The organism is Streptomyces sp. a15 (genome assembly GCF_059026085.1).
The window spans coordinates 1-43,707 of record NZ_JBWLKM010000070.1; the positions used below are offsets into that span (position 1 = coordinate 1).

Annotated in this window: 42 protein-coding genes, 1 tRNA gene and 1 pseudogene; 18 read left to right on the top strand and 26 right to left on the bottom strand. The window is 69.4% G+C overall.

The window, feature by feature from the left end; translation table 11 throughout:
* The 7 genes and pseudogenes from AC5P09_RS40130 to AC5P09_RS40160 all read left to right on the top strand — a co-directional run.
* Positions 1–147: pseudogene (locus tag AC5P09_RS40130) on the top strand (carbohydrate ABC transporter permease); the annotation flags it as partial.
* Positions 148–173: 26 nt separating this feature from the next.
* A complete protein-coding gene (locus AC5P09_RS40135) occupies positions 174–1,487 on the top strand; it encodes a glycoside hydrolase family 36 protein (protein ID WP_493878674.1) in 1,314 nt (437 codons plus the stop codon).
* On the top strand, positions 1,484–3,490 hold the full coding sequence (locus AC5P09_RS40140; RefSeq protein WP_493878637.1) for a beta-galactosidase: 2,007 nt from the start codon (positions 1,484–1,486) through the stop codon (positions 3,488–3,490). The genes AC5P09_RS40135 and AC5P09_RS40140 overlap by 4 nt, the downstream gene beginning before the upstream one ends.
* A gap of 41 nt (positions 3,491–3,531) precedes the next feature.
* Positions 3,532–3,816: a hypothetical protein gene (locus AC5P09_RS40145; protein ID WP_493878638.1), complete on the top strand. Its 285-nt coding sequence runs from the start codon at positions 3,532–3,534 to the stop codon at positions 3,814–3,816.
* Complete coding sequence (locus AC5P09_RS40150) at positions 3,798–4,211, top strand: DNA-binding protein (protein ID WP_493878639.1); 414 nt, start codon at positions 3,798–3,800, stop codon at positions 4,209–4,211. Before AC5P09_RS40145 ends, AC5P09_RS40150 begins: the two co-directional genes overlap by 19 nt.
* Before the next feature lie 67 nt (positions 4,212–4,278).
* The gene (locus AC5P09_RS40155) at positions 4,279–4,590 is read left to right on the top strand and encodes a trypco2 family protein (protein WP_493878640.1); all 312 of its coding nucleotides are present in this window, start codon (positions 4,279–4,281) and stop codon (positions 4,588–4,590) included.
* Positions 4,574–8,770: a trypsin-like peptidase domain-containing protein gene (locus AC5P09_RS40160; protein WP_493878641.1), complete on the top strand. Its 4,197-nt coding sequence runs from the start codon at positions 4,574–4,576 to the stop codon at positions 8,768–8,770. The genes AC5P09_RS40155 and AC5P09_RS40160 overlap by 17 nt, the downstream gene beginning before the upstream one ends.
* Here the strand turns inward: AC5P09_RS40160 and AC5P09_RS40165 are convergent.
* Positions 8,760–8,951, bottom strand: a complete 192-nt coding sequence (locus tag AC5P09_RS40165) for a DUF397 domain-containing protein (RefSeq protein WP_493878642.1) — start codon at positions 8,949–8,951, stop codon at positions 8,760–8,762. The genes AC5P09_RS40160 and AC5P09_RS40165 overlap by 11 nt on opposite strands.
* Positions 8,952–8,962: 11 nt before the next feature.
* Positions 8,963–9,844, bottom strand: coding sequence for a helix-turn-helix domain-containing protein (locus tag AC5P09_RS40170; protein ID WP_493878643.1), 882 nt, complete (start codon positions 9,842–9,844; stop codon positions 8,963–8,965).
* A 241-nt stretch (positions 9,845–10,085) separates the two neighbouring features.
* Between AC5P09_RS40170 and AC5P09_RS40175 the strand changes: the two genes are divergently transcribed.
* Genes AC5P09_RS40175 through AC5P09_RS40185 form a run of 3 tightly spaced genes read left to right on the top strand, consistent with a single transcriptional unit; the run spans position 10,086 to position 11,157 of the window.
* On the top strand, positions 10,086–10,535 hold the full coding sequence (locus AC5P09_RS40175; RefSeq protein ID WP_493878644.1) for an ATP-binding protein: 450 nt from the start codon (positions 10,086–10,088) through the stop codon (positions 10,533–10,535).
* Positions 10,532–10,741 (top strand): type II toxin-antitoxin system VapB family antitoxin, encoded by a 210-nt coding sequence (locus tag AC5P09_RS40180; RefSeq protein ID WP_354714712.1) that lies wholly within the window; start codon positions 10,532–10,534, stop codon positions 10,739–10,741. The genes AC5P09_RS40175 and AC5P09_RS40180 overlap by 4 nt, the downstream gene beginning before the upstream one ends.
* Complete coding sequence (locus tag AC5P09_RS40185) at positions 10,738–11,157, top strand: PIN domain nuclease (RefSeq protein ID WP_493878645.1); 420 nt, start codon at positions 10,738–10,740, stop codon at positions 11,155–11,157. Before AC5P09_RS40180 ends, AC5P09_RS40185 begins: the two co-directional genes overlap by 4 nt.
* Positions 11,158–11,257: 100 nt before the next feature.
* Here the strand turns inward: AC5P09_RS40185 and AC5P09_RS40190 are convergent, their stop codons facing one another.
* The 4 genes from AC5P09_RS40190 to AC5P09_RS40205 form a co-directional block, all read right to left on the bottom strand.
* Positions 11,258–12,697, bottom strand: a complete 1,440-nt coding sequence (locus AC5P09_RS40190) for a GH1 family beta-glucosidase (protein WP_493878646.1) — start codon at positions 12,695–12,697, stop codon at positions 11,258–11,260.
* 126 nt (positions 12,698–12,823) lie between these two features.
* Complete coding sequence (locus tag AC5P09_RS40195; RefSeq protein ID WP_266439205.1) at positions 12,824–13,726, bottom strand: carbohydrate ABC transporter permease; 903 nt, start codon at positions 13,724–13,726, stop codon at positions 12,824–12,826.
* An 11-nt stretch (positions 13,727–13,737) separates the two neighbouring features.
* The gene (locus tag AC5P09_RS40200; RefSeq protein WP_493878647.1) at positions 13,738–14,763 is read right to left on the bottom strand and encodes a carbohydrate ABC transporter permease; all 1,026 of its coding nucleotides are present in this window, start codon (positions 14,761–14,763) and stop codon (positions 13,738–13,740) included.
* A gap of 233 nt (positions 14,764–14,996) precedes the next feature.
* Positions 14,997–16,325 (bottom strand): ABC transporter substrate-binding protein, encoded by a 1,329-nt coding sequence (locus AC5P09_RS40205; protein WP_493878648.1) that lies wholly within the window; start codon positions 16,323–16,325, stop codon positions 14,997–14,999.
* A gap of 355 nt (positions 16,326–16,680) precedes the next feature.
* On the opposite strand from AC5P09_RS40205, the gene AC5P09_RS40210 reads away from it, so the two are divergent.
* A complete protein-coding gene (locus AC5P09_RS40210) occupies positions 16,681–17,736 on the top strand; it encodes a LacI family DNA-binding transcriptional regulator (RefSeq protein ID WP_493878649.1) in 1,056 nt (351 codons plus the stop codon).
* 6 nt (positions 17,737–17,742) lie between these two features.
* Here AC5P09_RS40210 and AC5P09_RS40215 read toward each other — a convergent pair whose 3' ends face one another.
* The 3 genes from AC5P09_RS40215 to AC5P09_RS40225 all read right to left on the bottom strand — a co-directional run bounded on the left by AC5P09_RS40215 (position 17,743) and on the right by AC5P09_RS40225 (position 19,654).
* Complete coding sequence (locus tag AC5P09_RS40215) at positions 17,743–18,018, bottom strand: hypothetical protein (RefSeq protein ID WP_493878650.1); 276 nt, start codon at positions 18,016–18,018, stop codon at positions 17,743–17,745.
* A 179-nt stretch (positions 18,019–18,197) separates the two neighbouring features.
* Positions 18,198–18,713, bottom strand: coding sequence for a GNAT family N-acetyltransferase (locus AC5P09_RS40220; RefSeq protein WP_493878651.1), 516 nt, complete (start codon positions 18,711–18,713; stop codon positions 18,198–18,200).
* 26 nt (positions 18,714–18,739) lie between these two features.
* Complete coding sequence (locus tag AC5P09_RS40225; RefSeq protein ID WP_493878652.1) at positions 18,740–19,654, bottom strand: SDR family oxidoreductase; 915 nt, start codon at positions 19,652–19,654, stop codon at positions 18,740–18,742.
* 172 nt (positions 19,655–19,826) lie between these two features.
* On the opposite strand from AC5P09_RS40225, the gene AC5P09_RS40230 reads away from it, so the two are divergent.
* Positions 19,827–20,741: a LysR family transcriptional regulator gene (locus AC5P09_RS40230; RefSeq protein WP_493878653.1), complete on the top strand. Its 915-nt coding sequence runs from the start codon at positions 19,827–19,829 to the stop codon at positions 20,739–20,741.
* 32 nt (positions 20,742–20,773) lie between these two features.
* Here the strand turns inward: AC5P09_RS40230 and AC5P09_RS40235 are convergent.
* The 4 genes from AC5P09_RS40235 to AC5P09_RS40250 all read right to left on the bottom strand — a co-directional run bounded on the left by AC5P09_RS40235 (position 20,774) and on the right by AC5P09_RS40250 (position 23,719).
* Positions 20,774–20,846: transfer RNA gene (locus AC5P09_RS40235), tRNA-His, on the bottom strand.
* Between the two features lie 86 nt (positions 20,847–20,932).
* A complete protein-coding gene (orn, locus tag AC5P09_RS40240; protein ID WP_493878654.1) occupies positions 20,933–21,535 on the bottom strand; it encodes an oligoribonuclease in 603 nt (200 codons plus the stop codon).
* 225 nt (positions 21,536–21,760) lie between these two features.
* Positions 21,761–23,026: a GlxA family transcriptional regulator gene (locus AC5P09_RS40245; RefSeq protein ID WP_493878655.1), complete on the bottom strand. Its 1,266-nt coding sequence runs from the start codon at positions 23,024–23,026 to the stop codon at positions 21,761–21,763.
* Positions 23,027–23,413: 387 nt separating this feature from the next.
* The gene (locus AC5P09_RS40250; RefSeq protein WP_493878656.1) at positions 23,414–23,719 is read right to left on the bottom strand and encodes a hypothetical protein; all 306 of its coding nucleotides are present in this window, start codon (positions 23,717–23,719) and stop codon (positions 23,414–23,416) included.
* A 320-nt stretch (positions 23,720–24,039) separates the two neighbouring features.
* Between AC5P09_RS40250 and AC5P09_RS40255 the strand changes: the two genes are divergently transcribed.
* Entirely contained in the window at positions 24,040–24,567 is a 528-nt protein-coding gene (locus tag AC5P09_RS40255) for a universal stress protein (protein WP_493878657.1), read from the top strand.
* 150 nt (positions 24,568–24,717) lie between these two features.
* Positions 24,718–25,281 carry a GPR1/FUN34/YaaH family transporter gene (locus AC5P09_RS40260; protein WP_493878658.1) on the top strand — a complete coding sequence of 188 codons (564 nt, stop codon included), beginning with the start codon at positions 24,718–24,720 and terminating at the stop codon, positions 25,279–25,281.
* 146 nt (positions 25,282–25,427) lie between these two features.
* Here the strand turns inward: AC5P09_RS40260 and glmS are convergent, their stop codons facing one another.
* Entirely contained in the window at positions 25,428–27,245 is a 1,818-nt protein-coding gene (glmS, locus tag AC5P09_RS40265) for a glutamine--fructose-6-phosphate transaminase (isomerizing) (protein WP_493878659.1), read from the bottom strand.
* A gap of 13 nt (positions 27,246–27,258) precedes the next feature.
* Positions 27,259–27,516 carry a hypothetical protein gene (locus AC5P09_RS40270; protein ID WP_266439235.1) on the bottom strand — a complete coding sequence of 86 codons (258 nt, stop codon included), beginning with the start codon at positions 27,514–27,516 and terminating at the stop codon, positions 27,259–27,261.
* 186 nt (positions 27,517–27,702) lie between these two features.
* Between AC5P09_RS40270 and AC5P09_RS40275 the strand changes: the two genes are divergently transcribed.
* The gene (locus AC5P09_RS40275; protein WP_493878660.1) at positions 27,703–29,262 is read left to right on the top strand and encodes a purple acid phosphatase family protein; all 1,560 of its coding nucleotides are present in this window, start codon (positions 27,703–27,705) and stop codon (positions 29,260–29,262) included.
* Between the two features lie 72 nt (positions 29,263–29,334).
* Here the strand turns inward: AC5P09_RS40275 and AC5P09_RS40280 are convergent, their stop codons facing one another.
* Positions 29,335–30,216: a DUF4429 domain-containing protein gene (locus AC5P09_RS40280; protein WP_493878661.1), complete on the bottom strand. Its 882-nt coding sequence runs from the start codon at positions 30,214–30,216 to the stop codon at positions 29,335–29,337.
* A 71-nt stretch (positions 30,217–30,287) separates the two neighbouring features.
* On the opposite strand from AC5P09_RS40280, the gene AC5P09_RS40285 reads away from it, so the two are divergent.
* Positions 30,288–31,877 carry a beta-N-acetylhexosaminidase gene (locus AC5P09_RS40285; RefSeq protein ID WP_493878662.1) on the top strand — a complete coding sequence of 530 codons (1,590 nt, stop codon included), beginning with the start codon at positions 30,288–30,290 and terminating at the stop codon, positions 31,875–31,877.
* A 98-nt stretch (positions 31,878–31,975) separates the two neighbouring features.
* On the opposite strand, the gene AC5P09_RS40290 is transcribed toward AC5P09_RS40285, so the two are convergent.
* The 8 genes from AC5P09_RS40290 to AC5P09_RS40325 all read right to left on the bottom strand — a co-directional run bounded on the left by AC5P09_RS40290 (position 31,976) and on the right by AC5P09_RS40325 (position 40,334).
* On the bottom strand, positions 31,976–33,745 hold the full coding sequence (locus AC5P09_RS40290) for an IucA/IucC family protein (protein WP_493878663.1): 1,770 nt from the start codon (positions 33,743–33,745) through the stop codon (positions 31,976–31,978).
* Positions 33,742–34,311 (bottom strand): GNAT family N-acetyltransferase, encoded by a 570-nt coding sequence (locus AC5P09_RS40295; RefSeq protein WP_493878664.1) that lies wholly within the window; start codon positions 34,309–34,311, stop codon positions 33,742–33,744. Before AC5P09_RS40295 ends, AC5P09_RS40290 begins: the two co-directional genes overlap by 4 nt.
* Positions 34,308–35,588, bottom strand: coding sequence for a lysine N(6)-hydroxylase/L-ornithine N(5)-oxygenase family protein (locus AC5P09_RS40300; protein ID WP_329340338.1), 1,281 nt, complete (start codon positions 35,586–35,588; stop codon positions 34,308–34,310). Before AC5P09_RS40300 ends, AC5P09_RS40295 begins: the two co-directional genes overlap by 4 nt.
* A complete protein-coding gene (gene desA, locus AC5P09_RS40305) occupies positions 35,572–37,014 on the bottom strand; it encodes a lysine decarboxylase DesA (RefSeq protein ID WP_493878665.1) in 1,443 nt (480 codons plus the stop codon). The genes AC5P09_RS40300 and desA overlap by 17 nt, the downstream gene beginning before the upstream one ends.
* A gap of 182 nt (positions 37,015–37,196) precedes the next feature.
* Positions 37,197–38,063 (bottom strand): siderophore-interacting protein, encoded by an 867-nt coding sequence (locus tag AC5P09_RS40310; RefSeq protein WP_493878666.1) that lies wholly within the window; start codon positions 38,061–38,063, stop codon positions 37,197–37,199.
* 84 nt (positions 38,064–38,147) lie between these two features.
* Positions 38,148–39,194 carry an ABC transporter substrate-binding protein gene (locus AC5P09_RS40315; RefSeq protein WP_493878667.1) on the bottom strand — a complete coding sequence of 349 codons (1,047 nt, stop codon included), beginning with the start codon at positions 39,192–39,194 and terminating at the stop codon, positions 38,148–38,150.
* A 442-nt stretch (positions 39,195–39,636) separates the two neighbouring features.
* Positions 39,637–39,951, bottom strand: a complete 315-nt coding sequence (locus AC5P09_RS40320; RefSeq protein WP_493878668.1) for a helix-turn-helix domain-containing protein — start codon at positions 39,949–39,951, stop codon at positions 39,637–39,639.
* The gene (locus AC5P09_RS40325; protein ID WP_493878669.1) at positions 39,948–40,334 is read right to left on the bottom strand and encodes a type II toxin-antitoxin system RelE/ParE family toxin; all 387 of its coding nucleotides are present in this window, start codon (positions 40,332–40,334) and stop codon (positions 39,948–39,950) included. Before AC5P09_RS40325 ends, AC5P09_RS40320 begins: the two co-directional genes overlap by 4 nt.
* A 190-nt stretch (positions 40,335–40,524) precedes the next feature.
* Here AC5P09_RS40325 and AC5P09_RS40330 point away from each other — a divergent pair, with 190 nt between their 5' ends.
* Both AC5P09_RS40330 and AC5P09_RS40335 read left to right on the top strand, forming a co-directional pair.
* Positions 40,525–41,223, top strand: coding sequence for a Clp protease N-terminal domain-containing protein (locus tag AC5P09_RS40330; RefSeq protein ID WP_493878670.1), 699 nt, complete (start codon positions 40,525–40,527; stop codon positions 41,221–41,223).
* Between the two features lie 300 nt (positions 41,224–41,523).
* Positions 41,524–42,168 (top strand): class I SAM-dependent DNA methyltransferase, encoded by a 645-nt coding sequence (locus AC5P09_RS40335; protein WP_493878671.1) that lies wholly within the window; start codon positions 41,524–41,526, stop codon positions 42,166–42,168.
* A 560-nt stretch (positions 42,169–42,728) separates the two neighbouring features.
* On the opposite strand, the gene AC5P09_RS40340 is transcribed toward AC5P09_RS40335, so the two are convergent.
* Positions 42,729–43,118: a Uma2 family endonuclease gene (locus AC5P09_RS40340; RefSeq protein ID WP_493878672.1), complete on the bottom strand. Its 390-nt coding sequence runs from the start codon at positions 43,116–43,118 to the stop codon at positions 42,729–42,731.
* 330 nt (positions 43,119–43,448) lie between these two features.
* On the bottom strand, positions 43,449–43,707 hold a 259-nt coding region (locus AC5P09_RS40345; RefSeq protein WP_493878673.1), incomplete at its 5' end, for an ATP-binding protein.

A 43,707-nucleotide genomic window follows, 5' to 3' on the forward strand; every position in this document is an offset into this window, starting at 1 on the left:
CTGAACAACCTCACCGGGGCGTACTTCACCGACCCCAACCTGGTCGCCGCCGGCGCCCTGCTCACCGCGATCCCCACGCTGATCGTCTACTTCGTGCTCCAACGCCAGTTCGTCAGCGGACTGACCCTGGGCGCCAACAAGGGCTGACCGCCCCCCGCTTGAAAGAGATCTCCGTGCACAACCTCTTCACCCCGGTCGCCTCCGTGTCCGTGGACCCACGCACCGCCCGCGTCCACGAGGAGGGCTGGCAGTCCTGGAGCCCCAGCGGCGCCTACGCCCTCGGCGACAAGCCGTACCGTCCGACGAACGACAACTGGGCGACGGTCTGCTACCGGCCGGGCGTCACCGTTCCTGACGGCACTTTCCAGGGCGAGGGCCTGCTCGCCCTCGACCCGGGTGACGGATCGCCGGTCCGGCTGTGGGCGGCGGCGGAGCCGCTGACGGAGGTCCCGTCGATCCGCCTGCTCGTCGAGGGCGACACGGCGGAGATCAGCGCCGACGGCCCGGTGAAGGAGTTCACGGGTACGGACATCCAGGCGACGCTGGCGGACTGGGCCGCCGGTCTCGGGGGCGCGGCCCCGAGACCGGCACCCACGGTCTGGTGCTCCTGGTATGAGTACTTCACCGCCGTCACCGAGGACGACATCCACGAGAACCTGCGTGCGATGGACACCCTCGACCTGCCCGTCGACGTCGTCCAGATCGACGACGGCTACCAGAAGGCGCTGGGTGACTGGCTCACCCTCTCGGGCCGTTTCCGCTCGCGGGCCGGGATAGCCGATGCGATCCGGGCGCGCGGCCGCAGGGCGGGCATCTGGACGGCACCCTTCCTCGTCGACCCGGCGAGCGACCTGGCCGCCGAGCACCCCGACTGGCTGGTCCGCGACCCGGACGGCGGCTTCGCGCACGCGGGTCGCAACTGGGGCCACGACCTGAGCATCCTCGACACGACCCACCCGGCCGCGGCGGAGTACCTGACCTCCGTCTACACGACGCTGCGCGCCGAGGGCTACGACTACTTCAAGGTCGACTTCCTGTACGCGGGCGCCCTGGACGGCGTACGGCACTCATCTGTGGACGCTCTCCAGGCGTACCGCTCCGGCATCGAACTGATCCGCGACGCGATCGGCGAGGACGCCTACCTGCTGGGCTGCGGCGCACCCATCCTCCCCTCCATCGGCCTGTTCGACGCGATGCGGGTCAGCCCCGACACGGCCCCGCACCGCCGCCCCGAGGCCGACGACTACTCCCAACCCGGCCAGGACCCCGCCGAGTTCACCGGCGCCGGCCGCCAGTGGCAGCACGGCCGCCTCTGGATCAACGACCCCGACTGCCTGATGGCCCGCCCCGCGGTGGAGACCCGGGAGCGGTGGGCGGCGCACGTCGAGGCGACGGGCGGCCTGATGGCGTCCAGCGACCGGCTGCTGTCGCTGGACCAGTGGGGCGTGGAGACGACGCGCCGTCTTCTGACAGGAGTCGACCGTTGAGCACCTTGAAGGTTCCGGGTATCGCCTACGGCGGTGACTACAACCCCGAGCAGTGGCCCGAGGAGGTCTGGGCCGAGGACGTACGCCTCATGCGCGAGGCCGGCGTCACCATGGTCAGCGTCAACATCTTCGCGTGGGCGCTGCTGGAGCCGCGCGAGGGCGAGTACGACTTCTCGCGCCTCGACAGGATCCTCGCCCTGCTCCACGAGAACGGCATCGCCGCCGACCTGGCGACGCCGACGGCGGCCCCACCGGCGTGGTTCTTCCGCGCGCACCCGGAGGCGCTGCCGGTGGACCGGGACGGCCGCGGACTGTCGTACGGCAGCCGCCAGACGTTCTGCCCGAGCAGCCCCGCCTACCGCGAGGCCGCCCTGCGGATCACGGGCGAACTGGCCGCGCGGTACGCCGATCACCCGGCCGTGGTGATGTGGCACATCCACAACGAGTACGGCTGCCACAACGCGGAGTGCTACTGCGAGGCGAGCGCGGAGGCGTTCCGGGGCTGGCTGCGGGAGAAGTACGCCGATGACCTGGCGGCGCTCAACCGCGCCTGGGGCACCACCTTCTGGAGCCAGTGGTACTACGACTGGGACGAGATCATCCCGCCGCGCGCGACGGGCGCCGTCCCCAACCCCACACACCAACTGGACTGGCGCCGCTTCTGCTCGGACGCGCTGCTGTCGCTGTACAAGGCGGAGCGCGAGGTGCTGAGGGCAGCGGACCCGTCGATCCCCGCCACCACCAACTTCATGGTGATGTACAACTTCGACGCCCTGGACTACTGGCGGTGGGCCCCCGAACTGGACATCGTCTCGAACGACCACTACCTCCAGTCCACGGACCCGGAGTCGGAGATCGACATCGCGCTGAGCGGCGACCTGGTGCGCTCGCTGGCGGGCGGCCGTCCCTGGCTGCTGATGGAGCACTCGACGGGCGCGGTGAACTGGCAGCCGGTCAACCGGGCGAAGACCGCGGGCGAGTTGCGCCGCAACGCCCTCGCCCACGTGGCGCGTGGGGCGGACGGCATCGCCTACTTCCAGTGGCGGGCCGCCAAGGCGGGCGCCGAGCAGTGGCACTCGGCGATGCTGCCGCACGCGGGCACGGACAGCCAGATCTGGCGGGACGTGGTCGCACTCGGCGCCGACCTGAAGGCGCTGGCGGAGGTGCGCGGCAGCTCGGGCACGGCATCCGTGGCCATCGTCTGGGACTGGAACGCCTGGTGGTCCGTCGAACTGCCGTCACAGCCCAGCGGCGAGGTCCGCTTCCAGGACCTCGTCCGCGCCTGGTACGAGCCGCTGTGGCGGGCGGGCGTGGCGGTGGACTTCGTCCGCCCGGACACGGATCTCTCGGCGTACCGGGTGGTGCTGGCTCCGAGCCTGTACCTCGTCGACGACGAGGGCGCGGCGAACCTGACGCGCTTCGCGGAGGGCGGCGGCACGCTGGCGGTCGGCTTCCACAGCGGGGCCGTCGACGAGAACTGCCATGTGCGGCTGGGGGGTTACCCGGGGGCGTTCCGCGAGGCGCTGGGCGTGCGGAGTGACGAACTCTTCCCGCTGCTGCCGGGCGAGTCGGTGGGCCTGAGCGAGGGCAGCACGGCGTCGGTGTGGTCGGAGCGCGTGCGCCTGGACGGCGCGGAGGCGGTGACGTCGTTTGCGTCCGGCCCGCTGACCGGAGTGCCGGCGGTAACGCGCAATGCCTGCGGCACGGGCACGACCTGGTACCTGGCGACCCTGCCGGATCCGTCGACGCTGGCCGACCTGCTGGACCGTATCTGCACGGAGGCCGGTGTGACGCCGGTGCGGGTGACGCCGGACGGGGTGGAGGCGGTGCTGCGACGCGGCGCGGACGCCGGCTACCTCTTCCTGATCAACCACGGTGACCGGTCCGCCGAGGTCGAGGTCTCGGCCGGTGCCACGGACCTGCTGGCGGGCAAGCCCGTCGAGGGCGGCAGGGTCATCGTCGCAGCGGGGGATGTCGTAGTCGTCCGGGAGCCGCAGGAGTGATTGACCGGACTGGATTCCTACTCGTTTGATAATCTGGCTCCATGGATGAGACCTCGTACGGCGTCGGCGAAGGGCCTGCCACCCGAGTAAGCCTCTCCCTCCCGGAAGGGACGGCCGAGGCGATCCGTCAGCGGGTCGGCAAGCGCGAGTTCTCCGCGTTCATCACCGAGGCGGTGGAGCGCGAATTGCGTGGCCAGATTCTTGACGAGTACCTGGCGGGCTACGAACACCGCAACGGCCCGATCTCCGAGCAGGAACAGGGGCGGGCCCGGCGGGTCTTCGACGAGGTGTTCGCCGAGGAGGGCCAGTGGCCCGCCGCAAGCTGAGCCATGAAGGCGCGCTCGTCCTCGACTGTGAGGGCCTGTCGAAACTCGTCGGTGACCACGAGCCTGTCGTGGCCCTCGTCGCGGAGGCGCGCAGGCGGAGCTTGGAAGTGGTCGTCAGCGCGCTCACGATCATCGAGTCGGTCCATCGTCGGACCGACAAGGTGCGGCTGGCCTGGGTGCTGTCCGGTACGAGGATCGTTCCCGTCGGCGACGACGAGGCGAAGACCGCTTCCGCCTTGCTGATCAATGCCGGGTTGCATGGTCACAAGTACGCGATCGACGCCGCCGTGGCCGAGATGGCGCGACGGCAGCGCCGCCCGGTCGTCATGCTCACCTCGGACATCGATGACATGTCCAAGCTCTGCGGGGACAACGTGCGGCTGGTCGCGGTGTAGTCGATATTCAGAACCTCGCCCGGGGTGGGGCTTGTACCATCTGGTCACCGTGGCGCAAGGGGGAAGTGTGATCGAACTGTCCGACATGATCCGCGAGTTGAGGCAGCAGTTGACCGCTGCCGTGGCGGACGGAGCGGGCGAGGCCGTGCGGTTCGAACTCGGTCCCGTGGAGGTCGAGGCGACCGTCGCCGTCACACGTGAGGCGGGCGCCGACGCCAAGGTCCGGCTGTGGGTCGTCGATGCCGGGGCGAACGGCAAGTACGCGCACGCACAGACGCAGCGGATCACGGTGACCCTGACCCCCAAGGTCGTACCGGCGGACGGAAGCGCGGCGCGGACAGTGCTGATCACGGGCGGCGAGGTTGACGGGGAGCGCTGAACAGGGGCTGCGGGCGGAGCGGGTCGCCGAGGTCATCGTCGTTCTGCCGGACGGGGGCGCGGGGCGACGCGGTTCGGGTTACCTGGTTTCTTCGGGCCGGGTGCTGACCGCCGCGCATGTCGTCAAGGGCGCGGCGGGCGTACGGGTGCGCTTCCAGGCCGACCGGCCTGGCGAGTGGGCCGTCGAGGCGCGCGTGGCGTGGCGGCATGAGGGCATCGACATCGCCGTACTGAGACTCAGCCGCCCGGATGGTCTGGTCAGCGCGGACACCGATCGTGTCGCGTACGGCCGCGTCGGCGAGAAGGACGCCGTACTGCGCTGCACTGCTCTCGGCTTCCCGCGCTTCAAACTCCGTACGGACGACGACGGTTCACGCTTCCGCGACGCGGAGCACGTGCACGCGACCTGCGCGGTGCTGTCCAACCGACGCGAGGGCACGCTCGATCTCCGCGTCGCCTCGCCTCCGGCGGACGACCCGGACCCCGAGCGGGACGCGTGGGAGGGGATGTCCGGCGCGGCTGTCCTCGCCAACGGGCGCCTCGTCGGAGTAGTCAGCCGTCACCACCGGTCCGATGGTCCTGGCCGTATCGCGGCGAGCCGGGCGGACCGTTGGGCCGAGAAGCTGTCGGCGGCGGAACTGGCGTCGTTGGAAAAGGAGTTGGGCTGCGCACTGCGCCCGGAATCCCTGCCGGACGCCATACCGGCCGCCGGGCCCGACCTCATCCAGGAGGTCTACCGCGCGCTACTCGCCGACATCGCTCCCGAGGAACTGACGGACAGGGGTACTGAATTCCGCGACCTCGTCGCGTTCTGCGGCAGCTCCGACAGCTCCAACCAGTACCTCTGGCTCCAGGGACCGCCCTGGGCCGGCAAGACGGCCCTCGCGGCATGGTTCGCCCTGCATCCGCCCCAGGGCGTCGTCCCGGTCTGTTTCTTCATCACCGCGCGCTTTGCCGGCCAGTCGGACGGCGACGCGTACACGGCGGCGGTCATCGACCAGCTCGCGACGATCACGGGCCGCGAACCGGCTACTACGGGCTCCCTGGCCGCCCGCGACGGCGAACGCCGGCTGCTGCTGCGCCAGGCTGCGGAACGGGTCGCCGAGGACGGCGGCACCCTGCTCCTACTCGTCGACGGTCTGGACGAGGACCAGTCCCGGGTGCCCGGCGGCACGGGCACCAGCATCGCCTCCCTCCTGCCCGAACGCCTCCCGCCGAACGTCCGCGTCCTGGTGACCAGTCGGCCGAGCCCCGGCATTCCGCCGGACGTCAGGGGCGGACACCCGCTGCGCCACTGCCCGGTCGTGCAGCTCTCCACCTCGTCGGCGGCTCGCCATACCGAGTACGAGGCCAAGCATGACCTCCAACGCGCTCTGGCCGGAGACCAGTTGGAGCGAGACGTGGTCGGCCTGCTCACCGCCGCGCGCGGCACCCTCACGGTCGAGGACCTGCGCGAACTGACGGGCGAGCCTGTCTACACGCTGAGGCAGCGGCTCGGGAGTGTGTTCGGCCGCATCTTGCGTGAGCGGGGTGGCGGCGGTCCTGACAGCGGCGGCGATGTGACCTTGTATGTGATCAGCCGCGGCTACCTCTTCGCCCACGAAACGCTCCTCGTCGCCGCCCAGGACGAATTCGGACCGGACGTGGACGCGTACCTGGAGCGCCTGCACGCCTGGGCGGAGACGTACGAGCGCCGGGGGTGGCCCGAGGACACTCCGCTGTATCTGCTCCAGCCGTACGGCCGTCTGGTCGCGCTTTTCCAGGACGCGGGTCTGGTCACGGCCCTCGCCACGGATCCCCGACGACGGGATCGGCTGCGGGAGGCGACGGGGAGCGATGCGGCGTGTCTCGCGGAGATCGCGGCGGGGCGGGAGACGGTTCGGCGGGTCACGCCTGACGACCTGGGGGCGTTTGCGGCGCTCGCGGCGGCGGGGGATCTGGTGGCCCGGCGCAATGAGTCGCTGCATCCGGACATTCCGGCCGTGTACGCGCGCCTCGGGCGGGTTCGGCAGGCCATTGGCCTCGCGCGCAGCGTCTTCGAGCCCTATCGCCGCGCCCAGGCGGTGCTCGGAGTGGCACGCGTCTTGGCGGAGGCGGGTGACCGGCGGGCGGTGGGGCTGGCGGAGGAGGCGGTGCTGGTGATGGAGGAGCTGGTGGACGTGGCACCGTTGCCCCAGCTCATCGAGGCTGTCGCGGTGGCGCGGGGTATGCGGGCGACGGCCCTGGCGCTGGCGGGCCGCCAGGAAGAGGCGATGCGAGGGTTCCGCGAAATGCGCCGAACGGGCGAGGTCCCGGGCGCCGAGGAGTTCGTCAAGGAGCTGGGCATGACCGCCGGCGTGCTCCGGAACCCGGCGGACGCGGCTGACCTGCTCCGGCTGGCGGAGGAGTCCGCCGAGCGGATCAGTTTCCTCCCCGATCGTATGCGCGTTCTGGCGAGCATCGCAGAGGTGTGGTCGGGCCGGGGCTTCCCCGATGACGCGACACGGCTCTACGGTTCGGTGGTCGGGCTCGCCCAGCGCGACACGAGCGACTTCGAGAACCTGCCCGCAGCCGCCTCGGTGGCCCTGCGCGACAAGCGCCCCAGCGAGGCCGAGAAGCTGGCCTGGCTGGCCGCGGCGAAATTGAACGGGGGCGAGCAGGGGGGTGAGGGGCGGGGGACGAAAGGCGATGTGTGTGCACTCGTCGCCACGGATCGGATGACGGATGCCCAACGGCTCGCGGAGTCCGTCAGCCATACCGGCATCCGGGAAGCACAAGCGTTCACCTGGTCGATGGTCGCCGAAGGATGGGCCCGCAGGGGCGCGGTGGCCGAGGCCTGGGCGGCACTGGAAAAGCTCCGGAATTACCCGGTTTCCTACGGCAAGGTCGACGACGCCATCCGGCGGGTCGCCGAGCTCCTCGCGAGAGCCGGTGCCACCGAGCCGTTGGTGGCCGTGCTGCTTGCCGAGGAGTACTCCTCACCGAGAGGCCTGTCACGGTGGGAGGTCGCTGTAGCGCTCATCGCTCTCGCCCGCCACTTCGCCGCCGATGATCAGCGGCGATCGCTGGAACTGCTCCGCACGGCGGAGCACGGGCGTCAGCCAACGGCCGCCCCGGTTTCCCGGGCTGCTCAGGAACGTCTCGCCGCTTTGGCGGGTGCCCTCGCCACCGCCGGTTGGCCCGATGAGGCGGAGCGACTCCTGGCGGCGATCAGTGAGTCCCATGTGCGTGCCTGGGGCATGGCCGTCGTGTCCCTGGCCGTCGCGGGCAGCGATCCCGGCCGGGCGCTGCGTCTCGCCGGGGAGGCCGTCGACCTGTCGTTCGCGCTCGACGATCACTCCGGGTCCCAATCCTCTATGACGACTGCCATTAAGGCACTGGCGTGGGCGGGCGCGGCGGAACGCGTCGCGGATGTCCTTGAGGGACTCGTGCGGGAAGACGGACCGTCGAGAGGGTACGTCCATGAGCATGCCTGTGACGAGGCCGCCGCGGGTCTGTGGCCGCACGCCCCGGAACTGGCGCTTCGGCTGGTGGACGACGTCCTGGACGGCATGCGCGGTGATCCCGTGCCGTACTGCGCACGGCTGCTCGTCGCTGTGGCACCCCGCGACGGCGACCCCGGTGCGCACGTTCCGCAGCTCTTGGATGTCATACGCGAGTACGACGCCGTGGGCGAGTACTACGACGAGAAGACGTCAACCGGCAGAGAAGTGCTGTTCAGTTTGCTGATCGCCGTAGTCGACCCCGCCGCTGCCCGCAGCCGCCTCGACGCGGTGGTTTCGAAAGTGGTGCAACCAGGGTGGCCCCATTCCTGGGAAGTGAGCGGAGCGGCCTTCGGCTACGCCGTGCTCGGCGACCACGAGGCAGCCCGAACCATGGCCCGGCGCGGAGCGAACGAGGAGCATCGTGCGGAGGTCTTCGCCCACCTCGCCGCGTACGCCGCCTCGCTGCCCGGCGACCGTGTACCGGCTCCACCCGACACATCCGCGTATTTCAACATCACGCTGCTCGCCCGCCGTCTGGTCACCGTCCTGTTTCCGCCCCCGTTCGGCCCCGACCTTCCCCGCGCAAGGGCCCTCCTCACGGAGGCCCTCACCCCGGAGGGGTGGCACCACGCGGTCCCCGTGCTCGCCGAGATCGATCTCGATGCGGTCCTCCGGGTACGGGACGTCGTCTTCACCCACTTGGGGTTCAGCGACTGAGGGTTCCCACCTTGACGGCGTGCAGGAGGCTGGCCAGGGCACGGGGCGTGGTCGAGGCTATCTCGTGCGGGTGGTCGCTTTCGCGGAGGTGGATTCGGTGCGGAATGGCCGACGCCAGTTCTATGCAGTTGCCCTCGCCGCCCCCACTGAACGAGGACTTCTGCCAGTGGAGTTGGTACATGGCGGTTCCTTTCACAGGGCGTACATGACGTGCTGGATGAGGCTCAGAGAGTCCCGTGACTCGTGTGACTCCGGTGTCGATTCCGGGTCGACCGGCGCCAGCGCCAGCTCCGAGAGTCGCTCGAACATTTTGGCGTACTCGTCGAGGTGTTCTCCATCCCGCAGGAAGAGCGAGTTCCGCGGGTGCTCCAGGTAGACCGTGTCCAACTCGGGGGTCGCACCTCCGAAGATGGCGAACGAGCCGCTGTACGCGGAGTAGGAGCCCGCCTCGAAAGGAAAGATCTGCACGGTCACGTGGGGCAGCCTCGACACTTCGATCAGCCTCAGAAGCTGTCGGCGCATCACTCTCGGGCCGCCCATCTGGGTGTGAAGGGCGGCCTCATGGATGACCGCGCGATAGGTGACGGGAGCGTTCCCGGCCAGAACGCGTTGCCGGGCCATGCGGAACTGGACGTACCGCTCGGCCCGTTGAGCGTCGTCCTCCGTCTCGCTCAGCACGGCGCGGGCGTACTCCTCGGTCTGGAACATGCCGGGGATGAACAGTGGCTCGTGTGCGCGCAGGACGGTCGAGCGCGATTCGAGCTCGGCGAGATCCCGGGCCATGGGACCGGCGGTGTCCTTGAACTCGTCCCACCACCCCGTGCCGCGCTCCTGGGCCATCGCCATGATCCCCTCGAACAGCGGGCCCGGTGGGCAGCCGTACTCGCGCAGCAGCTTGTACAGCCGGTTGCGCGAGACGTCGATGCGCCCCGCTTCGATGTTGCTGATCCGCGTGCGGTCCGCGTCGAGCAGGGCGCCGGCCTGGTCGCCGGACAGCCCTGCGCGGCTGCGCAGCTTGCGGAGTTCCAGGCCGAGGCGGCGTTGGCGCTCGCTGGGGTTACTCCTGGGTGGCATGTGTGACCTCCTCCGACGCAGTCTGCACAGCCGAACTTCCTTGGTCCACAAGGTTGTTCGCATGTCACCCACAACGGTGACAGTGCTCGGAAACGGTTGCAACTCAGTGAACACGTTCCCTACGGTCGACGACAACCCAACCACCCCGCGCTACGAGGAAGCACCCCCGCCCTCAAGCCAGTTGGCAAGGACCCGGACCTGGTCACCGCGTGCGCGCCCAACCCCCCGAAGGAGCCCCTTCATGGACGACCCCCCACACCCCACCGACGTCTCCCTCGTCTTCCCACCCCACCCCGCCTGGGTCCGCACCGCTCGCGAAACGGTCCGCACCCTCCTCGCCGTATCCGGAAGACACGAACTCGCCGACACCGCTGCCCTGTTGACCTCAGAGGCCGTCACCAACGCCATCAACGCCTGCGCCGACAAGGGCTGCACCACCCCCGTCACCCTCTTCGCCGGCTGGAGGGACCCGCACCGCCTCCGCATCCTCATCCGCGACGAGGCCCCGGGCCTGCCCACCGTCCGCATCCCCGCCCAGGACGACGAAGACGGCCGGGGCATACACCTCATCTCCCACGGCGCCGACGCCTGGGGCGTGTGCACGCACGGTCCCGGCCGCGGCAAGGCCACGTGGTTCGAGCTCGTGGATATACTGGATTCGCCAACGGATATCCAGGAGGTCCTCTCATGACCAAGACGCTGATCGACATCGACGAGGAACTGCTGGCCGAGGCGGCCATAGCGTTCGGGACCAAGACCAAGAAGGACACGGTCAACGCCGCGCTCAAGGAAGGCGTCGAACGCAAGAAGCGCGCGCTCGCACTGGCCCGGCTCGCGGCACGGGCGGACGCGGGTGACTTCGACATGTTGCTGGACAAGGAGAACTACCGTCGATGAGCGCGGCCACCTACCTCATCGACACCAGCGCATTGGTCCGCATCCTCAAACAGCAGGCTCGCACCCTCTGGGAGAAGCCGCTGCAAGAGGGGCTGATCGCACGCTGTCCGCTGACCGAAGTCGAGTTTCTCTACAGCGCCAGGAACGCCGAGGACCGGGCCGATCTGGTCCAGGATCTGGACGCGCTGTTCGGCTGGACGCTCCTCGACGACCGGGCCGTGACACGCGCCTGGGACGTGCAGCGGGAACTCACCGAGAAGGGCCAGCACCGTTCCGCAGGTGCGGTGGACCTGCTCGTCGCCGCGACGGCCGAACTCCAGGGGCTGACCATGCTGCACTACGACAACGACTTCGAGACCATCGCCTCGGTCACCGGGCAGCCGACCCAGTGGCTCGCATCCCCGGGCAGCCTCTGACCCCGGTGGCCCTGGCCGGGAACACAGACGCACAGCGGAGGGCGCGGCACGCCCCCACGGCATGCCGCGCCCCGTTCCCCGGATCCCCCCGGAACAGTGGTTACTCGGCCACCGTCAGCGGCGGGAGCGATCCCGTCCGGGCCGCTTGGCCGTACCACAGCGCACTCGACTTCGGCGTACGCTCCAGCGTCGCGTAGTCCACGTACACCGCCCCGAACCGCTTCCCGTAGCCGTACGCCCACTCGAAGTTGTCCATCAGGGACCACAGGTAGTAGCCCCGCACGTCCGCGCCCTCCGCGATGGCGCGGCGGACAGCCCGCAGGTGGCCGTGCAGGTAGGCGATCCGCTCGGGGTCGTGGACGCGGCCGTCGGGGTCGGGCTTGTCGTCGTAGGCCGCGCCGTTCTCCGTCACGTACAAAGGCAACCCCGGCGCCTCCCGTGCGTAGCGCATGATCAGGTCGTGCAGGCCGGTCGGGTCGATCGTCCAGCCCATCTCCGTGCGCTCGCCCGGCGTCTGGTGGAAGGCGACGTCGTCCGCGCCGGGCCAGGGGGACTGCGAGCTGGAGCCGTGGCCGTCGGCGCGCGGGGCGCTCACCGAAGTGTCCGCCGCCGACACCAGCGTCGGCGTGTAGTAGTTGAGCCCCAGCGCGTCCAGCGGCTGGTTGATCGCCGCCAGGTCGCCGTCGTGGACGTACGACCAGTCCGTGATCAGCTCCGTCGCGGCGTACAGCGTCTCCGGGTACGCGCCGTGCAGCATCGGACCGTGGAAGACGCCGTTGGCGAGGTCGTCGATCTTCCGGGCGGCCGCCAGGTCGGAAGGGTCCTGCGAAAGGGGCCTGACCACCGAGGAGTTGAGGCTCACTGCCACCGAGTTGCGGGCCGGCATCGCGGCGCGCAACGCGGAAGCGCCCAGACCGTGCGCCAGGTTCAGGTGGTGCGCGGCCTTCAGCGAGGCCGCCGCGTCCGTACGGCCGGGGGCGTGCACCCCGGAGGCGTAGCCCAGGAAGGCGCTGCACCACGGCTCGTTGAGGGTGATCCACTGCTCCACCCGGTCGCCGAGCGCCTCGCCGACGATCTGCGCGTACTCGGCGAAGCGGTACGCCGTGTCGCGCTCGGGCCAGCCGCCCGCGTCCTCCAACTCCTGCGGCAGGTCCCAGTGGTAGAGGGTGACGGCCGGCTTGATGCCCACGGAGAGCAGCTCGTCCACCAGCCGGCGGTAGAAGTCCAGGCCACGCTGGACCGCCGGGCCCCGGCCCGTCGGCTGCACCCGCGACCAGGAGACCGAGAACCGGTACGCGGTCAGACCGAGGCCGGCCATCATCGCCACGTCGTCGCGGTAGCGGTGGTAGTGGTCGACAGCGATGTCACCGGTCTCGCCGCCGGCTGTCTTGCCCGGCGTATGGCTGAAGGTGTCCCAGATGGAGGGCGTACGGCCGTCCTCCCGCACCGCCCCCTCGATCTGGTAGGCGGAGGTCGCGGCGCCCCAGAGGAAGGCGGGGGGAAAGGTCACCGGGGTCGCCGGCGTTTCGGACTCAGGCATGGAAGCGCTCCCATAGGAGGTCGTGCCGACCGACAGTCGGGGGATGGGGGGAAGAATGGGGGGAGGAAGAGAGCGGGGGCCGAGGCAGCGGTGGCTCGGCCCCCGGAAGCAGCAGCGGACCGGGCCTCAGCCCTTGACCGCGCCCTGCATGATGCCGCCCACGATCTGCTTGCCGAAGATGGCGAAGACGAGCAGCAGCGGCAGCGTGCCCAGCAACGCGCCCGCCATGATCAGCGACTGGTCGGGCGTGAAGCCGCGACCGAGTCCCGCGACCGCGACCTGGACGGTGGGGCTGCCGGTCTGGGTCAGGACCAGGAACGGCCACAGGAAGTCGTTCCACGTCTGGACGAACATCAGCATGCCCAGGACGGCCATCGCGGGCCGTGCGGCCGGGAACACCACGTGCCACACCACCCGCCAGCTGCTCGCGCCGTCCACCCGGGCGGCCTCGATGATCTCGTCCGGCAGCGCCTGGATCAGGTACTGCCGCATGAAGAACACGCCGAACGCGCTCACCAGCGACGGGAAGATGACGGCCTTCAGCTGGTCGGTCCAGCCGAGCTCGGCGACCATCATGTACAGGGGGATCACGCTGAGCTGCGGCGGCACCATCATGGTGCCGATCACGATCAGCATCATCGCGCCCCGGCCCTTGAAGCGCAGCTTGGCGAAGGCGAACCCGGCGATCGTCGACAGGAACACGATGGTCGCCGCCGACACTCCCGCCACGAACGTGGTGTTGATGAACGCCTCGCCGAGGTTGGCGTCGTTCCAGGCGATCTCGAGGTTGTCGAACAGGTTCGAGCCGAACCAGAACGGCGGCGGCGTCTGCGCCAGGCGCTGGGTGTCGCGCGAGGCGGCGATCGCCGTCCACACCAGCGGGAACAGCGAGCCGATGGTGAACAGGGCGAGGATGATGTACGCGATCGGACCGGCGTGCATCTGCCCGCCCGCGCGCGCCGACCTGGGCCGCCGTATGCGCTTGGGCTTCTCGTCGGTCGTGTCCTGCGGGGTCAGTGTCGTCGTCACGGCCGGTTCTCCTAACTACTGGCGCGCAGCCGGCGCGAGATGACGTAGTTGATGATCCCGATCACGATGAGGATGAGGAACATCGTCCAGGCGATCGCCGAGGCGCGGCCCAGGTGCTGGTTGACCCAGCCCTGCTCGTACAGGTAGAGGCCGAGCGTCTGGAACTGGTGCTGGGAACCGCCGGAGGTGCCCTTGTTCGCGTCGAACAGCAGCGGCTCGCCGAAGAGCTGGGAGGCGCCGATGGTCGACACGACCACGGTGAACAGGATGGTCGGGCGCAGCGACGGCAGGGTGACGTGGATGAACTGCTGCCAGCGGTTGGCCCCGTCCAGGGCCGCCGACTCGTACAGGTCCTGCGGTATCGCCTGCATCGCGGCCAGGTAGATCAGCGCGTTGTAGCCGGTCCAACGCCAGATCACGATCGACGAGACGGCGAACTGGGAGGCCCACTTGTCGTTCTGCCAGTCGATGTTGTCGAAGCCGACGGCGTTCAGCGCCCAGTTGATCATGCCGTAGTCGCGGCCGAAGAGCAGCACGAACACCAGGGACGCGGCGGCGATCGACGTCGCGTACGGCGCGAGCATCATGACCCGGTAGAAGGTCGAGCCGCGCAGCTTGTAGTTGAGGATGTGGGCGATGCCCATCGCCATCAGCAGCTGCGGGACCGTCGAGATGATGCCGATGGTCAGGGTGTTCTTCGCGGCGTTCCAGAAGAAGTCGTCGTCGAAGATCCGGGTGTAGTTGCGCAGGCCCGCCCACTCCATGTCGGTGGGCGCGGTCATCTCCACCGTGTGCAGCGAGGCCCAGCCGGTGTAGATCAGCGGGAACAGGCCGAACGCGAGGAAGAGCAGGAAGAAGGGCGAGACGAACGCGTACGGGCTCCAGCGCATGTCCCGCTGCCAGCGGCGGGAGAGCCGGGCCCGGCGGCGCTTGTCCACCTCGGGCACGGCGTCGGCGGGCGGGCGGCCCGGGGCCGCGCCCCCCTCCTTGTCGGGGGGCGCGGCGACGGTGGCGTGCCTGGGCGAGGTTCCGGTCACCTGATGTCTCCGAGGAGGCGACGGCCTTCAGGCGTGAGGCCGGTTGCCGTCCACACGATCGGGTGAACGGTGCTTGATGCGTTGCGAGAACCAAGCATGGGACTGGATCCTTGGTGTCGTTGTAGACCGGGCTGGTTCCAACCCGGCTGGCGTTGATCGCGTAGGACTCGATCGCTTGCTGAGCGGCCGAGCAGCGTGAGCCAGGAATCCCCTTGCTCCGGCTGGGGGAGGGTTCAATTCTCCAGGTTGTTGTCGATCGTCTTGGTGGCGTTGGCCCAAGCCTCCGCAGGAGACTTGCCCTGGGTCACCAAGATGACGCCGTTGTCGGTCAGACCCTGCTGGATGATCTGGTCCTTCGGGCCGATCACCTGGGCCGGGATCTGCTTGGCGGCCCCGGCGAAGATCGTGCCGATCGGGGCGTCACCGGTCATGGTGTTCTTCGCACCGGTGACCTGCGGCAGGTCGTAGGCGGCCGGGGCGCTCGGGAAGCTGCCCTGCTTGGCGAACAGCTTGGCCTGCTGCTCGGGCGCGGTCAGCCACGCGGCGAGCTTCGCCGCCTCCTCGGTGTTCTTGCCGGACTTCGGCACGGCGAGGAAGGTGCCGCCCCAGTTGCCGGGCTTGGGCGAGGTGGCCACGTCCCACTTGCCGGCCGCCTCGGGCTTCGACTTGCCCTTGATGTAGCCGAGCATCCACGGCGGGCAGGACATCGCGGCGAACTTGCTGTTGGCGATCGTCGTGTCCCAGGCGGGCTGGAACTGCGTCTGGTTGCCGATCAGCCCGTCCTCGGCGGCCTGCGCGGTCAGGTCGAAGGCCTTCTTGATGGCCGGGTTGGTCTTGTAGATGACCTCGCCGGAGGCGTCGTAGTACTTCTCGCTCTCACCGCTGACGATCGCGTTCAGCAGACCGCCGGGGGAGTCCAGGAAGGTGGTGCCCTCGGGCGCCTTCCCCTGGTAGGTCTTGCCCACCTCGACGAACTTCTCCCAGCTGCCCGCCCACAGCTTGCCGACTTCCTCGCGCTCGGAGGGCAGACCGGCCTGCTCGAACAGGTCCTTGCGGTAGCAGATGGCCATCGGTCCGACGTCGGTGCCCAGACCGATGGTCTGGCCGTCCTTGGTGGTGGCCTGCTTCCACTTCCAGTCCAGCCAGTTGCTCGACTGGACGCCCGACACCTTGGACAGGTCCATCAGCTTCGCGGCCTGGGTGTTCACGACCTCGGCGATGTTGCCGACCTCGACGGCCTGGATGTCCTGCAGACCACTGTTCGTGGTCAGGTGGTTGACGAGAGCGGGATAGTAGTTCTCGTTCCGCTCCACGACGTTCTCGGCGATCTTGATCTTCGGGTTCAGCTTCTCGTACTCGGCGTAGAGGCCGGCTTCCTTGAAGCCCTGAGTGCCGAAGAGCCCCAGAGTGATCGTGGTCTTGCCGCCGCCGCCTTCGCCCGAAGACGAGCCGTCGCCGCCGCCGTCTCCGTCGTCGGCACAGCCGGCCAGCAGCCCGGAGCCCAGCGTGGCGACGGCCGCGAGGACCATCGTCTTGCGGGCGATTCGGGTACGTGCTCGCATTGCGTCCTCCTGTTGCCCTGACGTGCCGACCCCCCGGCCAACTGCGTTGTTGGGCCCGTTAGTTCTAGCTGCGGCTCGGGCGGGGAACGTGCGGGATGTGTATGTGTCAGGTACCGTGGGAGCGCTCCCACCGGTGATGTGTTGAAGCGTCGTCGGTCCGAGCGGGGGTGTCAAGGGACTGGGGGCGGAGAGATGCGTTCAGTTATCGGGCTGTTAACTGGAACCCGGGGATCAGGTTTCGGCCACCCCGGGCGACTTCCTGCGGAAACCCGGGAGCCGACCAGGTGCGGGCTCCCCTCCGACGATGACTGTTAGATTCCAGGCCAACGCAAGGGTCGACGGGAGGGCGAAGCCCATGGCAAGCCACGGAGCGCGGAGCCGGAGCGGTGGCCGGCCCACCCTCGAGGAAGTGGCAGCCCGTGCCGGCGTCGGCCGCGGCACGGTCTCCCGGGTGATCAACGGCTCGCCCCGGGTCAGCGACGCCACCCGCGCCGCGGTGGAGGCGGCGGTCGCCGAGCTCGGCTACGTCCCCAACACGGCCGCGCGTGCCCTCGCCGCCAACCGCACCGACGCGATCGCCCTCGTCGTCCCCGAGCCGGAGACCCGCTTCTTCGCCGAGCCGTACTTCTCCGACATGCTCAAGGGCGTCGGCGCCGAGCTGTCCGACACGCAGATGCAGCTGCTGCTGATCTTCGCGGGCAACGACCGGGAGCGGGCCCGCCTCGCCCAGTACCTCGCCGCACACCGGGTCGACGGGGTCCTGCTGGTCTCCGTGCACGCCGACGACCCGCTGCCCGACCTGCTCTCCCAGCTGGAGATACCGGCCGTGATCAGCGGCCCGAGATCGGCCGCGGAGACCCTCCCCTCGGTCGACTCCGACAACTACGGAGGCGCCCGCTCCGCCGTCGAGCATCTGCTGGCCCGCGGCTGCCGGGCGGTCGCCCACATCACCGGCCGCCTCGACGTGTACGGTGCCCAGCGCCGCGTCGACGGCTACCGCGACGCCCTGCTCGGCGCGGGCCACGAGCTGGACGAGCAGCTGATCCAGCCGGGCGACTTCACCGAGGAGGGCGGTCGGCGCGCGATGACCGAGCTGCTGGCCCGCCGCCCCGACCTGGACGCGGTCTTCGCGGGCTCGGACGTGATGGCGGCCGGCGCCCGTCAGGTCCTGCGCGAGGAGGGCCGCCGTATCCCCGACGAGGTGGCGCTGGTCGGCTACGACGACTCGGCCATCGCCCGCCACATGGACCCGCCCCTGACGAGCGTCCGCCAGCCCATCGAGGAGATGGGCCGCAGGATGATCGACCTGCTCCTGACGGAGATCGCGGACCGCCGCCCCGCGGTCACCCGGGAACTGGAGCGCAGACAGGTGGTCCTGGCGACGGAGCTGGTGGCGCGGCGGTCGTCCTGACCGCGATCACCGTCGGTGCCGTCCGTGCGGCTCCTCGGTGCGGTGCGTGAGGAACCAGGCGACGCCCAGCAGTACGACGCCGGCCAGCCAGAAGAAGATCACCAGCCAGGCGGCGGTGGAGGAGCCCAGGTCGACCGCGTCCCGGCACAGCTCGCCGCCGCACCTCTCGCCGCCCTCGCCCGCCGCGTCCAGAGCGACCACGAGCCACAGCAGCATCCCCAGGTTGAACGCGAGGATCACCCACGTCAGCAGCCGCCACCGGGGAATCCGCCGCGACCGCATGACGAGCCTCCCAACCTCACGAATGGCTCACAAGGCGACAATACGCCCCTACGGTCCCGATCGGACCGCCGCGTTGGACCGTCGCGTCGGGCCGTCGAGGGGCGGCTGTTCAACACGCGGTCGTCGAACGGACGACGCGCGGTTTCAGCCGTCAGCCGTCAGCCGTCAGCCGTCAGCCGTCAGTCGCCCATGAGCAACCGCCACCGCCGCTCGCCGTCCTGTTCCTCCTCGGTCGGCGCCAGCCCGGCCGCCGCGGCGACCGCCGCCGACGCGAGGTGGTCGGGGTGGATGTGGGCGACGACCGTCCGTACGAGCACCCGCCCGAGCCACTCCACGAGCGCCCGAGCCGCCTCCGAGGCGAACCCGCGACCCTGCCAGGGCGTGCCGACCACCCAGGCGATCTCCGCGGTGTGCCGTCCGGTGACCGTGGCCTGGACGGTGCCGACGAGACGGGCGTCCTCGCGCGGCCACAGCACCCAGTTGCACCAGGAGACGCCCGGCTCGGGCGCCCCGGCGACCAGCCGCTCGTAGCGGGCCCGCAGGGCGCCGGGGGAGTCGGGCGCACCGCCGATGAAGGCATGCAGGGACGGGTCGGACAGTACGGCGGCCATCTCCTCGGCGTGCTCGACGCGCAGGGGAAGGAGGTCCAGGCGCGGTGTGGCGAGAGGCTCGGCCAACACGAGGGGCTCGGTCATCGGCCCAGCCTAAGAGCGCACGCGCTTCACGCCGTGTCCGCGGGGGCGTCGAAGTAGTGCCCCTCCTCCAGATCCGCGAGGAGCCCGGCCTCCACGGGCCGCCAGTCCAGCAGCTTTCGGGTCAGCGTGCTGGACGCCGGGACGTCGAGGGGCACGACGAGGGTGAGCCAGCCGAAGTGGGCCTCCGCCTCCTCCCGGGACACACCGGCCACCGGCACGTCCAGCCGGCGCCCGATGACATCGGCGATCTCGCGCAACGGCACGCCCTCTTCGGCGACCCCGTGCAGTCGCGTGCCCGCCGGTGCCGCCTCCAGGGCCAGCCGGAACATCCGTGCCGCGTCGAGTCGGTGCACCGCGGGCCAGCGGTTGGCGCCGTCGCCGATGTAGGCGGCGACGCCCTTGGCGCGGGCGATACCGATCAGTTGAGATACGAAGCCGTGGTCGTCGCCCCGGCCGTGCACCGTCGGGGGCAGCCGGACGACCGATACGCGTATCCCGCGGTCCGCCAACGCGAGGGCCGTGGTCTCCGACTGAAGCCGGACCGCCGAGAACGACTCCGGGTCGCCGGTGTCCTCCTCCGTGCAGACGACTCCCGGCCTGCCCCCTGACGTGCCCGAGGTGATCACGAAGGGCTTGCCGGAGCCCTCGAGCGCCGCCCCGATCGTCTCGATGGCCCGCCGGTCGGCCGCGCAGGAGGCGGCGAAGTCCGAGAAGTCGTGGATGAAGGCCAGATGGACGACGCCGTCGGCCGCGGCCGCGCCGCGGGTCAGGCTGTCGAGATCGTCGAGCGCGCCCCGATGCGCCTTGGCCCCGACGGCCTTCAGCGCTTCGGCGGCCCGGTCCGAGCGGGCGAGGCCGACGACCTGGTGTCCGGCGTCGAGGAGTTCACGGACGAAGGCGGAACCGATGAACCCGGTGGCGCCGGTGACGAATACACGCATGGTGCTTCCTTCGCTGAGGAGGAGAGGAACTGGGCGGTGATCTCATCGTCAGCGGGAGCGGCGGACCGCGTCCAAAGCCTGTTCCGCATGAGGCAATGCGATTCAGGCATCACAGCAGGCCAGAGTGCATCTGAAGGGCGTCCGGGTGGTCTCTGCGCAGTACGCTTCGCGTATGCCGCCCGACTCGCTCCCCGCACCGGACCTCGACCTCCGCCTGGTGCGCTACTTCACGGTCGTCGCCGAGCACCTGCACTTCGGCCGGGCCGCCGAGACCCTGCACACCACCCAACCGTCGTTGAGCCGTCAGATCCGGCGTCTGGAAGAGCAGTTGGGCTCCCGGCTCCTCGACCGCACCCCGCAGGGCAGCCGGCTCACCGAGGCGGGGGAGGTCTTCCTGCCCCGTGCGAAGGCGTTGCTGCGCTCGGCCGCCCAGGCCGCCGCGCAGACCCGTGCCGCCGCCGAGCCGCACCGGATCACCATCGGCTACACGTCGGGCATCATCGTCACCCCGGCGGTGCGCGACCTGCGGCGCCGGCACCCGGACGTCGACGTACAGGCCCGGCACCTGGTCCCGGGCAAGGCGCGCGCGGCCCTGCTCGACCACGAGGTGGACGCGGTGGTGACCCGGCTGCCGTTCCCCACCGACCGCCTGGACGTGACGATCCTCTACGACGAGCCCCGGGTCCTGCTGGTCCCGCTCGACCACCGCCTGGCCGGCAAGGAGTCCGTCATCCTTGACGACATCGCCGACGAACCCATGCCCCGGCTGCCCGACGCCGACCCGGCCTGGAGCGCCTTCTGGCGCATCGACCCCCGGCCCGACGGAAGGCCGGCGCCCGACGGGCCCGTCATGGGGGACCTGGAGGACAAGTTCGAGCTCATCGCCTCCGGCCGGGCCGTGGCGATCACGGCCGCGGGCGCGGGCCGCCCGCGCCCGGACCTCGCCGCGATCCCGCTGCACGGCGTCGAGCCGAGCCGCGTCGTGCTCGCGAGCCGTGCCGATGACCGCGGCCGCCTGCTCGCGTCCTTCCGGAGGTCGGCCCGGACGCATCTCGCGGGCGGCGCCGGAAACGACGTCAGCCGGTGACCTTGTCTCCAAGGTCACCGGCTGAGTATCAGGGTGAGTGACGGGACTTGAACCCGCGGCATCCTGGACCACAACCAGGTGCTCTACCAGCTGAGCTACACCCACCATGTCGGCTGTTCGGATTGCTCCGACCGGCCGAGAAAAAGTGTACAGGGTCGGGAGGGGTGCTCGCGCCCGGCTTTCGTCGGAGCCTACTCCGCAGGCAGGACGTACTTCGCGGCGATGGTCTTCGCGGTGTCCGAGTCGGGTCCGGGCTGCGGTACGAAGACGGCCTCGCGGTAATAGCGCAGTTCCGCGATGGACTCCCGGATGTCGGCGAGGGCGCGGTGGTTGCCGTTCTTCTTCGGGCTGTTGAAGTAGGCGCGCGGGTACCAGCGGCGGGCCAGCTCCTTGATGCTGGACACGTCGACGATCCGGTAGTGGAGGTACTCCTCGAGGGTCGGCATGTCCCTCAGCAGGAAGCCGCGGTCCGTGCCGACCGAGTTGCCGCACAGCGGGGCCTTGCCCGTTTCCTTCACGTGCTCCCGTACGTACGCCAGGACCTGCGCCTCGGCGTCCGCGAGCGTCGTGCCGCCGGACAGCTCCGTGAGGAGTCCGGACGCGGTGTGCATCTGACGCACCACCTCCGGCATCGTCTCCAGCGCCCGGTCCGGCGGACGGATGACGATGTCGATACCGTCGCCGAGAATGTTCAGCTCGGAGTCGGTGACGAGGGCGGCCACCTCGATGAGCGCGTCGTCGGACAGCGAGAGGCCGGTCATCTCGCAGTCGATCCACACCATGCGATCGTTCATGCGACCACCCTACGGCTGGCGTGCGCTTTTGTGGTCCCCGGTGCGGGTGTGAGCGCTACGGGGGGCTGTGCGGACCGCTGGGGTGCGCGTCCCTGGGGGCTCCGCCCCCAGACCCCCGGCCTTTGCCCCCAGGGACGGGGTCGAAGGGGCAGCGCCCCTGGGGGATGGGACGGGTAGGGGCGGCGGGGGCGAGATCCGCCCCGGCCATCCCCACCCACCCGAGCCTCACATCCCGCTGCGCTGCCCCGGCAGACTCGCCCGGCTCCCCGCGTACGCCTCGCGCCCGCTGTCCGAAGAAGAAGACGAGGACGATGCCGACGCCGAGGCCGACGACAGGGACGCGGACGTCCCGACCGGACTCGGCGGTGCCGTGCGACGGGTCTGGAGCGGTACCGGACCGCCCTCGGAGTGCAGCGAAGACGGCGCACTCGGCGGCCCCGCCGCGCTCTCGGGATCCGGCTGCCGCTCGGCCTGCGGCCGCCGCGCCCGATAGGCCGCACGGTACGCGGCCGGCGACGACCCCAGCTGACGACGGAAGTGCCCGCGCAGCGCCACCGGCGAGCGGAAGCCGCAGCGACCCGCGACCTCGTCCACCGAGTAGTCCGACGTCTCCAGCAGACGCTGTGCCTGAAGCACCCGCTGGGTGATCAGCCACTGCAACGGCGCGCTGCCCGTCAGGGAGCGGAACCGGCGGTCGAACGTACGCCGGCTCATGTACGCGCGCGCGGCCAGTGTCTCCACGTCGAACTGCTCGTGCAGGTGCTCCAGCGCCCAGGCGACGACCTCGGCGAGCGGGTCGGCGCCGATCTCCTCTGGTAAAGATCGATCGAGGTAGCGCTCCTGACCGCCGCTCCGGCGCGGGGGGACCACCAGGCGTCGGGCCAGCGCACCGGCGGCCTCGTTGCCGTGGTCCGTCCGCACGATGTGCAGACAGAGGTCGATTCCGGCCGCCGTACCCGCGGACGTCAGCACATCGCCGTCGTCCACGAACAGCTCACGCGGGTCGACATGCACCGACGGATAGCGCTTGGCGAGCGTCGGTGCGTACATCCAGTGGGTGGTGGCCGGGCGGCCGTCCAGCAGGCCCGCCGCCGCCAGCACGAAGGCGCCGGTGCACAGGCCCACGATGCGGGCGCCCTCCTCGTGCGCCCGGCGCAGTGCGTCGAGCGCGTCATCCGGTGGCGGGGAGGTGATCGAACGCCAGGCCGGCACGACGACGGTGCCCGCCCGGGAGATCGCCTCCAGGCCATGCGGTGCGGTGAGTTCCAAGCCCCCTGTGGTCCGCAGTGGGCCTTCCTCACCGCCGCACACCAGCAGTCGGTAGCGCGGCACGCCGGCGTCCTGGCGGTCGATGCCGAACACCGAGAGCGGTATGGAACTCTCGAAGATGGGGCCGCCGCTGAACAGCAGCACCGCGACGATCTCCTTGCGGCGTCGCCCGGAAAGTTTCCGGGCTGCGGCTTCCGGCGCGGCAGTGGAGTCGTGGCTCATCCTGCTAAGCCCCCCTCGGTGGTCGCGGCACCCTTAACCTTTCGGGTCTGTCGCTCCAACACGTTTCCCCTCGGTCCTGCACGAGTCCCCCGCCGTAAGACAGTCAAGATCGAATCTACTGCGTCCCGTGGTGCCGGGGAGACCAGTTCGTCATCCGGCAGATTGTCGACTTGGCAACTTGGCGTGAAGCATTCGATCACGAAGCGTTGCACTCGTGGGGCGTGCAGGGAAGTGCGCCTTGTCGCAGTGGCCAATCCACGTAGGGTGCGCAGGGTGCCCCAGGCCCTTTCCGTGCAGGTGGAACGGGGGTTGGGGGGTGGTCGGGGCAAGGGATGCGCGGTGGCCGGAAGTTGGCTGAAAAGAGTCGGGCGCGTGCGCGGAAACCGGTCAGCCGACCGGTGTATTTCCCCCACTGTGACGTCCGCCTCTGTGTGTCCCCGATCCGGTCCTGTGACGGCCTCCGCGATGCGGGGAGCGCTCCTCGGCGAGCAGGCGGGCCGCGCCGCGCTCCGACTGGCGCAGGAGAATACGGCAGACCGTGGTGACGGCGGCCAGACCGAGGGCTGTGCCTGCGGCGCCGGCGAGGGAGGAGCCGTACCAGAGGAGCACCACGGGGACCAGGACGCAGCTGAAGACCGCCCAGCGGACGACGTCGGTGGAGGAGTCCCGGGCGGGGGGCTGCGGTCCGGACATGGCGTACTCCCTGTGACGTGGCTCAGGGGGTTCAACGCCTGTTCGATCCGTCGGTCACTGTGCGGCCGGTTTTGCGCCGGGACAGGCCGGCCGGTACGTGAACCCTGTGCGAACCGCCTGTACAACGCAGCAACCATTGCGTTACGGGCGCACCCTCGTGCATGCTCCCTGGAACCCCCACGCACCGGGGGCGCGAACTGGGCTAAGGAGGAGTGCCGCCGTACCCTTGGGGGTATGGGGTTGGGAAGATGATTCCCGGACACAGACTCCGCCGCATACTGTCGGCCCACCCATAAAAGGATCACAACGCCGAGACAGCCATGGCCGGTCACGAATTCTTCGAACCAGCGGACCGCAAGCGGCCTGTCGCCGACCCCACGGCGGCCGAGCCCCTGGCGGCGGAAGAGCCACGCCAATCCTGCGACCCCGCCTTCAAGCACGGCGTCGTGGTGGGCTTCGACGGCTCCATGTCCAGTGAGCGCGCCCTCGCGTATGCCATCGGTATGGCAAGTCGCTCCGGGTCGGGCCTGATCATCGTCCACGTCGCCAACCGGCTGCCCACCACCGTGTGGGCGGGCTGCGAGCCACCGGTCTTCGTCGACGTGCCGGACCACCGCACCGAGGTGCTCGGCCTCGAGCTCGCCTGTGCGGAGTACCTCGCGGAGGTGCCCTGGATCCTCGTCGAGCGCGGCGGAGACATCTGCCACGAACTCGAAGAGGTCGGGCGTGAGTACGAGGCGGACGCGATCGTCGTCGGCTCCACCCACGGCATCGTCGGACGCATCTTCGGCTCCGTCGCCGGGCGGCTCGCCAAGCGGGCGAAGCGGCCCGTCGTTGTCATTCCGTAACCCGTCGTTCTCCCAGGTGAGATGTGCCGTGGGAACGGCCGAACTCCCTTGTGCAGTGCGTAAATCTACTGGCGCGTAGAGGTGTTTGTGCCCTTGTGAAGGGCATATAACGCTCACCGCACAACCGCACATGCATGAAGGGAGCCCGCCGTGGACAATGACGTCTCCGCGGGAAGCACCACTACGATCGTCGGCCGACTCGCTCTCGGCATCACCCTGTTGGCCGTGGGCCTCGGGTACACCGAGGTGATCGACGGCGTGACGGCGGCCGACGCCGTGTCAATTGCCCAGTACGTGGGCGGAGTCGCCCTCTTCGTCGCCGGACTCATGGCCTTCCGCGACGGTGAATCCGTCGGTGGTACGGCGTTCTCGGCGCTCGGCGCGCTCTGGTTCACGTGGGCGGTTTCCGCCGACAACCAGGTGTCCGCCAACGCGGCGGGACTGTTCCTGCTGCTCTTCGCCCTCGTGGCGCTGTCTCTCACGGTCGCTGCGGGCGACCAACTCGCCAAGGGCACCTACGGGTTGTTCGTCGTGTCGTTGGTGCTGCTCGCCGTCGCGAACTTCGCCGACAACGGGAGCCTTGCCAAGGTCGGGGGCTGGTTCGCCGTGGCGGCGGGGGCGGTGGCCTGGTACGCGGCTACCGCGGCCCTCGCTCACTGGCCGACGGCTGTTCCGCGACGTGCTGCTCGCCGGGGCGTGACGGTCACCGGTTAGCTGCGCCGGCTGGGGGTTGGGCGGCCCCCGGCGATGAGAACGGACCCCCCGTGTTTTGGTGGCAACACGTGGGGGTCCGTTCTCTTGTTCGGCCTCTGCGGGTGTGTGGGGGCTGGTCGCGCAGTTCCTCGCGCCCCTAAAGCCTCTTATTCCACCGTTACTGACTTGGCGAGATTCCTCGGCTTGTCGATGTCCCTGCCCAGCGCCAAGGCCGTGTGGTACGCGAGGAGTTGGAGGGGGATGCCCATCAGGATCGGGTCCAACTCGTCCTCGTTCTTGGGGACGATGATCGTCTGGTCGGCCTTCTCCTGGTGTTGGTGGGCGACCGCGAGGATCTTGCCGCTGCGGGCCTTGATCTCTTCCAGGGCGGCGCGGTTCTTCTCCAGGAGGTCGTCGTCGGGGACGATCGCGACCGTGGGGAGGGCCGGCTCGATCAGGGCCAGCGGGCCGTGCTTGAGCTCGGAGGCCGGGTAGGCCTCGGCGTGGATGTAGGAGACCTCCTTGAGCTTCAGGGAGGCCTCACGGGCCACCGGGTAGCCCCGGACGCGGCCGATGAAGAGCATCGAGCGGGCCTCGGCGTACTCCGCGGCCAGCTTCTTGATCTCGTCCTCCTGCTCCAGCATCTCGGAGATCTGCGCGGGCAGCCTGCGCAGGCCCTCGATGATCCGCTTGCCGTCCCGGACGGAGAGGTCACGGGTGCGGCCCAGGTGCAGGGCGAGGAGCGCGAAGGCGACCGTGGTGTTGGTGAAGCACTTCGTCGAGACCACGCAGACCTCGGGGCCCGCGTGCACGTAGACGCCGCCGTCCGCCTCGCGGGCGATCGCCGAGCCGACCACGTTCACCACGCCGAGGACCCGCGCGCCCTTGCGCTTCAGCTCCTGGACGGCCGCCAGCACGTCGTAGGTCTCACCGGACTGGGAGACGGCGATGTACAGGGTGTCGGGGTCGACCACGGCGTTGCGGTAGCGGAATTCCGAAGCCGGCTCGGCGTCCGCCGGAATCCGGGCCAGCTCCTCGATCATCTGGGCGCCGATCATGCCGGCGTGGTACGAGGTGCCGCAGCCGAGGATCTTGACGCGGCGGATCTGGCGCGCCGCGCGGGCGTCCAGGTTCAGGCCGCCGAGGTGCACGGTGGAGAAACGGTCGTCGATGCGGCCGCGCAGCACGCGGTCCACGGCGTCGGCCTGCTCGTGGATCTCCTTGTGCATGTAGGTGTCGTGGCCGCCCATGTCGTACGACGCGGCCTCCCACTCCACGGTGGTCGGCTCGGCGGTCGTGCGGGTGCCCTCGGTGGTGTACGTACGGAAGTCGTCGGCCTTGAGGGTGGCCATCTCGCCGTCGTCGAGGGTGACGATCTGCCGCGTGTGGGCGACCAGGGCGGCGATGTCCGAGGCGACGAACATCTCCTTCTCGCCGATACCGAGGACGACCGGGGAGCCGTTGCGGGCGACCACGATCCGGTCGGGGAAGTCGGCGTGCAGCACGGCGATGCCGTACGTGCCCTCGATGACCCGCAGGGTGTCGCGGACCTTGTCCTCCAGCTTCTCGGCCTGCGAGCGGGCGATCAGGTGGACGAGGACCTCGGTGTCGGTCTCGGAGAGGAACTCGACGCCGTCCGCCTCCAGCTTGCGGCGCAGGTCGGAGGCGTTGTCGATGATGCCGTTGTGGACGACGGCGACCCTGCCCTCGGCGTCCAGGTGCGGGTGGGCGTTCACGTCGGAGGGGGCGCCGTGGGTGGCCCAGCGGGTGTGGGCGATGCCGGTCGTGCCCTTGAAGCGGGCGGGGACCTTGGCCTCCAGGTCACGGACCCGGCCCTTGGCCTTGACCGTCTTGAGGCCGGCCGCCTTCGGGGAGGTGACGGCGATGCCCGCCGAGTCGTAGCCGCGGTACTCCAGGCGCTGCAGGCCCTCCAAGAGGAGGGGCGCGACGTCACGCTTCCCGATGTATCCGACGATTCCGCACATACAGATGTGTCCCTTAGCCGTAGACCATGCGGCGCAGCTGTCGGAGCGAGAGCTCCGGTGGTGCCACCGCCCGGTATTTCAGGTCCGCCTCGATCCGTCCGAAGATCTCCGCGTTCACCAGGCCCTGGGCCTGGAGCTCGCGGTGGCGGCGACGGACGTACTCCTCGGTCGTCTCGTCGAAGTAGGCGAGCACGTCCTGGACCACCCGCAGTGCCTCGCCCCGGCTGAGGGGCGTGGACCGCGTCAGATGATCAACAAGTTCGTCGTGCACCCGGTAGATCCTGGGGTACCGGCGGCACTTTCGCAAGAAAGCTGCCCGATTTCGGGCAAGCGCCTGTTGGAACTCTTTGGGGGAACGTTGAAGCTGTCATGAGTGCCTGTTCGTGAGCCGTCCATCCCGCGTCCGGCAACTCGTCGCCTGAGGGGACGAGTTTCAGACGCCATGGACATTCCTCGCATGGGAGTACCCGGCCGGCTCGCCGAGCGCATGAGCATGGCCGAGCAGCACGAATACCTGCGCGCCAGATTCTCCCGGCGCACGATGATCAGGGGCGGCGCGGTCACTCTGGGCGCCGTCGCCGGCGGCGCGTTCGTACCGGGCGCCACCGCACAGGCAGCGACCCCGACCACTGCTCCGAGCACCGAGACCGTCGACGGCGCCCTCGTCGCCCCCTTCGGCCGCCACCTCGCCTACGGCAACGACCCGCGCACCGAGATCACCGTCTCCTGGCAGGTCCCGGTCGCCGTGAAGAGGCCCTTCATCCGGATCGGCGCCCGGCCCTGGGACCTCTCCCGCAAGATCGAGGCCGAGGTGCGCACCCTGTACACCCCGGCCGGCGTGGGCGCGAGCGCCGACCACACCCAGTACTACCTGCACGCCAAGCTCACGAACCTGCGCCCCGGCAAGACGTACTACTACGGCGTCGGCCACGCCGGCTTCGACCCGGCCGAGCCGCACCTGCTCGGCACCCTCGGCACCTTCACCACCGCCCCGGCCCACAGGACGCCGTTCACCTTCACCGCCTTCGGCGACGAGGGCGTCAGCTATCACGCGCTGGGCAACAACAGTCTGCTGCTCGGCCAGAATCCGGCCTTCCACCTGCACGCCGGCGACATCGCGTACGCCGACCCGGCCGGCCAGGGCAAGACCGCCGACACCGGCTTCGACTCGCGGGTGTGGGACCAGTTCCTCGCCCAGACCGAGTCCGTCGCCAAGTCCGTCCCGTGGATGCCGGCCTACGGCAACCACGACATGGAGGCCTGGTACTCGCCGGGCGGCTACGGCGGCGAAGAAGCCCGCTGGAACCTGCCGGACAACGGGCCCGACAAGAAGAACCTCCCGGGCGTCTACTCCTTCGTCTACGGCAACACCGCGGTCATCTCGCTCGACGCCAACGACATCTCCTTCGAGATCCCGGCCAACCTCGGCATCTCGGGCGGCACCCAGACCAGGTGGCTGGAGGCGCAGCTCAAGAAGTACCGCGCCGCGCGGGACATCGACTTCGTCGTCGTCTTCTTCCACCACTGCGCCTACTGCACCTCCACCTCGCACGCCTCGGAGGGGGGCGTGCGCCAGGAGTGGGTGCCGCTGTTCGAGAAGTACACCGTCGACCTGGTGATCAACGGCCACAACCACCAGTACGAGCGCACGGACGTCATCAAGGCGGGCGCGGTCACCAAGAAGCTCCCGATCGGCGGCACGGCCTACCCCGAGACCGAGGGTGTGGTGTACGTGACGGCGGGGGCCGCGGGCCGCAGCCTGTACGCGTTCAGCGCCCCCCTGTCGTACGAGGGCCACGAGAACGAGGTGGAGTCCGTGGCCTCGTTCGTCAACCTCAAGGACGGCAAGCAGGACGAGACCGTCACCTGGTCCCGGGTCCGCTACCTCGACTACTCCTTCCTGCGGGTGGACGTCACCCCGGCCGCCACGGGCCGCACCGCCACGCTGACGGTACGGGGCATCGCCGAGACCGGCGAGCAGGTGGACCACTTCACGGTGGCGCGCAAGGCGAAGTAGGGCCGTGCGTGCGGCGTGTGTGCCCGGAAGGCAGGGTGCACCGCGAACGGGCGGTCCTCACCTCCCGGACGACTACATCCGCTTGAGGATCGCCTGCTTGGCCAGCGTGAACTCCTCGTCCGTCAGCACGCCCGTGCGGTGCAGCTCGCCGAGCTCGCGCAGTCGTCGCAGCAGGGCGTCGTGGCTGTCCTCGGCGGCGGTCGCGGGCGCGGCGAGTGCCTGGGGCTCCGGCGGCCGTACGTCCTTGGAGGCGGTCGCCGGATGCGGGAGCCGGGCCTGGACGGCCGCCGCGACCAGGGCCATCAGCGGGTCCTTCTTGAAGCCCCACAGTTCCACGGAGTTGGGGTCGTACTTGGGCGGGGCCTTGGTCGGGGCGTTCTTCACGGTGAACCGGAGGTGGCCGTTCTCCAGGCCGGCCGCCGGATGCCACTCCACGGCGGTGAGGTCGGTGAGCGCGAGCGTGCGGGTGCCGGCGGCGGCCTTGGCGTCCTCGGTCTTCCAGTTCCACTCCAGGCGGATCTGCTCGCCGTCGAAGCTCGCGGTGCCGTCCCCGGCGGAGACGGAGAGCGGCACGGCCGGGCCCGGCAGCAGGTAGGCGTCGACCGGGTCGGCCGGAACCTGGTCCAGGAGCAGGGCGCCCCGGACCTCGTCCACGAAGTACTCGGCGACGCCGTACCGGTCGGACTCGACGACCAGCTGGTACGGGTCGTGGGGCTCGGCGAGCCGGCCGCCGGTGGCGTGCAGCAGCGGGTCGGAGCCGTCGCGCAGGCGCAGCCTGAGCCGTCCGGTCTTCTTCCCGTGCTCGAACGAGACGCTCGCCAACGCGCCCAGTGGGACGACGAGTTCACCCAGGGCCTTGCGAAGCAGGCTGACGTTCTTGTCTCTTCCCGGCGTCAGCCGCAGGGCGTCGCCGTCGAAGACCCAAGTGCCGTCCTTCTGGAGGATTTCCGCCATGAGGGGATTGTTTCACTGCTTCTGAGGGAGAGTTGGTCCATACCTGTCCGGGCTCAAGGAAGGGACCGTAGGTGAGACAGCACCACAGAACGACCCGCCTTCTCGGCTCGCTGCTGCTCGTCGCGGCGGCGGGTGTCTCCGCCGTCGGCGCTACCCCGACTCCCACCGCGCAGCACGCGCTTCCGCTCGACCGGATCGTCCCGGCCCCCGCGTCGGTCACCCCGGGCGGACCGCCGTACCGCCTCACCCGCGACACACACATCCGCGTCGACGACTCCCGCGAGGCCCGCCGCATCGGCGCCTACCTCGCGGACGTCCTGCGCCCCTCGACCGGCTACCGCCTGCCGGTGACCACGCACGGCAAGGGGGGCATCCGACTCAGGCTGGCCAAGGGCCCGTTCGGTGCCGAGGGCTATCGCCTCGACAGCGGCGGCAAGGGCGTCACCATCACGGCGGCCAAGCCCGCCGGGCTCTTCCACGGGGTGCAGACCCTGCGCCAGCTGCTCCCGGCGGCCGTCGAGAAGGACTCCGTCCAGTCCGGCCCGTGGCTGGTCGCGGGCGGCACCATCACGGACAGCCCGCGCTACGGCTGGCGCGGCGCGATGCTCGACGTCTCCCGGCACTTCTTCACCGTCGGCCAAGTCAAGCGGTACATCGACCAGTTGGCCCTCTACAAGGTCAACAAGCTGCATCTGCACCTCAGCGACGACCAGGGCTGGCGCATAGCCATCGACTCCTGGCCGCGCCTGGCGACGTACGGCGGCTCCACCCAGGTCGGCGGCGGCCCCGGCGGTTACTACACCAAGGCCGACTACCAGGAGATCGTCGGCTACGCGGCCTCCCGCTACCTGGAGGTCGTCCCCGAGATAGACATGCCGGGCCACACCAACGCGGCCCTCGCCTCCCACGCCGACCTCACCTGCGACGGCGTCGCACCCCCGCTCTACACCGGCACCGAGGTCGGCTTCAGCTCGCTGTGCGTGGAGAAGGAGATCACGTACGACTTCGTGGACGACGTCATCCGGGAGCTGGCCGCCCTCACACCCGGCCGCTACCTCCACATCGGCGGCGACGAGGCGCACTCCACCAGCCACGAGGACTACGTCAAGTTCATGGACCGGGTACAGCCGATCGTCGCCGAGTACGGCAAGACGGTCGTCGGCTGGCACCAGCTGACCGGCGCGACCCCGGTCAAGGGGGCGCTCGCCCAGTACTGGGGCCTGGACTCGACGAGCGCGGCGGAGAAGGCGCAGGTCGCCAAGGCCGCGCAGAACGGGACCGGGCTGATCCTTTCGCCGGCCGACCGGATCTACCTGGACATGAAGTACGACGCGAACACCCCGCTGGGGCTGTCCTGGGCGGGCTACGTCGACGTGAAGCGGTCGTACGACTGGGATCCGGGCAGCTATCTGCCGGGGGCGCCGCCCGAGGCCGTGCGGGGCGTCGAGGCGCCGCTGTGGACCGAGACGATCGAGACCGGCGCGCACATCGAGTACATGGCCTTCCCGCGGCTCGCGGGCGCCGCCGAGCTCGGCTGGTCGCCGGCGGCCACGCACGACTGGGACGGCTACAAGGTGCGGCTCGCCGCGCAGGGGCCGCGGTGGGACGCGCTGGGGATCGGGTACTACCGGTCGCCGCAAGTCCCCTGGCCCGCCGGGTAGCCCGGACGAGGACGGGCACGACGACGGGCACGGCGACGGGCACCTCGGAGGACCGTACTCCGGGGTGCCCGTCTGTCTGTGGGGAGTGGGGGCGGTGGCTACAGCCCCGCGATCGGGTTCTCCAGGTTGCCGATCAGCTGGAGGGCGCCGGCCGGGTCCGAGAGGTCCACCATCTGCTCGTTGTTGCGCAGCTGGAGGCGGTTGAGGCAGGACAGCGCGAACTCCGGGGCGAACATGTCGTACCGCTTGAACTTGTCGGCGAGTTCGGGCACCGAGTGCTGGTAGTCGCGGGTCACCTCGGCGACCGTGCGCCAGAAGTCGTCCTCCTCCAGGATCCCCTCGGCGGCGAGGTTCGCGGCGAGGAAGCGGAAGAAGCAGTCGAAGACGTCCGTGAAGATCGACAGGAGCTTCTTGTCCTCGGGGACCTCGACGCGCAGCCGCTCGACCGTCGGCGGCAGTACCGCGTCCGGGTCCATCACGGCGATCTCCTCGGCGATGTCCTTGTAGATCGCGCGCTGGACCACGCCGTCCTTCAGGACCAGGATCACGTTCTCGCCGTGCGGCATGAACACCAGGTCGTAGGCGTAGAAGCTGTGCAGCAGCGGGGTGAAGTACGCCCGCAGGTACCGGCGCAGCCACTCCGTCGGCGTCAGCCCGGACCGCTCGATCAGCGCGCCCGCGAAGGACGCGCCCTCGTGGTCCACGTGGACCAGGGAGGCCATGGTCGCGAGGGACTCGCCGTCCTGGAGGGAGGACACCGGGCTCTCTCGCCACAGCGCGGCGAGCATTTTGCGGTACGGCGAGTAGCGGTCCGTCGCCTGCTCGTACTCCAGGTGCCGGTAGCCCACGGCCGCCCGCTCGCGGATGATCGTGAGGCCCGTCGACTTCAGCACCGGGTCGCCCTCGATGAGCTGGGCGAGCCAGTCGTTGATCGCCGGGGTCGCCTCCATGTAGGCGGCCGACAGCCCGCGCATGAAGCCCATGTTGAGGACGGACAGAGCCGTCTTCACGTAGTGCTTCTCGGGGTTCGACTTGTTGAAGAAGGTCCGGATGGACTGCTGGGCCAGGTACTCGTCGTCGCCCTCGCCCAGGCACACGAGGTGGCCGCGGGCGACCTCGGCGGCGAAGGTGACGGTGAGCTTGTTCCACCACTGCCAGGGGTGGACGGGGATGAGGAGGTAGTCGGCCGGGTCGAGCCCCTGGTCGGTGAGCTGCCCGTTGAAGCGCTCGACCGTCCGGTCGCCCAACTCGTCCCGGACGAACGACTCGTACTCGATGCCGACGCCCGCCGTGAACGCCGCCCGCGAGTGGTGCGCGGCCAGCCAGACCAGGCGGACCGGGCTCGCGGTCTCGGGGGCGTACGACAGGTACTCGTGGATGCCGAAGCCGAGCCGTCCGTTGTTGGCGACGAAGCAGGGATGGCCCTCGGTCATGCCGGTCTCGATGGCCTGGAAGTCGCTCTTTACCAGCTCGGCGACCGGGATCTGCGGCTTGGTGAGTTTGAAGCAGGTGCCGGAGAGGGTGGAGGAGATCTCCTCCAGGTAGACCGGCAGGATCCGGTCGCTCAGACCCAGGGTGTTCTTCAGCTCGATGAAGAAGTCCAGGGCGGCGAGCGGGAGTTGGTTGCCGCCCCGGGTGCGGGTGATCGAGTCGGCGTCCACCTGCCAGTGGTCGAGGGCGCGGCGGGTGGCGGTGAAGCGGTAGCGGGTCAGGCCGTCGTCGCCGCGGACGACGTACTCGTCGCCGTCCTTCTCCGGCGTGAGCAGCCGCTCGTGCGCGAACTCGGCCAGGGCCTTGCGGATCAGCTGGCGGTTGGCCGTCTCCCAGCGCTCGGGGGAGAGGTGGGCCACGGCGTCGGCGAGGGTCATGCCGTCACCGCCGTAGCCGCATGGCTGTGCCTGTTCAAGAAGCGCTCCCGGGTGCAGAAGCTCAACAACGCCTTCTTCTCCGGCTTCTGTATCTCGCGGTCGGGCACGAACCCGACGGCTTCGTTCAGGGCATGGACGGCCTTGTTGGACACGTCCGGTTCGACGACGACCCGGACGGTGCCCGGGTCCTCGAAGAGGTGCGCCATCACGGCCGTGATGACCGCGCGGGTGAACCCGTGCACGGGCCGGTCGGTGGGGGCGACCAGGAAGTGCATGCCGACGTCACCGGGCTGGGGCTCGTACAGGCCGACCAGCTCGTGGTGGGCGGGGTCGTACTTCTCCATCAGGAACGCGGGCACGCCGTCGTGCAGGCCCAGCAGGGCGTGCCAGTGCTCGTCGGCGGCGATCTCCATGTACGCGCGCTCGACGTCCTCCAGTTTGGCGTCCTGCATCATCCAGAAGGCCGCCTTGGGATGGGTGACCCAGGAGTGCACGAGCTCGGCGTCCTTGAGGGGGTCGAGGGGGCGGAGCGTCAAGGTGCCCAGGTCAGTGGTGGTGGTGTTCATACTGCGAACTCCTGGAAGGCGATCGTCTTCTCGACCGGGTAGTACTCGCTGCCGAGCAGCTCACGGATGATGGAGCTGTTGCGGTACGCGCCCATGCCCAGGTCGGGGCTGGTGATGCTGTGCGTGTGGACGCCGGCGTTCTGCAGGAAGACGCCTCTGCCCGTCACGTCGATCGCGTAGTTGCGGGCGATGTCGTAGTTGCCCCGCGAGTCGTAGCACAGCCGGTCGCGGACGGGCTTGAGGAACTCCGGTTCGGCGTACTTGTAGCCGGTGGCCAGGACCAGGCCCTCGGAGGCCAGCTCGTAGTCCTTCTCCTGCTCCTCCTGGCGCAGCCCCAGTGTGTACGTGCCGTTCTCGTACGTGGCGCTGTTCAGCGAGGAGTTGGTGAGCAGCCGCGTGGGCACCGGACCGCCGAGGTTCTTCTGGTAGAGCAGGTCGAAGATCTCGTTGATCAGGTCGCCGTCGATGCCCTTGAACAGGCCCTTCTGCTCGGCCGTGAGGCGGTAGCGGGTGTCCTCCGGCAGCGCGTGGAAGTAGTCGATGTACTCCGGGGAGGTCATCTCCAGCGTGAGTTTCGTGTACTCCAGCGGGAAGAAGCGCGGCGAGCGGGTGACCCAGTTCAGCCGGTAGCCGTGGACGTCGATCTCGCTGAGCAGGTCGTAGTAGATCTCGGCGGCGGACTGGCCGGAGCCGACGAGGGTGATCGACTCCTTCTTCTGCAACTCCTCCTTGTGCCGCATGTACCGGGAGTTGTGCACGAAGTCGCCGCCCAGGCCCTGGCAGGCCTCGGGGATGTAGGGCGGGGTGCCGGTGCCGAGGACCAGGCGGCGGGCGCGGAAGGTCTCACCGGCCGTGGTCTTCACGACGTACAGCTCGGCCCCTTCGTCGTACGTCACTTCCTCGACCGTCGTGTTGAAGCGGACGCAGCTCAGCTTGTTCGCGGCCCAGCGGCAGTAGTCGTCGTACTCGACCCGCAGGGGGTAGAAGTTCTCGCGGATGTAGAACGAGTACAGCCTGCCCTTCTCCTTCAGGTAGTTGAGGAAGGAGTACGGCGAGGTCGGGTCGGCGAGGGTGACCAGGTCCGACATGAACGGGGTCTGGAGGTGGGCGCCGTCCAGGAACATGCCGGCGTGCCACTCGAAGTCGGGCTTCGAGTCGAGGAAGAGTCCGTCGAGCTGGTCGATGGGCTCGGTGAGGCACGCCAGGCCGAGGTTGAACGGGCCGAGCCCGATCCCCACGAAGTCGTAACTGCGGGCGGATTCAGGAAGCGCGGTCAAGGGACTCTCCCAGGTACTGCTCGGCGTGGCCGGCGATCAGATCGAGTACGGCGGCCATGTCGTCGGTCGTCGTCTCGGGGTTGAGCAGGGTGAACTTCAGGTAGTGACGACCGCCCACCTTGGTGCCCGCGACCACCGCGTCGCCGGAGGCGAACAGGGCCTTGCGGGCGTACAGGTTGGCGCGGTCGATCTCGGCCGGGTCGGTGACGGCGGCCGGGATGTAGCGGAAGACGAGGGTGGAGAGGGTCGGCTCGACCACGACGTCGAAGCGCGGGTCGGCGGCGAGGAACTGCCAGCCTTCGACCGCGAGATCGCAGACCTCGTCGAAGAGCTGCCCGATGCCGTCGGCGCCCATCACGCGCAGCGTCATCCACAACTTGAGCGCGTCGAAGCGGCGGGTGGTCTGCAGGGACTTGTCCACCTGGTTGGGGATACGTTCCTGCACCATGCGGCGCGGGTTGAGGTACTCCGCGTGGTAGGTGGCGTGGCGCAGGGTGCTCGCGTCCCGGACCAGCACGGCGGACGAACTGACCGGCTGGAAGAAGGACTTGTGGTAGTCGACGGTGACCGAGTCGGCGCGCTCGATGCCGTCGATGCGGCCGCGGTACTTGATGGAGGCGAGCAGCCCGCAGCCGTAGGCGGCGTCGACGTGCATCCACACGCCGTACTGCTCGCACAGCTCGGCGACCTCGGGCAGCGGATCGATGGAGCCGAAGTCGGTGGTGCCGGCGGTGGCGACGACGGCCATGGGGACGAGGCCGTCCTGCTTGCAGCGCTCCAGCTCACGGGCGAGCGCGACGGTCTGCATGCGCTTGTCGGCGCCGACGGGGATGGAGACCACGGCGTCCTGGCCGAGCCCGAGGAGCTGCGCGGACTTCTTCACGCTGAAGTGGCTGACCTCGGAGGCGAAGATGCGCAGTTTGGCTGTCGTGTCCGTCTTGGCCTCCTCGCGGGCGAGGAGCAGCGCCTGGAGGTTGGACTGGGTGCCGCCGGAGGTGAACACGCCGTCGGCGTTCTCGCCGAGGCCGATGCGGGCGGTGGTCCAGTCGATGAGCTTGCGCTCGATGAGGGTGCCGCCGGCCGACTGGTCCCAGGTGTCCAGGGAGGAGTTGACGGCGGACAGGACCGCCTCGCCGACCACGGCCGGGATGACGACCGGGCAGTTGAGGTGGGCGAGGTAGCGGGGGTGGTGGAAGTAGATCGCGTCCCGGAGGTAGACGTCCTCCAGTTCGTCGAGCACCGCCGCGGTGTCGTGCAGCGGCTCGTCGAGGTCGATCTCTTCGATGCGGGGGGAGAGGGCGTCGACGGTGACGCCGGTGAACGGACGGGAGGTGGTGGCGAGTTTGGCCGCCACCCGCTCTATTCCTTCGGTCACGGAGCGGCGGTAGTGCTCCGCGGTCGTGTCGTTGAGCAGGTGCGAGCGCATGTGCGGGTCCTCCGGTGGGGACAGTCCGTGGGCTGGGGAGCGGGGCGGAGCCTCGGCTTCAACTTAGGTTAGCCTAACCTAATTAACTTGAGCGAAACCCAGCCCCTGCCGTGACTGCCGTCACTCTGAACACAGGCCTGGCGTCAGCCGGTTGGGGTCCTACGGGTGTCCACCGCCGAGCGTCACTCCTGCTCGCGCAACTGCTCCTCGGTCAGGCCCTGCCGCCAGTAGCCGACGAAGGTGACTCTTCGGCGGTCGAACTCGCGCTCACGCACGAAGTGCCGGCGCAGCTCCTTCACACACCCGGACTCGCCCGCGATCCAGACGTACGCGTGCTCGGCGGGCGGGAGTTGGGTGTCGCGCAGGGCGCTGAGCGCCAGGGGCGGACTCTGGGCGGCCTTCTCCTCCTGCACCAGCCAGGTGATCTCGGCGTCCGCCTCCGTCACCAGGTCCTGGATGTCACCGGCGTGCGGGACCTCCAGCCAGACCCGGGCGGGGGTGCCGGCCGGCAGCGACTCGACGATGGAGCAGGCGGCCGGTACGGCGGTCTCGTCGCCCCAGATCACCACCAGGTCGGTGTCCTCGGGCGGCCGGAAGCGGATCGCCCGGTTGTCCGCGACCGCCGGGCCCAGCAGGACGACCTTGTCGCCGGCCGCGGCGCCCGCGGCCCACCGGGAGGCGGGGCCTGCTTCGATGGCCGCGTCCGGCTCGACGCCGTGCAGCACGAAGTCGATGTCGATCTCGACTGTGTGTCCCTCGGCGTCCCGGCGCAGGGAGCGGAGCGTGTACGAGCGCATCACCGCCCGTACGTCCTCCGGGAGTTCGCGCCAGCCCTGCCACCAGCCGTCGCCGAGCTCGATCGGCACGCGGGGCTCACTCTGGCCGGGGTGCGGGATGAACAGCGACAGGGACTGGTCCTGTCCGTCGGAGTGGAAGTCGCGGAGGTCGGAGCCGTCGAAAGTGACCCGGACCAGAGACGGGCCGAGCCGCCTCGTCCGTACGACCTGGAGGGAGAAGAAACGGAACGGGGCGGCCACGGCGGTACTCACTCTTGTTCTCCTGAGAGGAGGGAAGATGTGGTCAGGTGCGGGGCGGGCCGGATCGCACGGAGTCGGCCGGCCCGCGCGCGAGGGTCAGCTGACCTTCTTGGCGTTCTCGAGCGCCTCGGCGAGGCTGGTGAGCAGCGGGGTGCACTTGGCGTAGGACAGGATCGGCTCGGGGGAGCGCGCGATGATCTGGCCGGCCTTGACGGCGGGCAGCTGCTTCCAGGTGGCCTCGGTGATGTCGGCCGGCTGGATGGTCGAGGAACGGTCGTCCATCATGATGATGTCGGCCTTGTACTTGTCGACGTTCTCCCAGCTCAGCGACTCGAACCAGCCGCCGCCGACCTTCTTGGCGCTCTCCGGCGGCTCGACGAAGTTCACGCCGAGGGCCTTGAAGTACTCCAGGTCGATGGAGAGGTTGGTGCCGGAGACGTAGAACAGTTCCGCGCTGGCGGAACCGGCCATCACCTTGATGTCGGGCTTGGCCTTGGCGGCCGCGCGCAGGCGGGTGGCGGCCTCCTCGAACGTCTTCTTGGAGTCGGCGACCGCGGCGGCCTTCATGTCGGCGCCCAGCGACTCGGCGAGCTCCCACATGCGCTGCAGCGGCGCGGTGAGCTGGCGGTCGTAGACGGATATGCCGACGCTCGGGGCGAGCTGGGCGATCTTGTCCTTCGACGCCTCGGGGACGTACCAGAGCGTGCCGGCGTCGTCGAAGATCGTGGAGATCAGCACGTCGGGCGCGAGGGCCGCGTACTTCTCGACGTTGAACTGGTCCCAGGCGTTGCCGAGGACGGTGAGCTTGCTGATGTCCATGTCGCCGGCCTGGACGTCGGCCTTGCCGTCCGAGGTCTTGGTCGGGCCGAACACGCCCTTGACCGAGATGCCGTAGTCGAAGAGGGCGGCGGCGACGCCGGTGAACGCGACGATGTTCGCGGGGGCCTTGTCCAGCTTCACGGTCGTGCCGCGGTCGTCCTTGAAGCTCCAGGGGCCGGAGGCCTTGGCGGACGCCGTCGAGTCCGAGCCGCTGCTCTCCGAGTCGCTGTCGCCGCACGCGGCCAGGAAGGCGCCGAGGCCGAGCGCGCCACCGGTGGCGAGCAGCCCGCGGCGGGAGAAGTTGGCGGTTCTGGCGTTCGACATGGGATGGGTCTGCTTTCGTGCGTACGGGGGCCACTGGGGGGTCCGCGCCTGCGGGTGGCTGGAATCGAGCTTAGGTTAGCCTAACCTTCCATCCTGTCCAGAGGGCACCCGGTACCTGTTCCCCAGCTGTGGAGGGCGATACCCGGGACTTCCGTGACGTGAGCCACAAACGGCTGGGTTCTCCGCGGAACGGCTCCCGGAGAATCCTGCCGGTGAACTCCCGCACAGGGACTGCCTCTTCGTCCCCTCAGCTTCGACTTCTCTGGGTGCTCCCCGTCGCCGCCAACCTCGTACTGGGCGTCGTCGCCGTCGTTCCCCTGTGGCTCCTCATCCAGTTCGTGAGAAACCACCCCCTCGCGGCCCTGGGCCTCACCAGCCGCGAACCCACGGACAGCGACGGCATGTTGCCGTGGGCGATGCTGCTTGTGCCGACGGGGGCAGTTCAGGCGGCTTTGTGGTGCGGAGTGAGTTCGATGGTGAGGTCGGCGTCGAGGGCGCGGGCCAGGCGCCGCAGGAGCGGGATGGTGGGCATGGTGCCGCCACCTTCGATCCGGGAGATCTGGGGCTGCTGCATGCCGCAGCGTTCGGCGAGTTCGGTCTGGGACAGCCCGAGGGCGGTGCGCCGGTCGTAGACCAGCTGGCCGAGGTCGTGGGCCAGTTCGGCTTCCTCGTACAGTCGGTCGTACTCGGTGTTGCCCTCGGCCCCTTCGCCGAGGAGCGCGCGGTGGCGGCGGGTTTTCCACTCGGCGTGGTTCATCGCAGTTCCTCCTTGATATTGCGGCTGTAGACGTCGTGTTCGGTGGCCGGCTGATGGCTCTCCTCGCACGCGGCTTGGGCGGCTCTGGCGCGGTCCACCTCGGCCGTCTCGCGCGTCTTGGTCTTGCGGAAGACCGTCAGCAGCACGACGCGGCGGTTCGGGGCGAGCCAGTAGGTGATGCGCTGGGCGTTGTCGCCGAGGTCGAAGCGCAGTTCGCGGAGCTTGCCGCCGAGGTGGCGACTGTAGGGCTCGCTCAGGGTGGTGGCGTTCTCCGCGAGCCGGTCGACCTTCTGCTCCGCTATCACGTAGTGGTGGGCGGGGAGGTTCTCCAGCCAGAGGCGCACCTCGGGCTCGATCTCGATGGTGTACCGCTCACCAAGCATAGCATTGATGCTATATGGCTCGGATGTTATACACCAGCCGTTGCCGCGTTTGATCCGGCGGCTGATGTCCTGTCTCTGTGATGTCCGGGCAAGTGGGCTGACGTCTCAGTCGTGTCCGGGCACCTGCCCCCACAAGCGAGAGAGGCAAGTACGCCTTGACAGTTTGGAAATGTCAAGGCGTACTTGCCTCATGACTCTTCCAGACCTGGACGATCTCATTGCGGAAGTCGACCGGAGATGCGACACCGCACACCGCCCCGGCGGACAAGACCAGCCCGACTGGCTCGCCCTCCTCACCGTCGCTGCCCAACTCGCAGGTCAACTACAAGCCCTGGCAGACGACCTGGTCGAGGACTACGTCGAGCACTGCAGAATGCACGGCAACTCATGGACGGACATCGGCACCGCCCTGGGCGTGACCCGGCAAGCGGTCCAGCAACGCTTCCACGCCCCGCACAAGCGCTACAGCCCCGAGGTCATGACCGACGACCTCCGCCAGGCGATGGTCCACGTCAAGCAGGCAGCGGTGCACCACCGCAACAACTACATCGGCACCGAGCACCTGCTCTGGGGACTGACCACGGAGGACAACAGCGCCACCCGACTCCTGCAGACCGCCGGCGTCTCACCGGAAACAGTCCACCTATCCGTCGGAACCCGGCTGAGCATGGGGGCATCCCAGGCAGCCGAACGGATCGCCTGGACTCCCTACTCCCGCAAGGCCATCGACATCGCCGAGGCACGGTCCGAGCAGCACGGATCCGACCGCATCGACTGTGAGGACCTGCTGATCGGTCTGGCCCAGGTCGGCCGCGGAGTGGCCGCCGACGTCCTGACCGAGGCTGGCTTCGACCCGGCCGCTCTCGACACGACACCTGCCGACGCCTGAACCCATCACGGCCCCGGCACCCACTACTCCTTGGACAGTGAGAGCACGGCTCCCTGCCCGGGCTTGAGTGAGACACACCGACGAATCCCGTCTCACTCAAGTCCGGGCACCGCAGGTCAGCGCAGCATGATGCCCCGGACTTATCCGAGACAGGACAGCTGACCGCGACCCGGCCGAGCCCGGCGCCTGGTGTCCCTTCTCGAAGGATCTGGTCTCCGTCTCAAGTGACCTGGTCTGATTCGTCGTTGATCTCAGTTGATCTGGTTCGTCATCCTGATCGCTGCACTACTCTGTCGAGCCATGAACGCGGACCGCTGGTTGGCAGACACCCGGACCTCCTACGACACGGTCGCGGTCAGCTATGCCGACCAACTACGCGAGGCTCTGGCCGGGGCGCCGTATCTTCGGGCGGCTCTGGCGCTGTTCGCCGACTTGGTGCACGCCGCTGGCGGTGGGCCGGTGGCGGACGTGGGCTGCGGACCTGGACACGTCACCGCTCACCTGCACGAGCTGGGTGTGGACGCTTTCGGCATCGATCTTTCATCCGTGATGATCGACGTGGCTCGGCGTGACCACCCCCGCCTGCGGTTCGAGGTGGGCTCAATGACCGACCTCGACCTCGCCGATGCTTCAGTCGTCGGCCTGCTCGCATTTTGGTCGTTGATTCACGTCCCCGACGAAGCAGTGCCCACGGTCTTCGGCCACTTCCGGCGCGTGTTGCGTCCCGGCGGACCACTGCTGCTCGGCTTTCACGTCGGCGACGAGTCGAGGCTGAAGACGCAGGGCTACGGCGGCCACCCGATGAACGTCCACGTTCACCGCCGCCAGCCTGACCAAGTGGCGGCCTGGCTACGCGATGCCGGGTTCACCGTCGAGGCCCAAATGCTGATCACCCCCGACGAGAGCGTTCCAGGTGCGGTCCTCTTCGCACGCCGTCAGTCCTAGCCACGCCAGCGGTCCGGTTGCGGCCGACGGCACAGCGAAGTCGGACCACAACAACTGAGACAGCCCCCGGCATCCGCTCGCCCGGCGAACGGGGCAGGTATCGCCTGCCCGTGGTTGTGCCCCGTGGCCCCCGGAGTGCGGTCGGCGCGGGTCCCGCGCCGGGGGGGTGGCTCAAGAAGGTGCCCTCGGCCCCCGCCCCGGCCCCCGGCACCCCCGCCCGGGTACGTCCTCGGGTCTGGTTGCGGGGTGCTGCTCGGGGTTCTGTACCGGATTCATGATCCGTCCCGGTGTGGTGGGCGGGTGCGTGTGGATGGTCCGGCGGTGGGAGGGATGCTGGTCCGACGCACGAGGCCCCGAGCGAGCCCCGCCAGCATTGCCAAGGGGCCGGGGATCGCGCGCGGCGGATCAGCGGCACCTCACCGACGGATCAGCCCGCGCCCGCCGCCCGGCCCGCAAGGGCTGGGCCCTTGATACTTGCCGTGGGCGATGATGCTCGTGCCGGCGGGGGGTGTTGGCGGGAGCGATCAGCGCGCTGTAATGGCCAACTCGTCAGGCCCGGCTCACGCGGGGACGTGACCGGAATCGGCTTCGGGCTCGGTTTCAGCTGCGCGGCGAATGAACCCTGAGGTGACCAGCTCGAAGTCGAAGGGGGCGGGAACCTGCACGGGCCGCCCGAACGGGACGTTGGTCCGCGACCGGTACCCCTTGGGAGACGGGTCCCAGAAGAACAAAACCTCCTGCACCTGCATGTCGAGCACGAGGTACACCGGCACGATCCGCCCGTACGTGTCCAGCTTGTCGAGCCAGTCCGCGTCCTTGGTGGAGCCGGAGGTCAGCCCGGCGACGAGGGAGAGGGCGGCACCGTCCGCGTGGCGGCCTTCGGCGTCGAACGCGGATTCGTCGGCGACGAAGAGATCGGGGCCGAAACCACGCTCGGCGGGAGGAAACATGAATGAGGAACGGCGAGGTCTCGGTGACGTGCCCGTCGGGGGCGTGGGCCTCCACCTGCGCGAGCAGCCTGCGCATGGGACGCACGTAGCGCAGCTTCGACCACGGCGACACGACGATCTTCCCCCGGACGAGCTCGGCCTTGTAGCCGTCAGGCGTGTCGAGTTCTTCGACGATCCGGAGCAGGTCGTCGAAGGACCCGGCCTAAGGAGCGTCTACGGGCGCACGTCGCTCGGTCATGGCGGGCACCGCGATCCTCCATTGATTACAGAGCGTGTCGCTCGCTCCACGATAGCGTCGCCCCGCATCGACCGCCCACGACTCGGCCCCCCTCACGCCGCAGCCACCCGCCCCGCAGCCTCCGGCCCGACCTCGCACCACAGCAGCTTCCCGCCCCGCCCGAAGAGGTCGTCTCCGAGCGGATAGCCGCCCCAGGTCTGTGCGTAGTGACAGACAAGGAACAGCCCGCGCCCGCCGGCGGCCTCTGCGGGAACCGGGCACAGGGGCCGGGACAGCTGGTCGAAGGGCGGTGGGATGTCCGGGTTGGTGTCCCAGACGCTCACCCGCAGCCGGTCGCCGCCGAGTCCGCGC

What these genes read in the sequence shown, in the direction of transcription:
- AC5P09_RS40145 (WP_493878638.1), top strand. Translation starts at nt 3,532, where the DNA reads ATGGATGAGACCTCGTACGGCGTCGGCGAAGGGCCTGCCACCCGAGTA.
- AC5P09_RS40165 (WP_493878642.1), bottom strand. Translation starts at nt 8,951, where the DNA reads ATGTACCAACTCCACTGGCAGAAGTCCTCGTTCAGTGGGGGCGGCGAG.
- AC5P09_RS40170 (WP_493878643.1), bottom strand. Translation starts at nt 9,844, where the DNA reads ATGCCACCCAGGAGTAACCCCAGCGAGCGCCAACGCCGCCTCGGCCTG.
- AC5P09_RS40175 (WP_493878644.1), top strand. Translation starts at nt 10,086, where the DNA reads ATGGACGACCCCCCACACCCCACCGACGTCTCCCTCGTCTTCCCACCC.
- AC5P09_RS40180 (WP_354714712.1), top strand. Translation starts at nt 10,532, where the DNA reads ATGACCAAGACGCTGATCGACATCGACGAGGAACTGCTGGCCGAGGCG.
- AC5P09_RS40185 (WP_493878645.1), top strand. Translation starts at nt 10,738, where the DNA reads ATGAGCGCGGCCACCTACCTCATCGACACCAGCGCATTGGTCCGCATC.
- AC5P09_RS40190 (WP_493878646.1), bottom strand. Translation starts at nt 12,697, where the DNA reads ATGCCTGAGTCCGAAACGCCGGCGACCCCGGTGACCTTTCCCCCCGCC.
- AC5P09_RS40205 (WP_493878648.1), bottom strand. Translation starts at nt 16,325, where the DNA reads ATGCGAGCACGTACCCGAATCGCCCGCAAGACGATGGTCCTCGCGGCC.
- AC5P09_RS40210 (WP_493878649.1), top strand. Translation starts at nt 16,681, where the DNA reads ATGGCAAGCCACGGAGCGCGGAGCCGGAGCGGTGGCCGGCCCACCCTC.
- AC5P09_RS40215 (WP_493878650.1), bottom strand. Translation starts at nt 18,018, where the DNA reads ATGCGGTCGCGGCGGATTCCCCGGTGGCGGCTGCTGACGTGGGTGATC.
- AC5P09_RS40220 (WP_493878651.1), bottom strand. Translation starts at nt 18,713, where the DNA reads ATGACCGAGCCCCTCGTGTTGGCCGAGCCTCTCGCCACACCGCGCCTG.
- AC5P09_RS40225 (WP_493878652.1), bottom strand. Translation starts at nt 19,654, where the DNA reads ATGCGTGTATTCGTCACCGGCGCCACCGGGTTCATCGGTTCCGCCTTC.
- AC5P09_RS40230 (WP_493878653.1), top strand. Translation starts at nt 19,827, where the DNA reads ATGCCGCCCGACTCGCTCCCCGCACCGGACCTCGACCTCCGCCTGGTG.
- orn (WP_493878654.1), bottom strand. Translation starts at nt 21,535, where the DNA reads ATGAACGATCGCATGGTGTGGATCGACTGCGAGATGACCGGCCTCTCG.
- AC5P09_RS40245 (WP_493878655.1), bottom strand. Translation starts at nt 23,026, where the DNA reads ATGAGCCACGACTCCACTGCCGCGCCGGAAGCCGCAGCCCGGAAACTT.
- AC5P09_RS40250 (WP_493878656.1), bottom strand. Translation starts at nt 23,719, where the DNA reads ATGTCCGGACCGCAGCCCCCCGCCCGGGACTCCTCCACCGACGTCGTC.
- AC5P09_RS40255 (WP_493878657.1), top strand. Translation starts at nt 24,040, where the DNA reads ATGGCCGGTCACGAATTCTTCGAACCAGCGGACCGCAAGCGGCCTGTC.
- glmS (WP_493878659.1), bottom strand. Translation starts at nt 27,245, where the DNA reads ATGTGCGGAATCGTCGGATACATCGGGAAGCGTGACGTCGCGCCCCTC.
- AC5P09_RS40275 (WP_493878660.1), top strand. Translation starts at nt 27,703, where the DNA reads ATGGGAGTACCCGGCCGGCTCGCCGAGCGCATGAGCATGGCCGAGCAG.
- AC5P09_RS40280 (WP_493878661.1), bottom strand. Translation starts at nt 30,216, where the DNA reads ATGGCGGAAATCCTCCAGAAGGACGGCACTTGGGTCTTCGACGGCGAC.
- AC5P09_RS40290 (WP_493878663.1), bottom strand. Translation starts at nt 33,745, where the DNA reads ATGACCCTCGCCGACGCCGTGGCCCACCTCTCCCCCGAGCGCTGGGAG.
- AC5P09_RS40295 (WP_493878664.1), bottom strand. Translation starts at nt 34,311, where the DNA reads ATGAACACCACCACCACTGACCTGGGCACCTTGACGCTCCGCCCCCTC.
- desA (WP_493878665.1), bottom strand. Translation starts at nt 37,014, where the DNA reads ATGCGCTCGCACCTGCTCAACGACACGACCGCGGAGCACTACCGCCGC.
- AC5P09_RS40315 (WP_493878667.1), bottom strand. Translation starts at nt 39,194, where the DNA reads ATGTCGAACGCCAGAACCGCCAACTTCTCCCGCCGCGGGCTGCTCGCC.
- AC5P09_RS40320 (WP_493878668.1), bottom strand. Translation starts at nt 39,951, where the DNA reads ATGAACCACGCCGAGTGGAAAACCCGCCGCCACCGCGCGCTCCTCGGC.
- AC5P09_RS40325 (WP_493878669.1), bottom strand. Translation starts at nt 40,334, where the DNA reads ATGCTTGGTGAGCGGTACACCATCGAGATCGAGCCCGAGGTGCGCCTC.
- AC5P09_RS40330 (WP_493878670.1), top strand. Translation starts at nt 40,525, where the DNA reads ATGACTCTTCCAGACCTGGACGATCTCATTGCGGAAGTCGACCGGAGA.
- AC5P09_RS40335 (WP_493878671.1), top strand. Translation starts at nt 41,524, where the DNA reads ATGAACGCGGACCGCTGGTTGGCAGACACCCGGACCTCCTACGACACG.
- AC5P09_RS40340 (WP_493878672.1), bottom strand. Translation starts at nt 43,118, where the DNA reads ATGTTTCCTCCCGCCGAGCGTGGTTTCGGCCCCGATCTCTTCGTCGCC.